General features: G+C 69.3%; 55 protein-coding genes and 3 tRNA genes (1 of these 58 only partly in view). 22 read left to right on the top strand and 36 right to left on the bottom strand.

The window, feature by feature from the left end; genetic code table 11:
• The 4 genes in view from ODE13_RS02925 to ODE13_RS02910 are tightly spaced (at most 58 nt apart) and all read right to left on the bottom strand, a layout consistent with a single transcriptional unit that may run on beyond the window.
• Positions 1-459, bottom strand: partial view of a folate-binding protein gene (locus ODE13_RS02925; protein ID WP_322478347.1) — the start only. It extends 681 nt beyond the left edge of the window; 459 of the gene's 1,140 nt are visible here — the first part of the coding sequence; the start codon lies at positions 457-459; its stop codon lies off the left edge, out of view.
• 41 nt (positions 460-500) lie between these two features.
• The gene (locus ODE13_RS02920) at positions 501-1,115 is read right to left on the bottom strand and encodes an FABP family protein (RefSeq protein WP_179540922.1); all 615 of its coding nucleotides are present in this window, start codon (positions 1,113-1,115) and stop codon (positions 501-503) included.
• A gap of 12 nt (positions 1,116-1,127) precedes the next feature.
• Complete coding sequence (locus tag ODE13_RS02915) at positions 1,128-1,262, bottom strand: hypothetical protein (RefSeq protein ID WP_281366338.1); 135 nt, start codon at positions 1,260-1,262, stop codon at positions 1,128-1,130.
• A 58-nt stretch (positions 1,263-1,320) separates the two neighbouring features.
• Entirely contained in the window at positions 1,321-2,166 is an 846-nt protein-coding gene (locus ODE13_RS02910) for a hypothetical protein (RefSeq protein ID WP_179540923.1), read from the bottom strand.
• 149 nt (positions 2,167-2,315) lie between these two features.
• Here ODE13_RS02910 and ODE13_RS02905 point away from each other — a divergent pair, with 149 nt between their 5' ends.
• The 8 genes from ODE13_RS02905 to asd all read left to right on the top strand — a co-directional run bounded on the left by ODE13_RS02905 (position 2,316) and on the right by asd (position 8,731).
• Positions 2,316-3,017 carry a response regulator transcription factor gene (locus ODE13_RS02905; protein ID WP_179540924.1) on the top strand — a complete coding sequence of 234 codons (702 nt, stop codon included), beginning with the start codon at positions 2,316-2,318 and terminating at the stop codon, positions 3,015-3,017.
• Positions 3,018-3,097: 80 nt separating this feature from the next.
• Positions 3,098-4,114 (top strand): mycothiol synthase, encoded by a 1,017-nt coding sequence (mshD, locus tag ODE13_RS02900; protein ID WP_322477927.1) that lies wholly within the window; start codon positions 3,098-3,100, stop codon positions 4,112-4,114.
• A 39-nt stretch (positions 4,115-4,153) separates the two neighbouring features.
• The gene (locus tag ODE13_RS02895; RefSeq protein WP_322477926.1) at positions 4,154-5,230 is read left to right on the top strand and encodes an NUDIX hydrolase; all 1,077 of its coding nucleotides are present in this window, start codon (positions 4,154-4,156) and stop codon (positions 5,228-5,230) included.
• Between the two features lie 32 nt (positions 5,231-5,262).
• Positions 5,263-5,598 carry a GNAT family N-acetyltransferase gene (locus ODE13_RS02890; protein ID WP_322477925.1) on the top strand — a complete coding sequence of 112 codons (336 nt, stop codon included), beginning with the start codon at positions 5,263-5,265 and terminating at the stop codon, positions 5,596-5,598.
• A gap of 39 nt (positions 5,599-5,637) precedes the next feature.
• A complete protein-coding gene (locus ODE13_RS02885) occupies positions 5,638-6,447 on the top strand; it encodes a thymidylate synthase (RefSeq protein WP_179540928.1) in 810 nt (269 codons plus the stop codon).
• Positions 6,444-7,052, top strand: coding sequence for a dihydrofolate reductase (locus ODE13_RS02880; protein WP_322477924.1), 609 nt, complete (start codon positions 6,444-6,446; stop codon positions 7,050-7,052). Before ODE13_RS02885 ends, ODE13_RS02880 begins: the two co-directional genes overlap by 4 nt.
• A 60-nt stretch (positions 7,053-7,112) precedes the next feature.
• Positions 7,113-7,439 carry a hypothetical protein gene (locus ODE13_RS02875; RefSeq protein WP_322477923.1) on the top strand — a complete coding sequence of 109 codons (327 nt, stop codon included), beginning with the start codon at positions 7,113-7,115 and terminating at the stop codon, positions 7,437-7,439.
• Between the two features lie 86 nt (positions 7,440-7,525).
• Positions 7,526-8,731 (top strand): aspartate-semialdehyde dehydrogenase, encoded by a 1,206-nt coding sequence (gene asd, locus ODE13_RS02870; protein WP_322477922.1) that lies wholly within the window; start codon positions 7,526-7,528, stop codon positions 8,729-8,731.
• A 34-nt stretch (positions 8,732-8,765) separates the two neighbouring features.
• Here the strand turns inward: asd and ODE13_RS02865 are convergent, their stop codons facing one another.
• The 19 genes from ODE13_RS02865 to ODE13_RS02775 all read right to left on the bottom strand — a co-directional run bounded on the left by ODE13_RS02865 (position 8,766) and on the right by ODE13_RS02775 (position 30,081).
• Entirely contained in the window at positions 8,766-9,881 is a 1,116-nt protein-coding gene (locus tag ODE13_RS02865) for a UDP-N-acetylmuramate dehydrogenase (RefSeq protein WP_322477921.1), read from the bottom strand.
• Positions 9,881-10,681 (bottom strand): amino acid ABC transporter ATP-binding protein, encoded by an 801-nt coding sequence (locus tag ODE13_RS02860; protein WP_322477920.1) that lies wholly within the window; start codon positions 10,679-10,681, stop codon positions 9,881-9,883. Before ODE13_RS02860 ends, ODE13_RS02865 begins: the two co-directional genes overlap by 1 nt.
• Before the next feature lie 15 nt (positions 10,682-10,696).
• A complete protein-coding gene (locus ODE13_RS02855; RefSeq protein ID WP_179540934.1) occupies positions 10,697-11,485 on the bottom strand; it encodes an amino acid ABC transporter permease in 789 nt (262 codons plus the stop codon).
• 5 nt (positions 11,486-11,490) lie between these two features.
• Positions 11,491-12,456 carry an ABC transporter substrate-binding protein gene (locus ODE13_RS02850; protein WP_322477919.1) on the bottom strand — a complete coding sequence of 322 codons (966 nt, stop codon included), beginning with the start codon at positions 12,454-12,456 and terminating at the stop codon, positions 11,491-11,493.
• Positions 12,457-12,580: 124 nt separating this feature from the next.
• A complete protein-coding gene (locus ODE13_RS02845; protein ID WP_322477918.1) occupies positions 12,581-13,027 on the bottom strand; it encodes a MaoC family dehydratase in 447 nt (148 codons plus the stop codon).
• Complete coding sequence (locus tag ODE13_RS02840; RefSeq protein ID WP_322477917.1) at positions 13,024-13,485, bottom strand: FAS1-like dehydratase domain-containing protein; 462 nt, start codon at positions 13,483-13,485, stop codon at positions 13,024-13,026. The genes ODE13_RS02845 and ODE13_RS02840 overlap by 4 nt, the downstream gene beginning before the upstream one ends.
• Positions 13,486-13,487: 2 nt before the next feature.
• Positions 13,488-13,763 carry a hypothetical protein gene (locus ODE13_RS02835; RefSeq protein WP_322477916.1) on the bottom strand — a complete coding sequence of 92 codons (276 nt, stop codon included), beginning with the start codon at positions 13,761-13,763 and terminating at the stop codon, positions 13,488-13,490.
• Positions 13,764-13,773: 10 nt separating this feature from the next.
• The gene (locus ODE13_RS02830) at positions 13,774-14,535 is read right to left on the bottom strand and encodes a sirohydrochlorin chelatase (protein WP_322477915.1); all 762 of its coding nucleotides are present in this window, start codon (positions 14,533-14,535) and stop codon (positions 13,774-13,776) included.
• Positions 14,536-14,620: 85 nt separating this feature from the next.
• Positions 14,621-16,684: a glycogen debranching protein GlgX gene (gene glgX, locus ODE13_RS02825; RefSeq protein WP_322477914.1), complete on the bottom strand. Its 2,064-nt coding sequence runs from the start codon at positions 16,682-16,684 to the stop codon at positions 14,621-14,623.
• Complete coding sequence (glgA, locus tag ODE13_RS02820; protein ID WP_322477913.1) at positions 16,681-18,129, bottom strand: glycogen synthase GlgA; 1,449 nt, start codon at positions 18,127-18,129, stop codon at positions 16,681-16,683. Before glgA ends, glgX begins: the two co-directional genes overlap by 4 nt.
• Before the next feature lie 30 nt (positions 18,130-18,159).
• Positions 18,160-19,443: a glucose-1-phosphate adenylyltransferase gene (glgC, locus tag ODE13_RS02815; protein WP_322477912.1), complete on the bottom strand. Its 1,284-nt coding sequence runs from the start codon at positions 19,441-19,443 to the stop codon at positions 18,160-18,162.
• On the bottom strand, positions 19,440-21,362 hold the full coding sequence (gene glgB, locus ODE13_RS02810) for a 1,4-alpha-glucan branching protein GlgB (RefSeq protein WP_322477911.1): 1,923 nt from the start codon (positions 21,360-21,362) through the stop codon (positions 19,440-19,442). Before glgB ends, glgC begins: the two co-directional genes overlap by 4 nt.
• A 30-nt stretch (positions 21,363-21,392) precedes the next feature.
• Complete coding sequence (locus ODE13_RS02805; RefSeq protein WP_322477910.1) at positions 21,393-23,777, bottom strand: glycogen/starch/alpha-glucan phosphorylase; 2,385 nt, start codon at positions 23,775-23,777, stop codon at positions 21,393-21,395.
• 145 nt (positions 23,778-23,922) lie between these two features.
• Positions 23,923-23,996: transfer RNA gene (locus tag ODE13_RS02800), tRNA-Met, on the bottom strand.
• 55 nt (positions 23,997-24,051) lie between these two features.
• Positions 24,052-24,123: transfer RNA gene (locus ODE13_RS02795), tRNA-Thr, on the bottom strand.
• Between the two features lie 82 nt (positions 24,124-24,205).
• Positions 24,206-26,173 carry a DEAD/DEAH box helicase gene (locus tag ODE13_RS02790; RefSeq protein ID WP_322477909.1) on the bottom strand — a complete coding sequence of 656 codons (1,968 nt, stop codon included), beginning with the start codon at positions 26,171-26,173 and terminating at the stop codon, positions 24,206-24,208.
• 489 nt (positions 26,174-26,662) lie between these two features.
• A complete protein-coding gene (locus ODE13_RS02785; RefSeq protein ID WP_322477908.1) occupies positions 26,663-27,313 on the bottom strand; it encodes an MOSC domain-containing protein in 651 nt (216 codons plus the stop codon).
• A gap of 51 nt (positions 27,314-27,364) precedes the next feature.
• Positions 27,365-28,558 carry a cystathionine gamma-synthase gene (locus ODE13_RS02780; RefSeq protein ID WP_322477907.1) on the bottom strand — a complete coding sequence of 398 codons (1,194 nt, stop codon included), beginning with the start codon at positions 28,556-28,558 and terminating at the stop codon, positions 27,365-27,367.
• Positions 28,558-30,081 (bottom strand): pyridoxal-phosphate dependent enzyme, encoded by a 1,524-nt coding sequence (locus tag ODE13_RS02775; protein ID WP_322477906.1) that lies wholly within the window; start codon positions 30,079-30,081, stop codon positions 28,558-28,560. Before ODE13_RS02775 ends, ODE13_RS02780 begins: the two co-directional genes overlap by 1 nt.
• Between ODE13_RS02775 and ODE13_RS02770 the strand changes: the two genes are divergently transcribed.
• Entirely contained in the window at positions 30,080-31,231 is a 1,152-nt protein-coding gene (locus tag ODE13_RS02770; RefSeq protein ID WP_322477905.1) for a 3-methyladenine DNA glycosylase, read from the top strand. The genes ODE13_RS02775 and ODE13_RS02770 overlap by 2 nt on opposite strands.
• Positions 31,232-31,256: 25 nt before the next feature.
• On the opposite strand, the gene ODE13_RS02765 is transcribed toward ODE13_RS02770, so the two are convergent.
• The 4 genes from ODE13_RS02765 to ODE13_RS02750 form a co-directional block, all read right to left on the bottom strand.
• Positions 31,257-31,946: a class F sortase gene (locus tag ODE13_RS02765; protein ID WP_322477904.1), complete on the bottom strand. Its 690-nt coding sequence runs from the start codon at positions 31,944-31,946 to the stop codon at positions 31,257-31,259.
• 24 nt (positions 31,947-31,970) lie between these two features.
• A complete protein-coding gene (locus ODE13_RS02760; protein ID WP_322477903.1) occupies positions 31,971-32,753 on the bottom strand; it encodes a hypothetical protein in 783 nt (260 codons plus the stop codon).
• A gap of 204 nt (positions 32,754-32,957) precedes the next feature.
• Complete coding sequence (gene trxA, locus ODE13_RS02755) at positions 32,958-33,425, bottom strand: thioredoxin (protein ID WP_416210568.1); 468 nt, start codon at positions 33,423-33,425, stop codon at positions 32,958-32,960.
• A 71-nt stretch (positions 33,426-33,496) separates the two neighbouring features.
• A tRNA-Tyr gene (locus ODE13_RS02750) sits at positions 33,497-33,578 on the bottom strand.
• 157 nt (positions 33,579-33,735) lie between these two features.
• Here ODE13_RS02750 and ODE13_RS02745 point away from each other — a divergent pair.
• On the top strand, positions 33,736-35,085 hold the full coding sequence (locus ODE13_RS02745; protein WP_322477902.1) for a PLP-dependent aminotransferase family protein: 1,350 nt from the start codon (positions 33,736-33,738) through the stop codon (positions 35,083-35,085).
• A 64-nt stretch (positions 35,086-35,149) separates the two neighbouring features.
• Positions 35,150-35,638 (top strand): YajQ family cyclic di-GMP-binding protein, encoded by a 489-nt coding sequence (locus tag ODE13_RS02740; RefSeq protein ID WP_179540949.1) that lies wholly within the window; start codon positions 35,150-35,152, stop codon positions 35,636-35,638.
• 12 nt (positions 35,639-35,650) lie between these two features.
• Here the strand turns inward: ODE13_RS02740 and ODE13_RS02735 are convergent, their stop codons facing one another.
• Positions 35,651-36,340, bottom strand: coding sequence for a metalloregulator ArsR/SmtB family transcription factor (locus ODE13_RS02735; protein WP_322477901.1), 690 nt, complete (start codon positions 36,338-36,340; stop codon positions 35,651-35,653).
• A 109-nt stretch (positions 36,341-36,449) separates the two neighbouring features.
• On the opposite strand from ODE13_RS02735, the gene ODE13_RS02730 reads away from it, so the two are divergent.
• The gene (locus ODE13_RS02730; protein WP_322477900.1) at positions 36,450-36,929 is read left to right on the top strand and encodes an OsmC family protein; all 480 of its coding nucleotides are present in this window, start codon (positions 36,450-36,452) and stop codon (positions 36,927-36,929) included.
• Positions 36,930-36,935: 6 nt separating this feature from the next.
• Here the strand turns inward: ODE13_RS02730 and ODE13_RS02725 are convergent, their stop codons facing one another.
• Entirely contained in the window at positions 36,936-37,253 is a 318-nt protein-coding gene (locus ODE13_RS02725) for a hypothetical protein (RefSeq protein ID WP_322477899.1), read from the bottom strand.
• A 121-nt stretch (positions 37,254-37,374) separates the two neighbouring features.
• Positions 37,375-38,607, bottom strand: coding sequence for a Na/Pi symporter (locus tag ODE13_RS02720; protein ID WP_322477898.1), 1,233 nt, complete (start codon positions 38,605-38,607; stop codon positions 37,375-37,377).
• A 209-nt stretch (positions 38,608-38,816) separates the two neighbouring features.
• Here ODE13_RS02720 and ODE13_RS02715 point away from each other — a divergent pair, with 209 nt between their 5' ends.
• On the top strand, positions 38,817-39,716 hold the full coding sequence (locus ODE13_RS02715) for a M48 family metalloprotease (RefSeq protein WP_179540954.1): 900 nt from the start codon (positions 38,817-38,819) through the stop codon (positions 39,714-39,716).
• A 28-nt stretch (positions 39,717-39,744) separates the two neighbouring features.
• Here ODE13_RS02715 and ODE13_RS02710 read toward each other — a convergent pair whose 3' ends face one another.
• The gene (locus ODE13_RS02710) at positions 39,745-41,169 is read right to left on the bottom strand and encodes an FAD-dependent oxidoreductase (protein ID WP_322477897.1); all 1,425 of its coding nucleotides are present in this window, start codon (positions 41,167-41,169) and stop codon (positions 39,745-39,747) included.
• Between the two features lie 177 nt (positions 41,170-41,346).
• On the opposite strand from ODE13_RS02710, the gene ODE13_RS02705 reads away from it, so the two are divergent.
• From ODE13_RS02705 to ODE13_RS02685, 5 genes are read left to right on the top strand one after another with little or no spacing between them, the layout of a single operon-like run.
• A complete protein-coding gene (locus tag ODE13_RS02705; RefSeq protein WP_322478346.1) occupies positions 41,347-41,919 on the top strand; it encodes an XRE family transcriptional regulator in 573 nt (190 codons plus the stop codon).
• Complete coding sequence (locus tag ODE13_RS02700; RefSeq protein ID WP_322477896.1) at positions 41,916-42,629, top strand: B3/4 domain-containing protein; 714 nt, start codon at positions 41,916-41,918, stop codon at positions 42,627-42,629. Before ODE13_RS02705 ends, ODE13_RS02700 begins: the two co-directional genes overlap by 4 nt.
• Positions 42,630-42,632: 3 nt before the next feature.
• On the top strand, positions 42,633-43,529 hold the full coding sequence (locus ODE13_RS02695) for a dihydrodipicolinate synthase family protein (protein WP_322477895.1): 897 nt from the start codon (positions 42,633-42,635) through the stop codon (positions 43,527-43,529).
• A gap of 10 nt (positions 43,530-43,539) precedes the next feature.
• Complete coding sequence (locus tag ODE13_RS02690; RefSeq protein ID WP_179540959.1) at positions 43,540-43,968, top strand: hypothetical protein; 429 nt, start codon at positions 43,540-43,542, stop codon at positions 43,966-43,968.
• Positions 43,968-44,462, top strand: a complete 495-nt coding sequence (locus tag ODE13_RS02685; RefSeq protein WP_322477894.1) for an HIT family protein — start codon at positions 43,968-43,970, stop codon at positions 44,460-44,462. Before ODE13_RS02690 ends, ODE13_RS02685 begins: the two co-directional genes overlap by 1 nt.
• Here ODE13_RS02685 and ODE13_RS02680 read toward each other — a convergent pair whose 3' ends face one another.
• Positions 44,463-45,500, bottom strand: coding sequence for a polyprenyl synthetase family protein (locus ODE13_RS02680; RefSeq protein WP_322477893.1), 1,038 nt, complete (start codon positions 45,498-45,500; stop codon positions 44,463-44,465).
• Entirely contained in the window at positions 45,493-46,161 is a 669-nt protein-coding gene (locus ODE13_RS02675; RefSeq protein WP_322478345.1) for a demethylmenaquinone methyltransferase, read from the bottom strand. The genes ODE13_RS02680 and ODE13_RS02675 overlap by 8 nt, the downstream gene beginning before the upstream one ends.
• A 146-nt stretch (positions 46,162-46,307) precedes the next feature.
• Here ODE13_RS02675 and ODE13_RS02670 point away from each other — a divergent pair, with 146 nt between their 5' ends.
• Entirely contained in the window at positions 46,308-47,678 is a 1,371-nt protein-coding gene (locus tag ODE13_RS02670; protein WP_322477892.1) for an isochorismate synthase, read from the top strand.
• Here the strand turns inward: ODE13_RS02670 and ODE13_RS02665 are convergent.
• Both ODE13_RS02665 and ODE13_RS02660 read right to left on the bottom strand, forming a co-directional pair.
• A complete protein-coding gene (locus tag ODE13_RS02665) occupies positions 47,663-48,916 on the bottom strand; it encodes an MFS transporter (RefSeq protein ID WP_322477891.1) in 1,254 nt (417 codons plus the stop codon). The genes ODE13_RS02670 and ODE13_RS02665 overlap by 16 nt on opposite strands.
• The gene (locus ODE13_RS02660; protein WP_179540963.1) at positions 48,913-50,511 is read right to left on the bottom strand and encodes a peptide chain release factor 3; all 1,599 of its coding nucleotides are present in this window, start codon (positions 50,509-50,511) and stop codon (positions 48,913-48,915) included. The genes ODE13_RS02665 and ODE13_RS02660 overlap by 4 nt, the downstream gene beginning before the upstream one ends.
• Before the next feature lie 171 nt (positions 50,512-50,682).
• On the opposite strand from ODE13_RS02660, the gene ODE13_RS02655 reads away from it, so the two are divergent.
• The gene (locus tag ODE13_RS02655) at positions 50,683-51,057 is read left to right on the top strand and encodes a MerR family transcriptional regulator (protein WP_322477890.1); all 375 of its coding nucleotides are present in this window, start codon (positions 50,683-50,685) and stop codon (positions 51,055-51,057) included.
• 196 nt (positions 51,058-51,253) lie between these two features.
• On the top strand, positions 51,254-52,792 hold the full coding sequence (locus tag ODE13_RS02650; RefSeq protein ID WP_179540964.1) for a SulP family inorganic anion transporter: 1,539 nt from the start codon (positions 51,254-51,256) through the stop codon (positions 52,790-52,792).
• Positions 52,793-52,814: 22 nt separating this feature from the next.
• Here ODE13_RS02650 and ODE13_RS02645 read toward each other — a convergent pair whose 3' ends face one another.
• Positions 52,815-54,821 carry an aconitate hydratase gene (locus tag ODE13_RS02645; protein ID WP_322477889.1) on the bottom strand — a complete coding sequence of 669 codons (2,007 nt, stop codon included), beginning with the start codon at positions 54,819-54,821 and terminating at the stop codon, positions 52,815-52,817.
• 237 nt (positions 54,822-55,058) lie between these two features.
• Here ODE13_RS02645 and ODE13_RS02640 point away from each other — a divergent pair.
• Positions 55,059-55,503, top strand: a 445-nt coding sequence (locus ODE13_RS02640; RefSeq protein WP_322477888.1) for a hypothetical protein, incomplete at its 3' end; no start/stop codon positions are given.

Here is a 55,503-nt window from a genome sequence, read left to right as displayed (position 1 = left end):
GCGCACCGGCAGCACGCCGGCAGGCTCGGCTTCCTGCGGGAGCGCCGTGGTGGAGCCCAGGACGGCGACCTCTGCGGTGCGTTCGACGATCTCCACCTGCAGCATGAACTTCATCGAGTCCAGCCAGCCCGCCAGCCGCGGGCCATGCGCAGCCTCGGTGATCAGCCAGGCGGTCTCGCCGTCGTCGACGATCGCGGCGTCATGCTCGATGCGGCCGGAGATGTCCAGCAGCAGCAGCTCGCTCGACTCGCCGGGCTTCAGGGCGGCGGTCTGCTGCGAGGAGAGGGTGCTCAGCCAGGAGAGCCGGTCCGGCCCCGAGACGGTGACCACCGCCAGATGGGAGAGGTCGACGACGGCACGTCCCCCCTCCAGGGCGCGCTGCTCCCCGGTGGGGTCTCCGTAGTGGGCCGCGACGCCGGAGTCCTCCCGGCCGGCGGCCACTGCACCCTGGCGCTGCATCAACGGACTCGTGCTCACGGGCGCTCCTTCGAGGTCGGTGCTCAGCGTCCCGGGTCAGCAGCTGACGCTCGGCGATCCAGGATCGCGGAGGCGTGCGGCTCCATATCCCCGTCGGCGCCGCGGATGTCCCAGCGCCAGAAGAGCTGACTGTTCACCAGGCCGAACATGCGGGTGGCCCCGTTGTATTCCGCGGCGTGCTCGCCACGCATCACCGCATCTGTGGCGATCTGCAGCTGCGGCCCCTTGATCTGGCCGAAGTACAGCTCCGTGAGGCTCCCGGGATGAGAGATCGTCGCCGTGATCGGGTAGGAACCGTCCGCGTTGACGAGCTGCTCCACCTCGGAGGCGGTCTTATAGGCGGGCACGACGTCGGCAGGATGCAGCCCGGGGCCGACGTCGGCGTCGGCGCGCGGTCGGTCCAGCGCCCAGAATCCGGACTCCACGCTCAGCGGGCGCAGCCGGGAACCAGACTCGTCGGTGAGCCAGGACTCGGCGCGGTACTCGACGAACTCCAGGCCGGAGTCGCGGAATGTGACACGCTGGGTGAAGGTGGGGTCCGACTCTTCGCCGGAGCCCAGGCGGCCCTCGCCCTCCCAGCTGCCGAGCAGCCAGTACAGCGGAGCCAGCTCAGGCGTGAGATCTGTGGGCAGCTCCATAGGTGCCAAGGCTCAGCGCTGCCCCTTGTACAGGCGGGAGACGACGGTCCAGGAGATGCCGGCGATGACCAGCGTCGCCAGGATCAGCAGCCCGATGAAGAAGATCTCCAGGGCGAGCAGCGAGACGTTCTGCAGTGCGAATTCCATGCCGGAGAGTCTACCCCCGGCATCGGCCCGATGTGGCGTCACCGACACCAGATGACCTTCAGACGAAGAGCAGCCGTTCGGCGAAGTAGACCAGCGCCCCCATGCCCGCGATCGGCGCCGCCCCGACGGCCATCGCGGAGAGCCGACCCTCCGGGGCGCCCTGGACGATGAGGAACCGGCGCATCGCAGCGATCAGCGCGCCGGCGCCCAGCCCCAGCAGCCCGGAGAAGAGCAGCGTCAGCTCCCCCCACAGCAGCGCCGTGCCCAGCGCTCCGGCGAAGCCGCCGAGCACCACCAGCGGCAGCACGAGCGCATCGCGCAGCGGCAGGCAGGCCAACAGCACCGAGACTCCGAGACCGATGGCGGCCAGACCGACCACCGAGAGCTCACCCCCGGTGCCGGTGACGTCGAGCAGGGCCCAGTCCTCGAAGAGCGTCAGCCCCGGCACGGCCAGGACCCCGAGGGCGTCGTCACTGTCACCGATGCCGACCAGCTCCGCGGGATAGCGCAGCCCGGCGACCCAGCCGGCCGCCGTCGTGGAGATGACGACCCCGGCGCTGGCACCCAGCGTGGACTCCAGCCGATGCGGACGGCCGGTGCCGCGCAGCACCTGGATGACGAAGACCGACATCACACCGAAGGCCAGCGCCACCGAAGACCAGAAGAACAGCGACTCCACCTCACGGACGACGGCGGCACCGAGCGCGGCCACCACGCCGGCCAGCAGGATCACCGTGGACAGCGAGCGGCGCGCCGTCACTCCCATCAGCTGCGGCCAGCCCAGGGAGAGCACGAGGCAGATCACGCACACCACCGCGGTCAGGGCGGAGGTGCCCGCCCAGGAGCCCGCGACCAGGGCGATCGTCGAGAGCAGGGCCGAGGCGGCCACCGGGAAGTACTTCACACCAGGACATCTTGCCAGAGGCCCGCATGAGAGCTGCTGTGACGTGGCCCGCGCCCGGCTGACCGGCCAGGCAGATATACTCGACGTCGTGCGATCCCGCGCACTGCTGGCGCTCACGGTGATGATGACACGCTCGAGAAGGGACCCGGATGGCTCAGGTGCTGCTGCTCTCTGACGCCCCCGACGACGCCCTGCCATCCCTCGAGCTCCTCACCCACCGGGTGCGTGTCTTTCCGGCCGAGGCCGCCTCAATCGTGCGGGCCCCCAACGCCGACCTCACCCTGGTGGACGCCCGCCGGAACCTCGCCCACGTCCGTTCCCTGTGCCAGCTGGTGAAGTCCTCCATGCTCACCCCGATCGTGGTGATCGTGGCCGAGGCGGGGCTGCCCACTCTCAACGAGTCCTGGCAGGTCGACGACTTCGTGCTCTCCGACGCCAGCCCTGGCGAGGTCGACGCCCGCATCCGGCTGGCCGCCGTCGAGGTGGAGGAGGAGAACCCCACAGGGGAGATCCGGGCCGGCGGCATCACCATCGACGAGACCACCTACATGGCGACCATCGACGGCCGGCTGCTGAACCTGACGTACAAGGAGTTCGAGCTGCTCAAGCACCTCACCCTCCACCCCGGTCAGGTCTTCACCCGCGACCGCCTGCTCCATGACGTGTGGGGCTACGACTATTTCGGCGGCACCCGCACCGTGGACGTCCACATTCGCCGCCTCCGCGCCAAGCTCGGCCCGGACCACGAGTCGCTGATCGGCACGGTGCGCAACGTGGGATACCGCCTGGTCGTCGACGACGCCGGGCGTGCGGGCCGCGCGGCGCGCACCGGAGACGGCGACGGCGACTGAACCTCCCCCGTACCATCGCAGGAGCCGGGCCGGCGCTGGACCCGAGCCGCGAGGGTTCCCGCCTCCGTTAGAGTGGAGACATGAGCTCCGAGGAGACCCAGATCGCCCCCGAGACGACCATCGAGCTGAGCGGCGGTGCTCCCACCCCGGATCAGGTGGACGCCCTCGTCGAGCTGGCGCACGCCGCCGAAGAGGCCGACGCCAATCCCCCGTTCTCCGAGCAGACCCTGGTGGAGCTCCACAAGGCCGCCGACTCCGGCGCCATGGACGCACCGCTGCGTGTGGCCTATGCCTGGGCGGCACCCGACGAGGGCAGCACCGACCACCAGTACCTGCTGGCCGGGGCCGGCGTCGTCGTCCTGGGTGGTGAGGGCTCCCCGGACGTCCTGGAGCTGGTGGTCCGTCCCAACTGCCGCCAGCACGGGATCGGTGGCCAGCTGGCCACCACGCTCGCCGACGACGTCCTCGCCCCCCAGCCCGGACGCATCCAGCGGGCCTGGGCCCATGGCGAGCACGACGCCGCCGCGCTGCTGGCCGTCCGTCACGGGTGGGCCCCGGTGCGCGAGCTCTGGCGCATGCGGCTCACCTCCCTGGACGAGATCCCCTCCCCGCGGCTCCCGGAGACCGTGACCATCCGCCCCTTCGAGCCCGGCCGTGACGAGCAGGCCTGGCTGCGGGCCAATGCCGCGGCCTTCGCCGACCACCCCGAGCAGGGCCGGCTCACCCGTGAGGACCTCGATGCTCGGATGGCCGAGGACTGGTTCGACCCGGCTGGCTTCCTCCTCGCCGAGGAGGGCGGCCAGCTGCTGGGCTTCCACTGGACCAAGGTCCACCCCGGAGAGGACGGCGGCTCCGAACCGCTGGGCGAGGTCTACGTGGTCGGCGTCGTGCCCGATGCCCAGGGCCGCGGCCTCGGGTACTCTCTGACGCTGGCCGGCATCGAGCACCTGCGCTCGGAGGGGCTGGGAGCGATCATGCTCTACGTCGACTCAGACAACACCGCCGCCGTGGAGCTCTACCGCAGGCTCGGGTTCACCCGCTGGGACGTGGACACCATGTACGCGCCGGTGACCGAGCCCGGGGCGGAGCCCGCCTGACCCTGACCGTGACTGCGTGAGACAGCGAGCACCGATCCGATGAACCCCCGGCCGAGCGCCCCCGCCGAGAGCACCGGCACCAGCAGTGACAGCATCCCCGACTCCGCCGTGCCCCCCGCAGGGGACCCCCTGCGCCGAGTCCCCCGCCGCCGCACCGACGTCTGCGCCGACGACGGCACCGACGCCCAGATCATCGCCGCCGGCGCGCTGTGCTGGCGGCTGCACCGCGGGGAACTGGAGGTGCTGCTCATCCACCGGCCGCGCTATGACGACTGGTCCTTCCCGAAGGGCAAGCTCGACCCCGGCGAGACCATCCCCGAGTGCGCGGTGCGGGAGGTCTCCGAGGAGATCGGCCTGCAGGTGCGGCTGGGCGTCCCCCTGCCGATCACCCGCTACGACGTGCGGAAGAACGGCCGACCCAAGGCCAAGGAGGTCTGGTACTGGGCGGCCCGCATCATCAAAGGCACTCCGACGCCGGACGGCCAGGAGACGGACGAGGTCCGCTGGGTGCCGGTCGCCGTCGCCCACGAGATGCTGACCAACGAGACGGACCGCGAGCCCCTCGAGGAGCTGGAGCGTCTCCACTCGCACATGCGGCTGCACACCAGCCCCTTCGTGGTGCTGCGCCACGCGAAGGCCAAGCCGCGCGCCAGCTGGTCCCGCGCCGAGGGAGAGCGCCCGCTGGCCGCCACCGGCAAGCGGCAGGCCCGGGCCGTGGAACGGCTGCTCACCGCCTGGCGGCCCCGGCTCATCGAGACCAGCCCGTGGAGACGCTGCGTGGAGACCGTGGCGCCCTATGTCCGGCGGCACCGGCACAAGCTCAAGCACCGCAAGTCCCTCACCGAGAAGCGCGCCCAGGAGGACCCCCGCAAGCCGGCGCACCGCACCCGCAAATGCCTGGAGGTCCTGCAGCCCACGGTGCTCTGCACCCACCGTCCGGTGCTGCCGCTGGTGCTCGACGAGCTCCGCGACTGGATTCACGATCCGGCCCTCCTGCAGGCGATGCCCGATGCCGACCCCTACCTGAGCCCCGGGGCGGTGCTGGTCGCCCAGCAGGCGGTGGACCGCAGTGGCGAGATCGTCTCGGTGGAGATCTACGAACCCTTCGAGGACTGACAGCCCTCCGTCAATGACGGTAGTCTCACCTCATGAGCGTCCAGAAGAACGTCCACCCCGCAGCGGTGCTGCGCCGCGATGAAGACCGTGGCCGGGCCGAGCTCTGGGACACGATCGACGGTGCCGAGACCTTCATCGGGTTCGTCGGCTACACGGAGGAGAACATCGCAGGCCAGCAGGTCAAGCGACTGCAGCACACGATCATCAGCCCGCAGCACGGCCGGCGCGGCTATGCCCGCTGCCTGGTCACCCTGCTGCTGGACGAGCTCATCGACGAGGGCTGGTCGTTCATCTCCGAATGCTCCTACATCGACCAGTACCTGCACCGCTACCCGGAGTATCGGAAGCACCAGGCACCGGTCAGCTGAACGCCCCAGGCCCTTGCCTCCGGCCGCTATGCTGGGGGCGTGAGCGATGCGATCCCCACCCCCTACGAGGACCTGCTGGCCGACGTGCTGGAGCACGGCACGCCCAAGTCCGACCGCACCGGCACCGGCACGCGCAGCGTCTTCGGCCGGCAGATCCGCTTCGACCTGCGGGACTCCTTCCCGCTGATCACCACCAAGCGGGTCCACTTCAAGTCCGTGGCTCTGGAGCTGCTCTGGTTCCTGCGCGGGGACTCCAACGTGCACTGGCTGCAGGAGCGGGGTGTGCGGATCTGGAACGAGTGGGCCGACGAGGACGGTGAGCTGGGCCCGGTCTACGGCGTCCAGTGGCGCAGCTGGCCCACCCCCGACGGCGGCTCGATCGACCAGATCGCCCAGCTGGTGGAGTCCTTGCGCAGCGACCCCGACTCGCGGCGTCATCTGGTCACCGCGTGGAACCCGGCCGAGGTGGACCGCATGGCGCTGCCGCCCTGCCACGTGATGTTCCAGTTTCATGTGGCCGAGGGGCGGCTCTCCTGCCAGCTCTACCAGCGCAGTGCGGACATGTTCCTCGGTGTGCCGTTCAACATCGCCTCCTACTCGCTGCTGACGCTGATGCTCGCCCAGCAGGCCGGCCTAGAGCCCGGCGAGTTCATCTGGACCGGCGGTGACTGTCACATCTATGACAACCACCTCGACCAGGTCACCGAACAGCTCTCCCGGCAGCCCCATCCGTCCCCGCGACTGCGCATCACCCGGAAGCCGGAGACGATCTTCGACTACGAGTACGCGGACTTCGAGGTGCTCGACTACCAGCACCACCCCGCCATCAAGGCCCCGGTGGCGGTATGAAAGCACCGCACGAAGCGCTGGGCGGGCAGGAGCGCACCGGCCCTTGGGTGGGGATGATCTGGGCGCAGACCCGCGACGGCGTCATCGGCCGCGACGGCGAGATGCCATGGCATCTGCCTGAGGACTTCGCCCACTTTCGTGCCCAGACCCGTGGCCGCCCGGTGGTCATGGGGCGTCGCACGTGGGAGTCCCTGCCGGAGAAGGCCCGCCCGCTGCCCGGCCGACGCAACATCGTCATCACCGGGGATTCCGCCCGCGCCGCCGAGATCGCCGCGGCAGGGGCGGAGACCACGACGTCGCTGGATGAGGCGCTGGCTCTGGCCGCCGGTCCCGACGCCGAGGGCCGGGTCCCAGAGAAGGTGTGGGTGCTCGGCGGCGGCCGCATCTACACGGAGACCGTGGACCGGGAACTGGCCGACACGGCGGTGATCACCGTGATCGACCTGGACGCCGACGGCGACACCTGGGCACCGCAGCTGCCGCCGTCGCGCTGGGAGCTCTGCGCCGCAGACCCGGCCGAGGGCTGGCACACCGCCGCCAACGGGCTGCGCTACCGTTTCGAGACCCTGTGCCGACGCGACGGCGACATCCCCGCCGAGGACTGAGCCCCGACGCTGCGGGCGGGGGATCGTGACACCGGCCGTGCTGAGCCTTAACGTCGTGTCATGAGCACGATGCACGGCATCGGCGGGGCGGACGACTGGAGCGCCGACCCCCGCAAGATCCGCGCCGAGGCCAGCCGAGCCGAGGAGACAGGCGCTCCCCACCGCAAGGGGTGGAAGCTGGCCCTGGGCGCGCTCCTGCTGCTGGTCGCCCTGGGGTCGCTGGCGGGCGCCGTGGCGCAGTACATCGGGGAGTCCTCCTCCGGATTCGCCGCCGGGGAGTCGCTGGGCATCTACCTGATCGGCATGCTGCTGGGGGGATTCCTGTTCGTGGTGGTGCCTGCCGTCGTCGCCGCCTGGCTCCTCTGGAGCTGGCGTCGCGGGATCTGACCTCGGAGCCTCCTGCGGCACCCCTGACGCGCTCTGGTGACCCGGCCCATACCCCTGCGATGCGCAGGTTCGCTACCCTGGTAGGCATGGCTTCTACGACATCCCCTGCTGTCTCTGCCCTCTCCGCCCTCACCGGCGACACCCCGTCCGTCGGGATCGTCGGCTGGCGAGGCATGGTCGGCTCCGTGCTGATCCAGCGCATGCTCGACGAAGGGGACTTCCAGCACATCGCCCCGGTCTTCTTCTCGACCTCGAACGCCGGCGGGCCCGCCCCGGACCTCGACGGCGCCCAGCCTGGCGAGGACACTCTGCAGGACGCCTATGACATCGACACGCTGGCCAAGCTGCCGATCATCGTCACCGCCCAGGGCGGGGACTACACCCAGGCCGTCCACCCGAAGCTGCGCGCGGCCGGCTGGGACGGCATCTGGATCGACGCCGCCTCCACCCTGCGGATGGCGGAGGACTCCATCATCACTCTGGACCCGATCAACCGGGACGTCATCGACGCCGGTCTGGCCGCCGGCGTCAAGGAGTTCGTCGGCGGCAACTGCACGGTCTCCTGCATGCTGATGGGCCTGGGCGGGCTGTTCACCGCAGGCCTGGTCGAATGGGGCACCGCGATGACCTACCAGGCGGCCTCCGGCGGCGGTGCCAAGCACATGCGTGAGCTGCTGCACCAGTTCGGCGACCTTCACAGCGCCGTCGGCGACGAGCTCGCCGACCCGGCCTCCGCGATCCTGGAGATCGACCGCAAGGTGCTCGAGGCTCAGCGCAGCGGCCTGGACGCCTCGCAGTTCGGAGTGCCGCTGGCCGGCTCCCTCATCCCCTGGATCGACGCGGACCTCGGCGACGGTGTGGCCAAGGAGGAGTGGAAGGCCGGAGTGGAGACCAACAAGATCCTCGGCCGCGGCGACTCGCTGGCCCCCGGCGTGGAGCGCCGCGGGGAGAAGATCCCCTTCGACTCGCTGTGTGTGCGTGTGGGCGCCCTGCGCTCCCACTCCCAGGCGCTCACGCTGAAGCTGAGCGAAGACATCCCGGTCTCCGAGATCGAGTCGATCATCGCGAAGGGCTCGAGCTGGGCGAAGGTGGTCCCCAACGAGAAGGAGGCCACCATGGAGCAGCTGACCCCGGTGGCCGCCACTGGCGAACTGACCATCCCGGTGGGCCGCATCCGCAAGCTCGAGATGGGCCCCGAGTACATCTCGGCCTTCACGGTGGGCGACCAGCTCCTCTGGGGGGCGGCCGAGCCGCTGCGCCGCATGCTGCTGATCGCCATCGGCAAGCTGTGAGCTGTCCAGCCGGGCAGGTCGTTGAACGAGAGGCTCAGAGCTCGCAGCCGATGAGCACCGGCTCCGGGTGCAGCTCGATGCCGAAGCGCTCGACCACACGGTCACGCACCGCGGCCGCCACGGTCAGCAGGTCACCCGCTGAGGCTTTTCCCCGGTTGGTGACCGCCAGCGTGTGCTTCGTGGAGAGCGAGGCGCGCCCGCCCACCAGCTCCGCACCGAAGCCCTTCCCACAGCCGGCGCGATCGATCAGCCAGGCCGCGGAGAGCTTCACCCGGGGCGTGCCGTCGACGTCGGGCAGTGCCGGGAATCGCGGGGCTCCCTCAGGCAGGGTGGAGACCACGTCCTCGCCGACGATCGGGTTGGTGAAGAAGGACCCGGTGGACCAGGTGTCGTGGTCCTCTGCCTCGAGCACCATGCCCTTGCCGGCACGCAGTGCCAGCACCTTGGCGCGCACGTCAGTCAGCGGGGCCCGGCGCTGGTCCTCGGCGGCGTTCACCTCGAGCCCCAGGGAGCGTGCCAGCTCCGCGTAGCGGACCGGCGAAGACGGCGTGTCCTCGCCCCGATGCTCCAGCCGGAACCGCACGGAGAGCACCACATACCGCGGGGAGCCGTGCAGCGTGGTGCGCTTGAGCACCGAATCCCGGTACCCGAAGCCCAGCTCCTCGTTGCTCAGGGTGATCACCTCACCGTGGAGTCGATCCCAGGCGCGCACGTCCACCAGCGTCTGGGACACCTCTGCGCCGTAGGCACCCACGTTCTGGACCGGGGTCGCCCCGGCGGCTCCGGGGATCCCCGAGAGCGCCTCCAGCCCTGCATAGCGGCGCTGCACGGTCCAGGCGACGACGTCGTCCCACTCATGTCCGGCTGCCACGGTGACGACCACATCGCCGCCGTGAGTCTCGCCCGGTTCGGCGCTGATCCCATCGAACGCCAGCTGCAGCACGGCGCCGGGGAAGCCCGCGTCGGCCACCAGCAGGTTCGAGCCGCCCCCCAGCACCAGGAGAGTGTCTTTGCCAGCCAGACGATCTTCCTCCGAGGGCAGCGGATGGCGGGACAACGTCTGCAGCGCCTCGAACTCGGTGTGGGCGACGATCCATTCGCCGGCGGTGCCGCCCACCCGGGCAGTGGTGTGCTCGCTGAACCGCCGCATCAGGCCTCGAGGTCCACGCCGGTGGGGTTGAGCACGCGGCGCAGGAAGTCCTGGGTGCGCGGCTGCTGCGGGTTGCCGATGACGTCGACGGCCGGACCCTCCTCGACCACGCGGCCCTTGTCCATGAAGACCACCCGGTCAGCGACCTCTCGGGCGAAGCCCATCTCGTGGGTCACCACGAGCATCGTCATGCCGGCTTCAGCCAGCTGCCGCATGATCGCCAGCACATCTCCGACGGTCTCGGGGTCCAGCGCGGAGGTCGGCTCGTCGAAGAGCATCAGCTGGGGCCGCATGGTCAGGGCGCGGGCGATCGCCACGCGCTGCTGCTGACCGCCGGAGAGCTGGTCCGGACGCCGCTGGGCGAAGTCCTCGAGCCCGACCCGGCGGAGCTGGACCATCGCCTCGGCCTCGGCCTCGGACGTGGACTGCTTGAGCACCCGACGTGGGGTGATGGTGCAGTTCTCCAGCACGCTGAGGTGCGGGAACAGGTTGAACTGCTGGAAGACCATGCCGATGTGCCGGCGCATGGCGTCGAGGTCGACGTCGGGGTGGGTGGTCTCGAAGGAGCCCACTGTGATGGTCCCGGCGTTGGGGTCCTCCAGACGGTTCACGCAGCGCAGCAGCGTGGACTTCCCCGATCCGGAGGCGCCGATCAGGCAGACGACCTCCCCGGGGCGGACCGTCATGGAGATGCCCTTGAGCACCTCGTTGTCCCCGTAGGACTTGTGGAGCCCCGTGATGGACACTCCTGCGGATGCGCCGTCGGCAGCTGCCGTCGCGGCCGGTTCAGGCTCGGTCATGAGGATCGGGCCTCCCTACTTCTTCTTGGGCGACCGCTGCTCCATGCGGCGAGCCAGGATGGACAGCGGCACGGTGATCAGCAGATAGCAGACGCCGGCGGCCACCAGGGGGGTCAGACCCGCCTGGTAGATGTTGATGCCGTCGCGGCCGAACTTCGTCAGCTCAGCCGCACCAGCGGTCAGTCCCACCACGAAGATCAGCGAGGAGTCCTTGGTCAGCAGGATGGCCTCGTTGGTCAGCGGGGGCAGCACGATGCGGAACGCCTGCGGGATCTGGATGGAGACCATCGCCCGCCACGCCGGCATCCCCAGCGCCCGCGCGGCCTCGACCTGGCCCTTCGGCACGGCCTGCAGGCCGGCGCGCAGAGTCTCGGCGATGTATGCACTGGCCACCAGCCCCAACGCCGAACCGGCGATCTGCAGGGAGTTCAGGTTCCATCCGAAGGCGATCGAGACGCCGAACCCCAGGGCGAGGAACACCAGGATGGCTGGAATGCCACGGAAGAACTCGATGTAGGCCGTCGCCAGCCAGCGGTAGACCGGGAAGCTGGAGAGCTTCATCAGCGCCAGCAGGGTTCCACCGAGCAGGCCGAGCACGAAGCCGACCGCGGTGTACTGCAGGGTGTTGATCAGCCCGACGGTGATGATCTCGGGGAACATCGGGCGGACGCGCTCGATGTCGAAGAAGCTCCGATGGATCGCCGTCCAGTCGATGATGATGATCAGCACGATCACCAGGGCGATGAACAGCCCGGCCTGGATCCCCAGGCTCAGCCGCGCTCGTTGACGGGTCGTCAGTGCCATGAGGGTCAGTCGTCGTCCTCGTCGGCGTCCGCGTCGTCCTCGTCGCTGTCGCCCTCGTCGCTGTCGCCCTCGTCTGGGGTCTCGCCGCCGCCGAACCAGAGGTCCTCGATCTCGGCCATGTAGCCGCCGGACTCCATCTCGGCCAGGATCTCGTCGACCACGTCGATCAGCTCCTGGTTCTCCAGCTGCGCGGCGATGCCGAGCTGCTCTCCGGTGTCGATCTCCTCGACGAACTCGGAGCTGTCATCCTCGCCGGCCTGGTAGCCGAGGATGGAGATGTTACCGATCGCGGCCTCGACCTGCCCGGACTCGAGGCCCTGGATGAGCAGCCCGGAGTCCGGGTAGGAACGGATCTGGTAGCCCTGCTCCTCGGCATAGTCCTCACCGGTGGTGTCAGCCTGGACTCCCACGTTGATCGAGTCGTCGATGTCCTCCAGCGAGCCGATGCCGGCGTCACCGGCGGCGAGCAGGCCGAGGTTGTCATCCAGGTAGGGATCGGAGAAGAGCATGTTCCCGGCGCGTTCCTCGGTGATGGTCATCCCGGAGATCGCCAGGTCGCAGGTCTCGGCGTTGAGCGCCACGCCGGACTGGATGCCCTCGAAGCTGGTCTGCACCACCTCGAGCTCGACATCGAGCACACTGGCGAGGCCCTCAGCGATGTCGATGTCGAAGCCGACGACGGTGCCTTCCTCGTCGTAGTACTCGAAGGGCGGGTACGGCACGTCCGAGCAGACGGTGAGGGTCCCCTCGTTGATGAGCTCGACGTCGTCGACCTCGAGGTCCAGCTCAGCGTCGACCTGGGACTCGGCCTCGACCTCGTCGTCCTCACCGTCGCCGCCGCAGGCGGTCAGAGCCAGGGCGGCGATGGCGGTCACGCCCAGGCTCTTGGCGATCGGGGTGCGGCGTGAGCCGACGGGCTGGGCGAGCGCGACGCTGCGCTCGTCGAACTCGGTCTCAGTGGTGCTGGGCATGAGGTGTCCCCTGTTCGGTGGTGCACGTGGGCCGCTGGGATGCGGTCGCGGCGAATCTGTGTGGCGATTATACGGTGCTGATCGGCTCGCGGGGTCGAACCTGGCGGCTGATCCGGCAGAAGCCTCAGAGCGTGACGCTGACCTGGGACTTCACGAGGACCTTGGTGCCGTCCAGGCTCACGGTGAGGTCGATCCGTGCCGTCGAGGCCTCGACGTCGACCACTCCGACCTTGCCGCTGACGTGCAGCGTGGCCGTCGGGGCGTCCGGAGCACCGGTGTCGGCGTCGGGCACCGGGACCGGCTTGGTGAACCGCGCCTGGTAGTCGCTCACGCGTCCGGGATCGCCCACCCACTCGGTGACCAGGTCCACGGCCAGGCCCATGGTGAGCATGCCGTGGGCGATGACGCCGTCAAGCCCGACTTCGCGGGCGAAGCGCTCGTTCCAGTGGATGGGGTTGTGGTCGCCGGAGGCGGCGGCGTAGCGGATCAGGTCCGCCCGCGAGAGCTGGATCTCGCGGCTGCCGATCTCCTGACCCTTCTCCAGGGTGCTGATCCGGGGTGCGGGGCTCATGCGCTCTCCTCCTCGTCCTCGGCACGCACCAGCAGCGAGGAGGTCACGGTGCTGCGCGCCTCGCCCTCGGCGGTGGTGATCTCGACCCTGGTGGTGACCATGGCACCGGCTCCCATGAGGCGGATGCGGTCCAGGGTGACCTGGGCGTTCAGCGTGTCTCCGGCAAGGATCGGGGCATGGTGGGTGAACCGTTCATCGGCGTGGACCACGCGCGAGAAGTCGATGCCGACCTCGCTGTCGGCGACGACGGCCGCTTCGGCCCGCTGGGCGACCACGACGGCGAAGGTCGGCGGGGCGACCAGGTCACGGTGTCCCAGAGCGGTGGCGGCCTCGACGTCGTGGTGGGCCGGGTGCTCGGACTTGACCGCACCAGCGAACTCACGGATCGCCTCCCGGCTGACCTGGTACGGCGCGGCGGACGGGTAGACCCGTCCCTCCGCCTCGGTGTTGATGCTCACGCTCAGCGGCCTCTCTTCCTCGACGTGCCCGCACGGGCCTGGATGATCTGCTTGGCCTGCCGCTTGCGGAGCAGGATGGAGATCAGGTGGCTGATGATGCCCAGCCCGATCAGCGCCAGCCCGACCCCGCGCAGCGTCGGTTCAAGGTCCGGTCCGACGGCGACGGCCGCCAGCACCACGAGCACCACGCCGAGGAAGGTGGAGAAGATCCCCAGCAGCAGGGTTCGCCGGTAGGCGGGGGTCCCGTTGCTCCACGGGTCCAGGGTCGGTGCGCTCATCGGCCCTATCCTACCGGCCGCGGTACCGGTCCAGGATGATGTCCACCAGCTCCGAGGGGGAGGCCGGCGGATGCTCGATGTCCTCAGGGGCCGGGAGCAGCGGGGCGGTGGTGAGGTCCGCCTGGGCCTTCTCCAGCAGATCCTGGAAGTAACCCGGCGCCAGCAGATAGCTGGCGACGACCACCCGCCCCTCCCCCGCCCTGTCGGTGTGCTGCCTCGCCTCCGCGACGGCCTCGGCCACCGTGGGATTCGCCGCGGCGAGGAAGGCGACCTCCACCTCGGCGTCCAGCCGGGCGGCGAGACGCCGGCCCATCTCGTGGCAGTCCTCCACGGCGGCGGCGTCGGAGGAGCCGGCGACGCCGAGGATGATCGTGTCTCGCCCCGGATCGGCCCCGGCCTCCTCCAGGCGCCGGACGAGCAGCTCCACGAGCCGGTCATCGGGGCCCAGGGCGCCGGCGATGATGACCTCGCGGCCGACGTCGGCGGTCTCCTTCTTCAGGTCCACGTTGACGTGGTACCCGGCGGAGAGCAGCACCGGCACGACGACGGCCGGCAGCTGCGCGGGCAGGTCCGCGAGGGTGGCCGGCACATCGGGATCCTGGACGTCCACATGCCCCAGTCTGACCTCGGCGCCCAGCCGCTGGTCGCGGGCCGCCGTGGCGACGTCGTCGACCAGTCTGCGCACCACGGCCTGCCCCGACGGGTTGGAGGTGCCGTGGGAGATGGCGGCCAGCGCGGGGGCGAGCTCCGTGCTCAGGGAGGGGTCACTCATGGCGGGTCCTTCCGGAAGGTTCCTGCTGCTGACCCCAGCGTAGGACGGATGTGTGACACAGCCGTGAACGCGACGTCTCGCGGCGTCACGGCCCCGGTGAGGAGAACACGACCACCGATTGGGCCCCGATCCTCTGGCCACCGGACCTGCCGGGCTCGGCCTCGCCACCGGAGTCGATCTCGAGGCGCCACTGCAGATCCTCGGGGAGGCTCACCTCCACCGCGTCGCCGAGGTTGAGCACGACCGCGACGGCACCGGGCAGAGCCTCGCCGGTCGGGTCTCCGGCGGCCCCGCGCAGCACCGCGATGATCGTGCGGAGCTCAGGATCCTCCCAATGCTCCTCGGTGGCCGGCTCGCCGTCCGCACTCAGCCAGAGGACGTCCGGGTCTCCCCCGGCGCGGGCGCCCCCGTGCAGGAAGGTCCGCTGGCGCAGAATCGGCAGCCGCCGCCGGACCTCGATCAGGCCGGCGACGACGTCGAGCAGCTTCCGATCCGGTGAGGACCAGTCGATCCAGCCGATCTCGTTGTCCTGCGCGTAGGCGTTGTTGTTGCCGCCCTGGGTGTTGCCGATCTCGTCCCCGGCCAGCAGCATGGGCACACCCTGCGAGACGAGAAGGGTCGCGAGCATCGCCCGCACCCGCCGCGACCGGGCCGCGAGCACGCCGGGATCATCGGTCGGGCCCTCCACGCCGAGATTGTCGGAGTGGTTCTCGCTGTGCCCGTCGCGACCGTCCTCGAGATTCGCCTCGTTGTGCCGCGCGGTGTAGGAGACGACGTCGGCGAGGGTGAACCCGTCGTGGGCCGTGATGAAGTTGACTGACGCCGTGGGGGCACGTCCCGAGTGGTCGAAGGCCGCGGCTGAGCCGAGCAGCCGTTCACCGAGGGCTCTCACCGCGTCCTGATCGCCGCGCCATGCCCGGCGCACGTCGTCGCGGAAGCCGTCATTCCATTCCGACCACGGATGCGGGTATCCCCCGAGCTGATAGCCGTCGGGCCCGAGGTCCCACGGCTCGGCGATGAGCTTGACGTCGGCGAGCACCGGATCCTGCCCGGCCGCCTGGAAGAAGGCCACCCTCGGGTCGAATCCGTCGGGGCCGCGCCCCACGGCGGTGGCCAGGTCGAAGCGGAACCCGTCGATCCCGTAGCGCGTCGCCCAGTGGCGCAGGCTGTCCAGCACGAGGCGCAGCACCGTGGGTCGTTCAGTCGCCACGGTGTTCCCGGTGCCGGTGTCGTCGATGTGCGTGCCATCGTGCAGCCGGTAGTAGCCGGAGGCGTCGAGCCCGCGCAGACTGAGCGTCGGTCCGCCGTCCCCACCCTCTCCGGTGTGGTTGCAGACGACGTCGATGAACACCTCGATGCCCGCCTCGTGCAATGTGTGCACCAGGCCGCGCATCTCGGCGTCGGCGTCGCGGATCGCGTAGCGCGGCTCCGGCGCGTGCCAGGCGATCGGCTGGTACCCCCAGTAGTTGCTCAGGCCCCGCTCGACGATGTGCTCATCGTCGAGGAACGCCTGCACCGGCAGCAGCTCGACGGCGGTGACGCCGAGCGAGGTCAGGTGGTCGATGATCGCGGGGTGAGCGATCCCGGAGTAGGTGCCGCGCAGCTCCTCCGGGACCTCGGGGTGCGTCGCGGTGAGCCCTTTGGCGTGCGCTTCGTAGATGACGAGATCGGCAACGTCATGGCGTGGCCGGTTCGCGGCAGGGTCGGGCCCGGCGGGCTCTCCGAGGACGATCCCCTTCGGCACGGCGGGAGCACTGTCGGGCCTGTCGCGGGCGAGCGTGACTGAGCCGTCGTCGGGTTCCTGCACCCTGGAGTCCGACATGAGCCGGTCCCACCGCGCCGGCGCGTCGAGGGCGCGTGCATAGGGGTCGATCAGCAGCTTCTGCTCATCGAAGCAGAGACCTTGCTCGGGCGCGAAGGGACCGTCGGCGCGGAGGCCGTAGCGTGCGCCCGCCTCGATGCCCCGGACGTGGGCGTGCCAGACGCCGCCGGCGTGGTGGGGCAGCGGGATCCGCTCTTCCTGCTCACCTTCGAAGAGGCAGAGCCAGACGCGTTCGGCATCGGGGGCCCAGACGGCGACGTTCGCGCCCTCTTCGGACAGGGTGATGCCCAGCGGCCAGGGGCGGCCGCGCGAGACACGGTCCTTCACCGCACCAGCTCCTGGAACAGCTGGGCATAGTGCGCACCCGAGGCGGCCCAGTCCACCGGCGTGGTCATCGCGCGGTCGCGCACCTCTCGCCACGCCTCCTGGTCCTGGTAGAGGCTCGCGGCGCGGTCGAGCGCATCCCTGAGCCCTGTGGTGCTGATGTCGGTGAACGTGAAGCCTGTGGCCGTGCCGGACGCGCGGTGCTCGTCCGTGGCGTCCACGACCGTGTCGCGCAGCCCACCTGTGGACGCGACGAGCGGCAGCGCGCCGTACCGCAGGCCGTAGAGCTGCGTCAGGCCGCACGGCTCGAACCGTGACGGCACGAGCACGAGGTCACCACCGGCGAACATCCGGTGGCTGAGCGGCTCGTCATAGCCAATGCGCACCCCGACGGCGTCGGGACGGTGCGCGGCGACCTCGCGGAGGCTCTGCTCATGGCCGGGGTCTCCGGAACCGAGCACGACGACCGCCCCGCCTCCCTCCACGAAGGCGGGCAGTGCCTCGAGCAGCATGTCGACGCCCTTCTGATGGGTCAGGCGTGTGACGACGACGGCGAGCGGTCCGGACGGCTCCGCGAGCCCGAACTCCTTCAGCAGCGAGGCGCGGTTCTCAGCCTTAGGGCCGGGCGACGCGGCCGAGAACGGCGTCGTGTGCGGATCCCGCGCGGGGTCCCATACAGTGGCGTCGATGCCGTTGACGATTCCGTGCATCTCCCCACGATCCCGACGCTCCGCGACGACGCCCTCGAGGCCGAAGCCGAACTGGGGCGTCGTGAGCTCCTCCGCATAGGTGCGGCTGACCGTGGTGAGCCGCGAGGCATGCACCATCCCGGCCTTCAGTGCGCTGACGGCGCCGTGGTATTCGATCCCCCCAGGATGGAAGTCACCTGTCGGCAGGTTCAGACGGTCCAGCTGGTCAGCGTCGAAGACGCCCTGGAACGCGATGTTGTGGATCGTCATCACACTCGGAACAGCGGATCCGGCGTACCTGAGGTACGCCGGCACGAGCCCGGCCTGCCAGTCGTGGGCGTGCACGATGTCGGGGCGCCATCGGTCGCTCGTGCCCTCGATCGCGATCTGCGCGGCGGCCCAGCTCAGCGCCGCGAATCGCAGGTGGTTATCCGGATGGTCGTGATGATCGACGGAGTAGGGACCACCGGGCCGGTCGAACAGGTGGGGCGCGTCCAACAGCAGCACCTCGAATCCGTCGACCGTGCACGCGCGCACACATGCTGGCCCACCGAACAGGTCGTCGCTGCGCCAGATGCGGCGGGATCGGACGACCCTCTCGAGCACGGTGGGGTAGGCCGGCATCAGCACACGCGAGCGCCAGCCGTGAGATTCCAGTGCCCCGGGAAGGGCGCCCACCACGTCGGCCAGGCCCCCGGTCTTCATCAGGGGCGCACACTCCGACGCGACGGAGAGCACTCGACCACGCAGGCGGGGCATAGGGGGTCCTTTCAGGGGCACCAGGACAGACTAGTCGAGCGCGGCGGCGCGGCGGTCGAGCATGTCCTGCGTGATGAGTGTCACCCCTTTCGCGGTGCGCCGGAACCACTTCGCGTCTTCTTCCGGATCCTGACCGATCACCAGGTGGTCGGGGATCCGCACACGGCTGTCGATGACGCAGCGACTCAGCTGCGCATGCCGGCCCACTTCGGCGTACGGCAGCGCGACGACGTGATCAAGGGTCGAATAGGAGTGCACCCGGTTCCCCGTGAAGAGCAGAGAATTGTGCACGTCGGAGCCGCTGATGATGGTGTCCCCTGAGATCAGCGACTGGATCGCCTGCCCCCGACGGTCCTCCTCGTCATGGATGAACTTCGCCGGCGGCGTGTGCTCGGCGTAGGTCCAGATCGGCCACTTCTGGTCATACAGGTCCAGGGGCGGCACGAACTCCGTAAGGTCGATGTTGGCCTGCCAGAACGAGTCGATCGTCCCGACGTCACGCCAATAGGGGCTGGTCTCGAGACCGCTCATGACGCATGACTCGCTGAACCGGTGTGCGTATGCGGCGCCGCGACTGACCAGCAGCGGAATGAGGTCATGGCCGAAGTCATGGCTCGACTCCGCGTCGTTCATGTCGTCCAGGAGCAGCCCGCGCAGGAAGTCCCAGTCGAAGACGTAGATGCCCATCGAGGCCAGCGCGACATCCGGATCGCTGGGAGTCCCGGGCGGGTCGGCCGGCTTCTCGAGGAAGTCGACGATGCGGTCGCGCTCGTCGATGTGCATGACGCCGAAGGCTGTCGCCTCGTGGCGTGGCACGGTCAGACAGCCCACGGTGACGTCGGCGCCCGTCTCGACGTGCTGGCGGAGCATCACCTCGTAGTCCATCTTGTACACGTGGTCGCCCGCGAGCACGATCACGTACTCGACTCCGTAGTCGTCGACGATGTCGATGTTCTGGGTCACCGCGTCCGCGGTGCCGAGGTACCACTTGCCCTCTTCGACGCGCTGGCTGGCGGGAAGGATGTCCAGGTATTCGTTGCGTTCGGCGCGGAAGAAGCCCCAGCCGCGCTGCATATGCCGGATCAGCGAATGTGCCTTGTACTGGGTGGCGATCGCCATCTTGCGGATGCCCGAGTTGAGCGCGTTTGAGAGGGGGAAGTCGATGATCCGCGATTTTCCGCCGAAGTGCACGGCGGGCTTCGCGCGTCTGTCGGTGAGCTCCTCGAGGCGGCTGCCGCGCCCGCCTGCGAGCACGAAGGCCATGGCCTGACTGGTCAGCCGAGTGGGTGCGCCGGGCTCGATCGAGGTGTTCATGAGTATTCCTCCACGAAATAGATGGCCGAGAGAGGGGGAAGAGTGAGCAGGGCGGACTGCGCCTCCTGCACGGTGGGCACGGGCTCAGTCTCCACCGCACCGCCGTGACCCCGATCGCCGCCGCCGTAGGCGGAAGAGTCGGTGTTCAGCGCCTCCCGCCAGCGGCCCGCGACGGGGAACCCGATGCGATAGCCGGTGCGTTCGACAGGCGCGAGGTTGAGCACGACCACCACGTGTGGATCACCGGCGTCGCCCCGCCGGGTCCAGGCGAGGACCTGGTCCTCGGCCGCGTCGACGAGCAGCCAGGAGAACCCGTGACCGTCTGCGTCGTGACGGTGCAGGGCGGGCTGTTCGCGGTAGAGCCGGTTGAGATCCCGGACGACGGCCTGCACGCCGGCGTGACCGGGGTCGTAGAGGGACCCCCAGTCGAGCTCTCCCGAGTGGTTCCATTCGGCGGTCTGGCCGAACTCCTGGCCCATGAACAGCAGCTTCTTGCCCGGGTGTCCCCACATGTAGCCGTAGAACGCCTTGAGGCCGCCGAGCTTGTCGGCATGCGAGCCCGGCATGCGCCCGTACAGGGATCCCTTGCCGTGGACGACCTCGTCATGGCTGATCGGCAGCACGAAGTTCTCGCTGAACGCGTAGGAGAGGCCGAAGGTGAGGTCGTCGTGGTGGTACCGCCGGTGGACCGGGTCCCTGCTGAAGTACGTCAGCGAGTCGTTCATCCAGCCGAGGTTCCACTTGTAGCCGAACCCCAGTCCGTCGGCGTCGACGCGGCGGGTGACCCCGGGGAACGAGGTGGACTCCTCAGCGGTCATCGCGACGCCGTCATGCGCCCCGTAGACCGCGACGTTGGTCGCGCGCAGGAAGTCGATGGCCTCATAGTTCTCCCGGCCTCCGTCGCGATTCGGGATCCACTCCCCCTCCTCGCGCGAGTAGTCGCGGTAGAGCATCGAGGCGACCGCATCGACGCGCAGACCGTCGAGGTGGTACTGGTCGATCCAGTACAGGGCGTTCGCGACGAGGTATCCACGCACCTCGGGTCGCCCGTAGTTGTAGATGAGGGTCTTCCAGTCGGGATGGAAGCCCTGGCGCGGATCGAGGTGCTCGTAGAGCGCCGTGCCGTCGAATCGGGCGAGACCGTGCGCGTCAGTGGGGAAATGGCCCGGCACCCAGTCGGCGATGACGCCGATCCCTCTCGCGTGTGCAGCATCTACGAAGGCGGCGAACTCGCGCGGGGTGCCATGACGGATCGTCGGTGCGTACATTCCCACGGGTTGGTAGCCCCAGGACCCGTCGAACGGATGCTCGCTGACGGGCATCACCTCGATATGGGTGAATCCGAGGTCCACGACGTAGTCGACCAGCTCCGTCGCAAGTTCCAGATAGGACAGCGGGCGGCCCCCTTCGGCCCGCCGCCAGGACCCGAGGTGCACCTCATAGACGCTGATCGGGCTGTCGACCGCGTTGGCCTCGGCTCGTCGGTCGAGCCATTCCTGGTCCTGCCAGTCGTGGGCGTCGAGGCGACGCACCACGGACCCCGTCGCGGGCGGATGCTCACTGCCGAAGCCGACCGGGTCCGCCTTCTGCGGCAGGTGGCCGCCCTCGCGGTCGTGCAGGTCGTACTTGTAGATCGCACCCTCGGCGACGCCGGGCACGAACGTCTCCCACACCCCTGTGGATCCGACCGTCCGCAGCGGATGCGCCTCGGCGTTCCAGTGGTTGAAGTCCCCGACGACGGCGACACGGGAGGCGTTCGGGGCCCACACCGCGAAGTGCACACCGTCCACGCCCTCATGGGTCATGAGATGTGCCCCGAGCGCGTCCCAGAGGCGATGATGCGTTCCCTCCGAGATGAGGTGCTCGTCGAGCGCGCCGAGCACAGGACCGTGGCGGTGTGGATCCGTCTGATGAGCCATCGCCGGGACCTTTCGTCGAGGAGAAGACGGTCACTGCGCCGGAGGGATGTCCCAGATCTCCTTCATGTATTGGCCTATGGCGCGGTCGGAACTGAAGCAGCCGACCCGAGCCATGTTCAGCACCGCCATGCGTTGCCACCGCTGCGGATCGCGGTACGTCCTGTCTACCAGCTCCTGGGAGGAATTGTAAGCGTCGAAATCAGCGGCGACGAGGAACCAGTCGCTGGTCCACAGGTGGTCGAGGAGACTGCCGTAGCGGCCCGGTTCGTCAGGGCTGAACGTGCCCTCTGCGACAGCCTGCAGCACATCCTGCAGCGCCTGGCTCTGCTCGATCGCCGTCCGTGCGTGGTCCGGCTGCTCGCGGCGCGCCGTGACCTCCTCGCCCGTGAGTCCGAAGAGGAAGAAGTTCTCGGCGCCGACCTGTTCGCGGATCTCGACGTTCGCCCCGTCGAGGGTGCCGATCGTGAGCGCTCCGTTGAGCGCGAACTTCATATTGCCGGTGCCGGAGGCCTCCATGCCCGCCGTCGAGATCTGCTCGGACAGGTCTGCCGCAGGAATGAGCTTCTCGGCCATCGTGACGTTGTAGTTCGGCGGGTAGACGACGCGCAGTCTGTCGCGCGTCTCGGGGTCGTCGTTGATGACTCGCCCGACGTCGTTGATCAGCCGGATGATGTCTTTGGCGGCCGCGTAGCTCGGTGCGGCCTTGCCGCCGAAGATCTTGACCCGAGGCACCCAGTCGGCCTCCGGATCCGCCTTGATCCTCTGCCAGCGCGAGACGGTCCACAGGATGTTCAGCAGCTGTCGCTTGTATTCGTGCAGACGCTTGGCCTGCACGTCGATGAGCGAGCCCAGCGGAAGCTCGATCGCGTGCTCATCGGCGAGCCACGACGCCAGGCGCCGCTTCGCCTGGTGCTTGGCGCTCCCGAAGGCCTCCAGGAAGCCGGCATCCTCCGCGTGGTGCTCGAGGTCGCGCAGCCGCTCGAGGTCGGACTCCCAGCCCGGGCCGATCCTCTCGGTGACGAGGTCCGCGAGCGCAGGATTGGCGAGCTTGAGCCAGCGGCGCGGTGTGATCCCGTTGGTGACGTTGATGAGGCGACCCGGCGTGAGCGCCTCGAGGTGAGGGAAGAGGTTCCGGCTCACCAGGTCGGTGTGCAGCGCTGAGACGCCGTTGACCCGGTGGCTGGTCGCGAACGCGAGGTCACCCATCCTGACGTGACCGTGCTCGATGAGATGCACCTCGTCCGCCGCGTGACCGTGGACCTCATGGATCCTCCGGTCCAGCCGTTCGATGATCTGCAGGTGGCGGGGAAGCAGATGGCGCATCAGGTCGACGGGCCACATCTCGAGAGCCTCGGGCAGCAGCGTGTGGTTCGTGTAGCTCAGCACCTGCGTGGCCAGGTCGACGGCGCCGTCGAAGGCGAATCCGTGGTCGTCGACGAGCAGGCGGATCAGCTCGGGACCGGCGATTGCGGGATGTGTGTCGTTCATCTGGATGGCCGCCTGCTCCGGCAGGCGACGCAGGTCGTCCTGCGTGGCGAGGGACCGCCGCAGCACGTCCTGCACCGAGGCGGACGTGAGGAAGTACTCCTGGGAGAGACGCAGCTCCCTGCCCAGATCCGTGGTGTCCGTCGGGTAGAGCACCCGGTTCAGCGTGCGGGCCCAGGTCTCGAGGTCGGCCGCCCCCATGAAGTCGCCGGCATTGAACCGGTCGAGATCGAGCAGGTCGCCGCCCGGGAGCGCTGACCACAGACGCAACGTGTTGACCCACCCGCCCCCGTAGCCGACGACCGGTGTGTCGTGCGCGGCCGCGATGATCCGGGTCGCCGGGCGCCACACCTCGCGCCCGTCGACTTCGTCGAGCTCGCCGCCGAACCGCACCTCGTAGGCCGTCTCGGGTCGCGTGAAGCTGAAGGGATCACCGTGGGAGAGCCACTCGTCCGGGCGCTCGATCTGTCGCCCGTCCTCGAAGTGCTGCCGGAAGAGTCCGCGCTCATAGCGCAGGCCGTAGCCATAGGCCGGACATCCCAGAGTGGACATCGACTCGAGGTAGCAGGCGGCCAGACGTCCCAGCCCCCCGTTGCCGAGCGCCGGATCCGGTTCGTCGTCGACGACGTCGGCGACGTTCACGCCCAGGTCGTCGAACGCGGCGACCACGGCATCACGCAGCTGCAGATTGATGGCGGCATCCTCAAGGAGCCGGCCCGGGAGGAACTCCATGGAGAGGTAGTTGACGCTCTTGAGTCCTTCATCCCGGGTGCGCCGTGCGGCCTCGAGCCACGGGGCCGTCGCCCTGTCGCGCAGCACGTGCGAGAGCGCCACACGCCAGTCGAGCACGCTCGCACGGTCCGGTTCGACGCCGACGGAATACCTGAGATGGTGCAGCAGGGCGGAGCGCAGCTCCGGTAATGTCGGCATGCTCCACAGCTTAGCGCCGGGCTGACCGCGGGCCGTGCTGGATCCCGCGCGGCCCAGGCCTTGAGGCGGGCCTCTGCTGCCGCACAGAGATGACGCGACCCCCGGACCGTGGTGGTCCGGGGGCCGCGTCATCGTCAGGCATCGGTAGCGGTGGCGGGGCTCGATCCCGCGACCTCACGATTATGAGTCGTGCGCTCTAACCAGCTGAGCTACACCGCCACAGAATGAGAAATGCCCGCGCCGCGCGAGATGCGCTGCGCGGGCTCTCATCCAGAGCCCCAACCGGGAATCGATCCCGGGACCTCAGTCTTACCAAGACTGCGCTCTACCACTGAGCTATTGGGGCAACGGCATGAAACTCTACCACCAGCCCTGCCAGCGGCAAAAACCGGGATAGAGAGACGTCCGTCACTGGATCATGCGGGGATTCAGCGCCAACGCGGCTTGCGCTGACGCTCTGCCTTGTCGCCGCCGAAACCGCCCTTGCGGTGCCCGCTGCGCGCACCACGGTCGCCACCACGGTCACCACCACGGCTTCCGGCGCCGGAGTCCTTCTCCAGACGGATCAGCTCGCCGCCGATCCGCGTCTTGGCCAGCGCCTCCCACTGGTCACTGGAGAGGTGCTCAGGCAGCTCCACCAGCGAGTGGGTGTTGCGGATGTCGATCCCGCCGATCTTCTTCGCCGGCAGGCCCGCCTCGTTCGCGATGGCACCGACGATGTGACCGGGTGCCACGCCGTCGCGACGCCCCAGGGCGATCTTGTACATGGAGTTGCCCGGCCCAGCCTCGCGAGGAGCACGCGGGCCCCGGTCGCCCCTGTCGGAGCGCGGACCGCGCTCAGCACGGTCGTCATCGCGCTCCCGGCCGGCACGCTCGGCCTCGCGGACCAGCTCGTCGGAGCCCTTCTCGTCGAGCAGCAGCGGACGCCCGTCGTGGACCATCGCCACCAGGGCGGCGGCCACATCCTCGGCCGGGGTGTTCTGCTCGGACACGTAGGAGCTCACCAGCCCGCGGTACTCCTCCAGGTCCTCGGAGGAGAGCGTCTGAGTGATCCGCTCGGAGAACCGCTGCAGACGCGAGGCGTTCACATCGGCCACCGTCGGCATGGACATCGGCTCCACCTTCTGACGGGTGGCCTTCTCGATGGCCCGCAGCAGGCGCCGCTCCCGCGGAGTCACGAACAGCACGGCCTGGCCGGAGCGTCCGGCGCGGCCGGTGCGCCCGATGCGGTGCACATAGGACTCGGTGTCGAGCGGGATGTCGTAGTTGAACACGTGACTGATCCGCTCGACGTCGAGCCCGCGGGCGGCGACGTCGGTGGCGACAAGCACGTCCACCCGACCGTTGCGCAGGTTGTCCACGGTGGCCTCGCGCAGCTTCTGCGGGATGTCGCCGTTGATGGCCGTGGCACGGAAGCCGCGGGCACTCAGCCGGTTGGCGACCTCTTCGGTGGCCGAGCGGGTGCGCACGAAGACGATGGCGGCGTCGTGCGCCTCGGTCTCCATGATGCGGGTCAGCGCCTCCAGCTTGGAGGAGTGACGGACCTGCACGTAACGCTGGTTGATGGTCGACGAGGTCGACGTGGTCGACTTGACCGAGACCTCCACCGGGTCATTGAGGTAGTTGGCAGAGATCCGGCGGATGGCCCGCGGCATCGTCGCCGAGAACAGCGCAGTCTGCTTGTCAGCAGGAGTCTGCTCCAGGATCTGGTCGACCTCCTCGGCGAAGCCCATGCGCAGCATCTCGTCGGCCTCGTCGAGCACCAGGTGCTGGATCTCGGAGAGGTCCAGCGACCCGCGGGAGAGGTGGTCGATCACACGGCCGGGAGTGCCCACCACGACGTTGGCACCACGGCGCAGGCCGGACAGCTGCGGGCCGTAGGGCGCACCGCCGTAGATGGGCAGCACGGTGAGGCCGTCGATGTCGGCGGCGTAGGTGGAGAACGCCTCCGCCACCTGCAGGGCCAGCTCACGGGTGGGGGCGAGGACCAGCGTCTGCGGGGCGGTGCCCACCTCGCCGGCGTCGGCGGCACGAGCCATGTGGGTCAGGGCCGGCAGTGCGAACGCTGCGGTCTTGCCGGTGCCGGTCTGGGCCAGGCCGACGACGTCACGGCCCTGGTTCAGCAGCGGGATGGTCTGCGCCTGGATCGGCGAGGGGGTCTCGTAGCCGAGCCGCTCGGTGACGGCCAGGACACGAGGGTCCAGGCCCAGGTCCACGAAACGGGGGCCCTCCTGCTTCGGAGCCTCCTGCTCGGGCTCGGCCGGCTTCTCGGCCTGCTCGGGCTGCGACTGGTCCTGCTGCTCGACCTGCTGCGGGGCGTTCTCCGGAGTCTCGGTCTGCTCTGGGCTCTCGACGGAATCGGGGGTGTCCGGCGTCTCAACGGTGGGTGTGCTCATGGGTGAGGCTCCTTCGTCATGATGGGCGGCCTCGAGTCCCCGCGCTCGCCCTCTGCACACGGGCGTCGACCGCCTCTGCTCGACTTCGCGTCAAGGGCAGGGCAGGGTGCACGTGCTCTGGTGGGGCGTGATGGGACGGGGACTCTGCGGCCACTGGTGGGCTCCGGAGTCGACCCGTGAAAACACACACGAACCTCGACAGCTTCCTCAGGCGCCGAACGGATCGGCGCGCACCGATCATCGGTGCAGAGAAGCTGGAGTAGCAAGAGAAGACGGGATCTTCCGGAGAATGCTCTTCAAGTGTAGGGCACGCAGAGGAGATCCCCCGCATCCCGAGACGAACATCACGTCTGCGGGCGCCCCCTCCCCCGGAGTTGAGATGGTGAGTTTCCGCCGGAATAACATCGATTCGGCACCCATTCGGGCGGAAACTCACCATCTCAACGCAGGGTGGGAGGACTGCCCGTATGGGGCTGCCCGACACGCCCGTCAGTCGTTCGGGCGGGCCGCCGTCGGGCTCTTGGCCAAGGCGAGCTCGCGGATCGTCATCTCCGGCGCCTCGGCCACGGAGATGATCTCCACCTGGTCACCGGCACGGACCTCTCCGGGCGTGACGACCCGGAAGTACGTACCAGGCCGCCCAGCCTGCAGGAACCGCTTCACCCAGCCGGGCTGCTCCATCCGCCGACCGAACGTCGCACACGGGATCCGCGGGCGGGTGACCTCCAGGATCAGCCGCTCCCCCACACGCCAGCGCTCGCCCGGGTGGGCGCCGTCGACGTCGAAGCCCTCACCATCGGCGCCGGAGATCCGCAGATTCTCGCCGAAGGTGCCAGGCGGGATCTCCTGGCCCAGCTGCTCTGCCCACCAGGCGGCGTCGGCGGCCGCGTAGGCGTACACGGCCTTCTCCTCGCCCCCGTGATGCTTCCGGTCGGCCTGGACGTCGCCGTGCAGGCCGAGGGTGCGCACCCTGACTGCACCCTCGACGGGGCGCTTGTCGATGCCGGTGATCCCGACAGGGCCGGCGTCGTCGCGGACCAACTGGTCCACCACGCAGACGGCGTCCACGGTGCCGGTCATGCCCAGCCGCTGCGCGGCGGCGGCCAGACAGGCCGGAGAGGAGACAGGGTCGAGACTCATGGACGACAGTGTAGGGACCCGAACCGCAGAGGCATCACGGAGCGTGTCGGCTCAGAGCCCGGCGAGCGCCTTGTCCAGGTCATCGATGAGGTCGGTGACGTCCTCGATGCCCACGGAGAGCCGCAGCAGGTTCTCCGGCACCGCCAGCTCGGTGCCGCGCACCGAGGCGTGAGTCATCTCATGCGGGTAGTTCATGAGCGACTCGATGCCGCCCAGCGACTCGGCGAGCACGAACAGGCGCGTGGCCTCGGCGACCTTCCGCGCGGCGGGCTCCCCGCCGACCAGCTGGAGCGAGACCATACCGCCGAAGCCGCTCATCTGGGTCTTCGCCAGCTCGTGACCGGGGTGGTCCGGCAGCCCCGGGTAGAGCACCCGCTCGACGCCGGGGTGGTCCACCAGGTGCTCGGCGATCGTCTGGGCGTTGCTGCAGTGCCGGTCCATACGCACCCCGAGGGTCTTCAGCCCGCGTGTGGTCAGGTAAGCGTCCAGCGGCCCGGAGACCGCGCCGACCGCGAACTGCTGGAAGGCGACCTTCTCGGCCAGTTCCGCCGCCGCATCGTCGGAGCCCAGCACCACCGCACCGCCGACGACGTCGGAGTGGCCGCCGATGTACTTGGTGGTGGAGTGCACCACGATGTCCGCGCCGAGGGTGAGCGGCTTCTGCAGATACGGGGTGGCGAAGGTGTTGTCCACGACCAGCAACGCGCCGCGGGCGTGGGCGATCTCGGCCAGCTTCGGGACGTCCACCACGGTCATCAGCGGGTTGGACGGGGTCTCCACCCACAGGAGGGTGGCGTCGTCACCGTCGAGCTCGGCGGCGACCCGCTCGTGGTCGGAGAGGTCCAGCGGAGTGTTCGCGATGCCCCAGTCGCCATGGATCCGGCTGATCAGGCGGTAGCTGCCGCCGTAGGCGTCGTTGCCCATCACGATCCGCTGCCCCGGGCGCATCACGGCCCGGATGAGCGCGTCCTCGGCGGCCAGCCCGGAGCCGAAGCTGAAGGCGTGCCCGCCGCCCTCGACGGCGGCCAGCTGGGTCTGCAGCGCGGTGCGAGTCGGGTTGCCCGCTCGGCCGTAGTCGTAGCCGTTGCGCAGATTGCCGATGCCGTCGGGGGCGAAGGTGGTGGAGAAGTGCAGGGGCGGCACCACGGCGCCGAAAACCTCGTCGAGGTCCTGGCCGGCGTGGATCGCATCAGTGGAGAAGCCGCGGGCGCGCTGGGCGCCTGCGTCGTCATGGTGATGGGTCATCAGTCCTCCTCTGCACCGCTGAGGTGCGCCAACAGATCATTGCGGGTGAGCACTCCGACGATGTCGCCGTCCTCAGCCACCAGCAGGGTCGGGTCCCGGCGCAGCTTCGCCAGGACCTGGTCCACGGTCTCGGTGATGCCGACCAGCGGCAGGTTCTCACGCAGGTGGTTGGCCACCTCGTCGCGCGGATCGGCGTGCCCGACGATGAGGTCCTCGGAGAGCCGTTCCACATCGACGATGCCGTACACCTCGCCGATGCGCGCCACGCGTCCGGGCTGGTCGATCACCGGGACGATGTCGATGCCGTAGCGGTTCATCACCGACACCGCATCGCGCAGGGTGGTGGTGCGCGGGATGGAGATCACTTCCGGCAGCGCCTCCCCGACGGTGTCGCGCTTGGCAGCGAGCACGTCGGCGGCGGTCGTCGAGGACGGGTCCTTGGCCCCGGTGCCGGGAGCGGGCGAGGCATCGGTCCCGATGACGCCGTCGCGCACGGCCGCGCTGATCTCCTCCTGGCTGGCCACGCTGATCTCGGTGCCGGTGGAGGTGGACACCACGGCGCCGAAGCCGTGGTCGATCATCCACTGGTCGTTGAAGATCTTGCCGAGATAGCCGCGGCCGGAGTCCGGCAGCACCGCGACGACGACATCGTCGGGTCCCAGCTCAGCGGCCAGCTTCAACGCCGCGGCCACCGCGGTGCCGGAGGAGCCGCCGACCAGCAGCCCCTCCTCGGTGGCGAGCCGCCGCGCCATTGCGAAGGACTCGGCGTCGGTGATGGCATGCTTCTCATCCGGCACGGAAGCGTCGTAGTTCGCCACCCAGACGTCCTCGCCCACGCCCTCGACGAAGTAGGGACGTCCCTCTCCTCCGGAGTAGATGGAGCCGTCGGGGTCCGCGACGACGACTCTCACCGGGCCGGTCTCGCGGTCGGCGGAGACCTCCTTGAGATAGCGTCCGGTGCCGGTGACGGTGCCGCCGGTGCCCGCGCCGACCACCAGATGGGTGATGCGGCCTTCGGTGTCCTCCCAGATCTCCGGACCGGTGGTCTCATAGTGCGAGGCCGGTGCGGCGGGGTTGGAGAACTGGTCCGGCTTGTAGCCCCCTTCGATCTCGGCGGCGATCTGATCGGAGACCCCGTAGTAGGACAGCGGTGACTCCGCGGAGACGCCGCTGGGCCCGACGACGACGTCGGCGCCGTAGGCGCGCAGCACGTCACGCTTCTCCTGGGCGACCTTCGGCACGGTGATGAAGACGCTGCGGTAACCCTTCTGCTGGGCCACCAGAGCCAGTCCCACACCGGTGTTGCCGGAGGTCGGCTCGACGACGACGCCGCCGGGGCGCAGCCGACCGTCGTCCTCGGCCTCCTCGATCATCTTCAGCGCGATGCGGTCCTTGATGGACCCGCCGGGGTTGAGGTACTCCAGCTTCACCAGGACGGTGGCGGAGATTCCTTCTGTGACGCGGTTGAGCTTCACCAACGGCGTGCCGCCGATGAGGTCGACGACGGACTGGGCATATCTCATGCTCTCAGCCTACCGGCGCGGGCGGACATGGCTCCGGGCCGCCGCCCGCGCCGGACTCACGGCGCAACATGTCATGGTGCTGTGCTTCCATGGACGGGTGATCCACCAGCCGAGCGCAGGGAGTCCGGACGGCGAGCTCATCGTCGACCTCGGGACCCCCTACGACCTGCCGCGCAGCCTGGAGATCATTCAGCGCGGGGCCGGCGACCCGGCGTTCCGGGTGGATCCCGTCGCCCACCGAGGCGGCTCTGGAGGCACACCGGGTGCGGGCGCGTGGGCCTGCTTCCGCCTCTGGTCCCCTGCGTCCGCCCTGGAGCAGGGGCAGGCGCTGCTGCGCCTGGACCAGGTCGACGCCACGCGAGTCCGCGCCCGGGCCTGGTGCGCCGGGGCGGAGGCCTCTCCGACGGAGCTCGCCCGGACGGCGCTGGCACGTGTGCCCGCGCTGCTGGGCGCTGAGGACGACTGGGCGGGGTTCGAGCTTCTGCTCGAGGCCTCCGATGACGAGCAGTCAGCCGGGCTGGAAAGGATCCGCCGTCGTCACCCGGGAGTGCGTCTGCCCTCCAGCGGACAGCTGCTGGATCAGCTGGTGACCGTGGTCCTGGAGCAGAAGGTCACCCATGATCAGGCCCGCCACGGGTGGCGACAGCTGCTGCGCCGGCACGGAGAGCGCCCGCCCGGACCGGCTCCGGCATGGATGCGGCTGCCCCTCACGGCCAGGCAGCTGCACGCGGTGCCGTCCTGGGAATGGCATCAGATGTGGGTCCAGCCGCCGATGGCGGCCACCATCCGGCGGGTGGCCGAGCGCGCCTCCGCGCTGCACCGGCTGGCGGGAAGCCCGGCCGGCGTGAGATCCGTGGAAGAGCTGGCCGGGAGACTGACCGCGATCGACGGGGTCGGGCCCTGGACGGCCGCAGAGGCCCTGCAGCGCACACACGGCGCCGCCGACCTGCTGGCCGTGGGTGACTATCACCTGCCCGCCCTGGTGGGCGAGGCGCTGACCGGGAGCAGGACCGACGACGCCGGCATGCTGCGGATCCTGCGCCCCTGGCGGGGGCACCGCCAGAGGGTGGTGCGGCTGATCCGGGTGAGCGGATACCGGCACCAGAAGTTCGGCCCCCGGCTGAGCCCTGCGGACCACCGGAGCCGGTGACGCGCTGCCCGGGCCGGCCCGGCGCTCATCCCTGGAGGGACGCGTAGACGATGAAGTTGTCCTCCAGCTCTCCGGTCTCCTGATTCAGCCCGTCACAGGTGATCAGACGCAGCTCCGGTCCGGCGGTGTTCCCGTAGACGTCCAGCGTGGGGAACTCCTCCTGGACGAACCTGTCGGTCCGATAGACCGTGAACTCGGCGACGGATCCGTCTTCCCGAGGCACTTCGACGGTGTCGCCGACTGCCATGTCCGGAAGGTCGGCGAAGATCCCGGGTCCGCCCTCCCAGGCGTTGCGATGCCCGAGGATGACAGAGGGTCCCACCTCCCCCGGCGTGGGGCTGTGCCGGTACCAGCCCGCCGGCGAACCTGCACCGTACGGTGGGACCTCGATCACGCCGTCGTCCTGCAGGCCCAGCCGCATGACATCGGAGACGACCCCGATGCTCGGCAGCTCGATCGAGACCGGCACGGACGGCTCCATCGCCGGAACGTCCTCCTCCTGAGGCTCCTCCTGCTGAAGTCCGGGCTCCCGACGTTCTTGATCTGGCGTGGCCGTACCTGGAGTTGGCTCCTCATCCTGCGCGGCAGGGGTTCGTTCGGCGTTCAGGGGTTCGGCGTAGTCAGGTGCGGCGGGCGAGGTGCATCCGGCCAGGAGCAGCGCGACCCCCGCCGCACAGGTGGCCAGACCACCTGTGCGGCGGGCGGGGCGCGTCATCGGCATGTCGTCGACCGGCCCTTCTCAGGCGCGGACGGTCCGGCGCCGCACAGCCCAGGCGCCTCCGCCGAGAGCCAGCATGGCCAGCAGACCGCCCCCGAGGGCGAGGCTCGTGCCGCTTTCGGTCTGCACCGGGGCTCCGGTGTCAGCACCGCCGTCGGGCATCTCCTCCATCTGCGATGCCGTCAACGTCCCACAGGCAGCCGGCAGCGTCGCCGCCAGCGGCAGCTCCGGATCCAGGTCGCTCTGCTTCTCAGCCGCCTCCTCCGGCATCAGCTCAGGGTCCACCCCATGGACCACGATGACGGCGTCGCCGTCCTCGATGGAGGTCAGAGTAGCGTCATCGAGCTCGAACGTCCGCTCATAGGAATACTCCGCACCCCCGGGGAACCGGTCCACTGCGAGCCCGGAGTCAGGGCTGGTGTCTCCCTCCGTGGTGAGCGACGTGCCGATGTCACCGTAGAAGTGGTGGCCTTCGAGGGTGCTCACCACTCCGTCGCCGTCAGTGTCGGCCTCGGGCCCGGGACACACGCCCTGTGCCCCGATGTGGATGTGTTGGGCGTGCGGGAAGGGACCGTCCATGAACTCCTCGGCCGCACCGGTCACGTTCATCGTGACGGTGGCCTCCTGGCCGTGGATCTCGATCATGACGTCGCCAGAGGTGCCGCTGCCGTTGAGCTCCTCCAAGGACGTCTGCACGGACCAGGCGTCGTGCTCATGGCTATCCGCCATCGCCGGCGAGGCCGTCAGGGCCAGGCCTCCGAGGGCCAGTGCGGGAACAGCGAACAAGGTGGAAGTGCGCATCATCGTCTCCTCGTGGGTCGCGGGACGCTCGGCAAGCCTCGAGGCCCAGCTCATCGGGTCGGAATGGCTGCTTGCACGTGATGTTCGTCGCACGTCGCGATCCGGATTGGACGAAGTTCCAGAGAGTCGATGACGCCCACCCTCGGACAGACGAAGGGCCAGGCTCTGCGGAGCCTGGCCCTTCGTCATATGGTCTATCCGGGTGTGTCAGGCCTGCTGGCCCTCGGCCTCGTCCTCGGCGATCTGCCGGTGGATCTCCTCCATGTCGAGGCCCTTCACCGCGGTGATCACCTCGGTGAGCTGATCGGCATTGAGCGCCCCCGGCTGGGAGAACACCAGCACCTTCTCGCGGAACGCCATGAGCGTGGGGATGGAGCTGATGCTCGCCGCGGCGGCGAGCTCCTGCTCGGCCTCGGTGTCGACCTTGGCGAAGGTCACGTCCGGGTGCTCCTCGGAGACCTTCTCGTACACCGGGGCGAACTGCTTGCACGGGCCGCACCAGTCAGCCCAGAAGTCCACCAGGAGGATCTCGTTGTCCTCCAGCGTCTTCTGGAAGTCCTGTGCGGTGATGTCGGTGGTAGCCATGGCGGCCACGATACGCGACCGGCGGGCGGCTGTCCGCTCCGCCGTCGTCGTCGCAGAGGCCTTAAGCGCCCCGCGAAACGGCCTGGGCAGACCACGTGCCTGCCCCTGCCCGGACGCGAAGAGGCCCGGACCGCTACACGGTCCGGGCCTCTTCCTCTCGGTGGCAGATGAGGGATTCGAACCCCCGTAGGCAATGCCAGCTGATTTACAGTCAGCCCCCTTTGGCCGCTCGGGTAATCTGCCGTCTGGCCGTCGCCGGCCTTCCGTCGGAGCCCATGGCCCCGAGGCACCAGACAACTTTACCCAAGACCTCGGGATTTTTCGAATCCGCACGTGCAGAACTCCGCAGTAGGCTGGGGCTGCCCCGTTTTTCCGCCATGCCCAGAACCAAGGAGGCTTCGTGGCTGACATCGAAGCCGAGTCATTGGCCCGCTCTCTGACGGAGCGCAGCCCCGCCGGGATCGCCGAACAGGTCCGCGAACTCATCGCAGCAGGAGTCCTCAGCGCCGGGATGCGCCTGCCCACCGTGCGCGACGTCGCCACCGAGATCGGGGTCAGCGTGGGCACCGTGGCCCAGGCCTGGGCACTGCTGCGTGAGGGCGGCCTCGTGGAGACCCGCCGCCGCGGCGGCACCCGCATCATCGAGGGACGCGGCCCGCTGGCCGGAGAGTTCTCCGGGTGGGCCGGCGTCGACCTGCTCTACTGCAGCCCGGACCCCAGTCTGCTGCCCCCGCTGGACGAGCCCCTGAGCAAGGCGCTCAAGCAGCCCGGGATCAACGCCTGGGGCCGAGAGCACATGGTGGCCGACCTGCAGCGCGAGCTCCAGAAGCTGCTCACCGACCAGCCGCGGGAGTTCATCACCGTCAGCTCCGGCACCGAGGCGCTCTGGCTGGCCACGCGCGCCGTCGCGGCGTCCGGAGACCTCATCGCCGTGGAGGAGCCGGCCTCCCCCGGCTACCTCTCGGTGCTGCAGTCCATGGGGCTGCGCGCCGTCGGCGTCGCAGTGGACGAGCACGGGCCCCTGCCGGAGCGACTCGCCGAGGCCCTCGAGGCCGGCGCCGTCGCCTTCGTGCACTCCCCGCAGGGGGCGTTCTCCGATCGCCACGTGCTGACCCCGCAGCGGGGCCTGGCGCTGGAGGGGGCGCTGCAGGCTCATCCGCACGTGGTGATCATCGAGGATGACCCGCTGGGGCCGTTGGCTCCGCCCGAGGTACCTTCCCTTGACGCCCTGTTCCCGGAGCGGACCCTGCGGGTGCTCGGCTTCGAGCGAGCCTTCGGCATGGACCTGCGCACCTCCGCCCTGGCCGGTCCGCGGAAGCTGGTGCAGGCCTGCCTGCGGCACCGCTCCGGAGGGGTCGCGTCGAACTCCCGGCTTCTGCAGCACGCCCTGGTCGAAATGCTGCGTGATCCGGTGGTCTCCCACCGCATCACCTCCGCCCGGGGCCACTACGCGATCCGCCGTGGACTGGCGCTGGAGGCCTTCGAGGCCGCGGGACTGCACGCCCGCGCCGGTGAGCACAGCTGGGCCGTGTGGGTGGAGGTCCCCGACGAACGCTCCGCGGCTCTGGCACTGAGCGGACAGGGCGTGGTCGTCGACGTCGGCTCCGGCAGCTTCGTCACGGAGCTGCCGACGGGCCTGCTGCGCTTCTCGGCGGCACAGCTGCCAGAGGATGACGCCGTGCTGGCCGATCTCGCGCAGCTGGTCTCCCGAGCCGCCTCGGGCGCATTGGACGAGGCCACCTTCGTCTGAGGACGACGGCGGCGGACGCCGATAGACTCGTCCCAGACATCGATCCCGCAGATCAGGAGGACCCATGGCCAAGGATTCCAGCTTCGACATCGTCTCCAAGGTGGACAAGCAGGAGGTCAGCAACGCCCTGAACCAGGCGCAGAAGGAGATCGCCCAGCGGTATGACTTCCGCGGCACCGGTGCCGAGATCGACTACTCCGGGGAGAACATCCTCATCAAGGCCAACTCCGAGGAGCGGGCCAAGGCTATCCAGGACGTCTTCGGCTCCAAGCTGATCAAGCGCGGCATCTCGCTGAAGTCCTTCGACGGCGGAGAGCCGTTCGCGTCCGGCAAGGAGTACCGGATCGAGGGCGCCATCAAGGAGGGCATCGATCAGCCCACCGCGAAGAAGATCACCAAGCTCATCCGGGACGAGGGGCCGAAGTCGGTGAAGGCCACCATCCAGGGGGACGAGCTTCGCGTGACGTCGAAGTCACGGGATGACCTGCAGGAGGTCATCGCCCTGCTGAAGGACTTCGAGGACGCCGCCCTGCAGTTCATCAACATGCGCTGACCCTGCGGCAGGTCAGCCCAGCTGCAGATCCCATTCCCGCGCCAGAAGGCCGCGTCCGGAGTCGGTGAGCGTCAGACCCCGGCCGGCGCGGTGCTTCTGCACCCATCCGACCTCCAGAAACCGGGAGGCGACCGCCGCGCCGAGCGCTCCGGCCAGGTGGTGACGCCGCATGGTCCAGTCCAGACAGGCTCGTGTGGTGGTGCGCCGCAGGCTTCGCACGGCGTCAACGTCGACGCCCAGTGTGGAGATCCCGGCATGGCCGGCCTCGGTGAGCGCGAGCTGGTCACCGACCAGCCACGCACGACGCCGCCACTCCTCGGTGAGTGCGACGCCGAGCCGACCTGCCAGGTGGTCGTAGCAGAGCCGAGCCTCGGCGAGCCGCTCCGCCTGACGGCTCAGCGCATACCCCCGGATCTCCGCAGGATCGCTGATCGCGCCGAGCGCCTCCAGGGCCTCGGCGACCTCCGGACCCGCCAGGGCGTACCAACGGCGCCGGCCTCGCGCCGTGCAGGTGATCATCCCCGCCTCCACCAGGACGGCCAGGTGCTCCGAGGCGGTGGACGGACTCACCTTCGCCGCGCGCGCCAGGTCTCCGGCCGGACGCAGGCTGCCGTCCATGAGCAGGTTGAGCATCGTCGATCGGGCCGGCGCCGCCAGTGCGGCCCCGATCCTCGCGAAGTCTCGGTCTCTCGCCTCAGCCATCTGCCCGTCCTGATCACGTGTGCCGCGCCGATCATGCCCGATGCTGCTGCCATGATGCCAGGCCGTCGTTTCGGTGAGAGCCGAAACGAAGCCGGCCTACGGTGGGGGCATGACCACCACACAGCATGAGTATGAGACCAGACTGTCCTGGCCGGTGTCATCGGACGCCGGCTCCACCGGCGGCGGAGTGCGTGGCTACTCCCGAGACCATGAGGTCACGGTCCCCGGAGTGGAGGGGAGCCTCGCGATGACCGCGGACCCGGCCTTCCGGGGCGACGCCTCCCGCCTCAATCCGGAGCAGATGCTGGTGGCGGCGGCGTCGTCCTGCCAGATGCTCAGCTTCCTGGGCGCGGCCGCACGCGCCGGGGTGGACGTCGTGGGCTATGCGGACACCGCCGCCAGTCGGCTGCTCCTGCAGGAGGCACCTGCGCGTCTGGACACGCTCCGCCTGGACATCACGGTCCAGGTGGCGGCCGGGACGGAGGAGGGTGTCGTCCAAGATCTCGCCCGGCAGGCCCATGAGCAGTGCTTCATCGCGAACAGTCTGGCGATCCCGGTCGAGCTGACGGTCACTGTGGACCCTGTCTGAGCACCCTCACCGACGTTCGTCGTCATCCTCCGACTCTTCTTCGGCACCTCCGGTCCGTTCGGGACCTTCCTGGCCGCGGATCTCGTGGAGGACCTCCTGGAAGAAGTCCCTGACCTCCTCCCAGCGGACGCGGGAGTTGGCGAGGTGCTCTTCGAACCGCTCGATCTCCTCGTGCTGGAGTCGGCGCTGCCGCTGCTCGGCGAGCTCCCTGCGGAGCTCCACCACCGTGGACTCGGCCTCACGGAGGATCTTCTCAAGCTCAGCCTCGAGCTCCCTGACGTGCTCACCATCCTCCGGATGATGTTCGTGGTGTTCAGCGCTCACGCCTCGCCCCTTCGATGTCCGGGGCGCCAGCCGCCCATGGTCCCTGCCACCACTGTGGCGCAGAGTAGACCTCCAGCACAACGGATCCCCGGTGTCGGATCGGAGACCCGCCGCGGGATGCTCAGAAGATGACGGTGGCGAAGATCAGCACCAGCGGCAGCACCACGAAGATGCCCAGCACCCAGACGGCGGCGTAGATCTTCTTCTCCACGGCGAGGTTCGCCAGCCAGGTGGCTCCGCGCGGCGGCAGGTCCCGCAGGAACGGCAGGCCGAAGATCACCAGGGTGGCGAGCACGTTGAAGGCCAGGTGGACCAGCGCGGCGATGAGCGCGTAGTGGGCCTCGATACCGGTGAAGGCGAAGGCGGAGATCAGCGCGGTGACGGTGGTGCCGATGTTCGCGCCGACGGTGAAGGGATACACCTGGCGCAGAGTGAAGGCGCCCGAGCCGGCGAGCGGGACCATCAACGCCGTGGAGGTGGAGGAGGACTGCACCATCACGGTCATCAGCGCGCCGGAGCCGATGCCGCTGAGTGGGCCGCGGCCGATGGCCGCGTTGAAGACCTGCTTGGCGCGGCCGACCATGAGCACCTTCAGCATCCGGCCGATGAAGTTGATGACCAGCAGGATCAGCGCCACGGCCACGATGATCATCACGATGCCGCGCACCGGGTCGGGGATCCAGCTCAGGGAGTACTGGATGCCTTCGGAGAGCGGAGTGGTGGCGGCCTTGACGAGATCGCCGATGCCGCCGAAGAGCGCTGCCACCAGGCCGCCGTCGGTGCCGGAGACGCGATCGGCGAAGAAGGTGGCGATGCGCTCGAGGATGCCGAAGGCCATCTCCAGCGGCAGGAAGATCGCCACGGCCATGAGGTTGAAGAAGTCGTGGACGGTGGCGGCGGCGAATCCGCGCCGGAACTGCTCCCTGTCCCTGATCATGCCGAGGCTGACCAGAGTGTTCGTCAGCGTGGTGCCGATGTTGGCGCCCAGGATGATGGGGATCGCCACAGCCAGCGGGAGCCCGCCGGCGACGAGGCCGACGGTCACCGAAGTGGTGGTGGAGGAGGACTGGGTCAGCGCCGTGGCGGCCACACCGATCATCAGGCCGATGAGCGGATTGGTGGCGAAGGCGAAGAGCGTCTCCGCCTGGTCCCCGGTGGCGGCCTTGAAGCCGGAGCCGATCACGTTGACCGCGGTGATCAGCACATAGACGGCCGCGACCACGGCCAGCCAGTTGATGACGTCGAGAGCACGCCCGGTGACACCGAGACGCTCGAACGGGCTGATGAGACGAGGTGTCTCCTCAGCGGCCTGCGCTGTCGGGCGGCGGGCCTCGACAGACGGCATTGCGGTCATCCAGTCTCCTCCAGCTGAGGGCTGTGGCAGCCCTGACTCACTGTCCTCATCCAGGGTGGGGCCTCTCGACGACCAGAACCACACGTGAAGGTGAACGGAAGGTGAACACTGCCTCTCAGACCCTGTGAACCGCCGCACACCGGCGGTCCGGGAGTGCTCCAGCGACGTCTCGCGACCTGTCCGTCACCGGTTCTCAGTAGGATGGGGGCATGCATCATCACCACGGACGGCTCCGCACGGCGGGCCTGCTGGCCTTCCTCTTCGCCCTGCTGCTCTTCGTCGGCGCGATCGTCACCTACTTCACGAACAGCCCGATCTTCCTGTTCATCTTCGCCGGGATCGGGCTGGTCTCCGTGGGGATCAGCTATTGGAACTCGGACAAGATCGCCCTGCGTGCCATGAAGGCCTACCCGGTCAGCCGGGAGCAGGCCCCGCAGCTGCACCAGATGGTCGAGGAGCTGGCCCAGCGGGCCCAGCAGCCGGTGCCGCGGATCTTCATCGCCCCCAGCCCGACCCCGAACGCCTTCGCCACCGGGCGCAACCCGGAGAACGGCGTGGTCTGCTTCACCGAGGGGATCCTGAACCTGCTCACGCCCCGTGAGCTCCGCGGAGTGACCGGCCACGAGCTGATGCACGTCTACAACCGGGACATCCTCGTCTCCTCGGTGGCGGCCGCCGTGGCCGGCTTCCTGACCACCATCAGCCAGTACTTCATGTTCTTCGGGATGATGGGCGGCGGCCGAAGCAGCAACCAGGGCGGCGGCAACCCGCTGATGCTGGTGGGCGGCCTGCTCGCTATGATCCTGATGCCCATGGCCGCGAGCCTGATCCAGATGGCGATCAGCCGCACCCGCGAGTACGACGCCGATGCCGACGGAGCCGAGCTCAGTGGGGACCCGCTGGCACTGGCCTCGGCGCTGCGCAAGCTCGACGGCGGCATCGCCCGTCAGCCGCTGCGCGAGGAGCCCAAGCATGACGCGCACGCCCACATGATGATCGCCAACCCCTTCGGGCCGCGGTCCAAGCGGATGTTCAGCACCCACCCGCCGATGGAGGAGCGGATCGCCCGACTGGAGCAGCTCGCCGGAGGGCAGCTGCCCCAGGGCTGATGAGCGCCTCCTGATCAGATCGTCCTGATCAGACCCTCGCCTGCACGGCACGGGAGATGCGGACCATCTCGTCACGCGGGACCACCTTGACGCGTTCACGCTCCACCGGTCCGGTGGCGGTGGCCTCCTGGCCCAGGCGGAGCTCGTGCTCGTCCAGCTGCATCCAACCCTCCCAGGTCGTGTAGTGCACGCCACGGGACTCCAGCAGCTCGACGACGGCGTCCTCGCGCGGGTCCTCAGCGGCCGGCAGATGGTGGACGTCCTCCAGCAGGCAGCCGACGGTCTCCAGGGCGTCGCCCTTGGTGTGACCGATCAGCCCCACAGGGCCGCGCTTGATCCAGCCGGTGGCGTAGGTGCCGGGGATGTGCTGCCCGGCCTCCATGACACGGCCGGCCTCATTGACGATGACGCCGCGGCGCTCGTCGAAGGGCACACCGTCCACCGGGGAGCCGAAGTAGCCGATGGCACGGTAGACGGCCTGGCACTCGTAGTCGAGCAGCTCGCCGGTGCCGCGGACGTTGCCGGTGCCGTCGAGCTCCATGCGTTCGAAGCGCACGCCGACGACCTTCCCGGCCTGTTCCCCGGTCCCTTCGAGGATCTCGACCGGCTGGTGCAGGAAGTGCATGTGCATCCGGCGGGTGGCCTGCTCGGTGCGCTCTTCCTGCTCGACGAGCCAGTTCGCCAGGGTGTTGACCATCGTCTTGACCTGGTTGTTCGACTTGATGGCGTCGTCGGACGCGGCGTCGAACTCGAAATCCTGCTCATCGAGGACGATGTCCACGTCCCGGCAGTGCGAGAGCTCCCTCAGTTCCAGCGGGGTGAACTTCACCTGTGCCGGGCCGCGACGCCCGAAGATGTGGACGTCCGATGCCGGGGAGGACCGCAGGCCCTGGTACACGTTCTCCGGAATCTCGGTGGCCAGCATGTCCTCGGGGTGCTTGGCGAGCACGCGGGCGACGTCCAGGGCGACGTTCCCGTTGCCGATCACGGCGACCGCCTCGGCCTCCAGCGGCCACTCACGGGGGTGGTCCGGGTGGCCGTCGTACCAGGACACGAAGTCCGCGGCGCCGAAGGAGCCCTCAAGTTCGATGCCGGGGATGTCCAGGTCGGCGTCTCTGATCGCGCCGGTGGCGAAGATGACGGCGTCGTAGTGTCGGCGCAGATCTTCCAGAGTGATGTCGGTGCCGACGTCGACATTGCCCAGCAGGCGGATGTCGCCGCGGTCCATCACCTTGTGCAGGGCCTTGATGATGCCCTTGATGCGTGGGTGGTCCGGGGCCACACCGTAGCGGATGAGCCCGAAGGGGGCGGGATACCGGTCGAAGAGGTCGATGCTGAACTCGATGTCGCTCTTCTTCTGCGACTTCGACAGGATGTCCGCCGCGTACACCCCGGCGGGACCGGAGCCGATGATGGCCACACGGAGGGGCCGCTGGCGGGGGTTCTCAGTCACGGACGACTTCCTTTCGGCGCGAATACCACAGAACAGTATGCCGTATTGGTCAACGCCGACTCACCCCAGGCTGTTCCCGACGGGGCCGGATGCGGCCGAACATGAGAGAACTCACATCCTCCCTGAGGTCCGCCTACCAGGATGCACTGACAGTGCAGTAAAGTGCACCTCGTGGACATGAACCAGACTCTGGGCCGACGGATCCGGACGGCACGCCGGCACCGCGGCTGGACTTTGGACCAGCTGGCCGAGGCGGCTGCTGTCAGCCGCCGGATGGTGGTCAACATCGAGCAGGGCTCGACGAACCCCACCCTGGGCACTCTGCTGAAGCTCAGCGAGGCACTGGGCACCGGACTTCCTGCCCTGGTGGAGCCGCCTCGGCGGCCGGTGCAGCTCACCCGTGCTGGCGAAGGTGCGACCCTCTGGCAGGGCGAGCACGGAGGCCGCGGAGTGCTGGTGGCCTCCGGTGACCGGCCCGACGTCGTCGAGCTGTGGGACTGGACGCTGCGTCCTGGCGAGGTGCACCGCAGCGAACCCCATCTGCGCGGCACCCGGGAGCTGCTGCACCTCCTGGAGGGAGAGATGGTGCTCGAGGTCGACGGCGAGCCCCACCACCTCGGTCCCGGTGACGCCCTGGCCTTCCCCGGCGATGCGCCCCATTCCTATGCCTGCACCGGTGAGGCGCCGGCGCACTTCTCGCTCACCGTCCACGAACCCGTCCACGATCCCCGCTCGGAAGGAACCCCATGACGGATCACCCCCACACCGCACTGGACCCGTTGACCGGCGCGGCCGTCTCCGAAGACGTCTTCACCCTGCGCCCCGACTACCGGGCACTGCTGCTCACCGTCGACGACGTGGACGCCGGTCCTGGCGACGAGGCCAGCGAGGCGCTGCTGCGCCGGGCAGAGTCCTCCGCCCGCGAGGAGCTCGCCTCCCGATCCGCCTCGCAGGTGCCGCACGTGGCGGCCTGGCGAGAGACCTACCGCGCCTTCGGCGCGAAACCCAAGAAGACGGCCAGCAGCCTCGAGGCGCTGCTTCGTCGGGCCGCCGGCGACGGGCTCCCCCGGATCAACCGACTCACCGATGTCTACAACGCCGTCTCCGTGCTGCACCGCGTACCGCTCGGCGGAGAGGACCTGCACCGCTACCAGGGCCCGCCCATGCTGGTGCGCGCCACCGGCGAAGAGTCCTTCGAGACCGCTTCCGCCGGGGAACCGGTGATCGACCACCCGGCACCGGGAGAAGTGGTGTGGCGCGACGACGTCGGAGTCACGTGCCGCCGATGGAACTGGAGGCAGTGTCGGCGAACCGCGCTGACGACGTCGACCTCGGCCGCCCTGTTCATCCTGGACGCCCTCGAGCCGCTGGACGATGACGCCTTACACGCTGCCGCGGACGCACTGTGTCAGCACCTGGGCGCCGACTCCTCGGCCCGCCGACTGCTCCCGGGAGGCTGAGCCATGCCGTCCCACCCGCTGACCGGCCTCTCCGCCTTCCCGCTGACCCCGATGCGTCGCTCCGGCACCCACCCAAGTGCCGCCGAGCACCTCGACGAGGAGGCCGTGGCGCACCTGGTCGCCCGCGCCGCCGAGGCCGGGGCGGACTCCGTGACCATGCTGGGCTCCACCGGGTCCTATGCCTACCTGGATCGGGCAGAACGGCGCCGGGTGGTGGAGCTCGCCGTCGCCCACGCTGCGGGCACCCCCGTGCTGGCCGGGGTGGGCGCGCTGCGCACCTCCGCGGTGCTGGACCACGTCCGTGACGCCGAGGAGGCCGGGGCGGCCGGGGTGCTGCTGGCTCCGATCACCTATCAGCCGCTCTCCGCCGACGAGGTGTTCGAGCTCTTCCGCACCGTCTGTGCGCACACAGAGCTGCCGGTGGTGCTCTACGACAACCCCACGACCACAGGCTTCCGGTTCACGCCGGCGCTCTACGGCCGGATCGCCGCGCTGGACGGCATTGCCTCGGTCAAGATTCCGCCGCTCCCCGCTGATCCCGTCGAGGCTCAGGACGTCGTCGACGCCGTGCGCGCGGCCGTTCCGCAGCACGTCACCGTCGGCATCTCCGGGGACCCCTCGGCCGCGCGCGGCCTGCGTGCCGGCTGCCAGGCCTGGTTCTCAGTGATCGGCGGGGTGCTGCCCGAGGCGGCGGCCCGCCTGGTGCGCACCGGCGATGATGCGCACCTGGCACCGCTGTGGCCGCTGTTCGCCGAGCATGGCAGCCTGCGGGTCGCCGCGGCGGCGGCCGAGCATCTCGGGCTCGCCCCAGCGGACTGTCTGCCCCGTCCCGTGCAGGGCCTGGACCCGAACGCCCGGCACCGGGTGGCCGAGGCTCTGGAGGCGCTGACCTCCCAGTAGACTGGCGCCCATGGCGGAGATGCTGGTGGAGAAGTTCAAGGACCTGGTCCCGAAGTACCTGGATGAGAAGTGGACCCCGGAGGAGGGCTACTCCGCCGCGGATCTCGCGGCGGCACTGCGCGAGGCGGAGCTCCCTGAGGGAGTCGAGCTGCCTCTGGTGCTCGAGGAGTTCTACCGTGCCCTGGGCCGCTGCGAGGAGCTCATGGAGGCCTACCACTTCTTCTTCGACCCTGACGAGCTGGAAGTCGAGGACGGGCACCTGCTGTTCCTGGAGGACGAGGACGAGCGCTGGGTATGGGGCATCCCCCTGGACATCCTGGACGTCCCGGATCCGCTGATCCGCCGTCGCAGCAACGCCCAGCACCACTGGAACGACGAGGACGCCACCGTCAGCGAATTCATCCTCGACCTGCTCGAGTTCTCCTTCGAGGAGGACTGATGCCGCTGTGGACCTCCCACGCCCCGGAAGGCTATCCCTGTCCATTCTGCGACCTGGCCCACGGTGACGTCAGCGACCCCTATAACCGGTGTGAGCTCACCGACCTGGTCTTCCAGGACGAGGAGCTCATGGTGTTCATGGCCTGCGACGGCTTCGGCCCCCATGAGGGGCACGCGATGATCAGCCCGATCGCCCATCGGGAGGCGCTCTATGACCTCGACGACCACCTGCTGGCCCGCATCGGGGTCATGTCCCGGGACGTGGCGCTGGCGATGAAGCTGGCCTGGAAGCCCGAGGGCACCTCAGTGCGCCAGCACAACGAACCTGCCGGCAACCAACACGTCTGGCACTATCACCTGCACGTGTTTCCCCGCTACAGCGATGACATGCTCTACCGGCAGGTGCGCCATCCCGTGGCGGTCCAGACCCGCGCCACGAAGGCGCGGCAGCTCGCCGCAGCGCTGTCCGAGGTCCTGGCCGCGAAGCGCAGCTGATCAGCTCTCGCGGTCGACGACGGCGTCGGCGAAGGAGAGCAGCGCCGTCTTCACCGTGGAGTCCGGAAGCCCGGCCAGGGACTCCTTGGCCTGCGCGGACCAGGCATGAGCGACATCCCAGGCTTCCTGGGTCACCGGATGAGCGACGACGGCGGCCACGGCCTCAGCAAGGGCCTCGTCCTCGCCGAGGTCCCCGTCGACCAGGCGCAGCGTCTCGGATGCCTCCTGCTCACCGGCCGCGGCCCGCTCGCGGAGCAGCAGCACCGGTAGGGTGGGGATCCCCTCCCGGAGGTCCGTGCCCGGCGTCTTGCCGGAGGTCTCGCCGTCGGAGGTGAGATCGATGACGTCGTCGGCCAGCTGGAAGGCCACTCCCACGGCCTCCCCGTAGGAGCTGAGCATGTCCGCGACCTCGGGCGCACAACCTCCGAAGGTGGCGCCGAGCCGGGACGCCGCGGCCACCAGGGAGCCGGTCTTGTCGGCGACGACCGAGAGGTAGTGCTTCTGGGGGTCATCGCCTTCGCGCGGACCGACCGTCTCGTGCAGCTGCCCCATGACGAGGCGCTCGAAGGTCCTGGCCTGCACCCGGGTTCCCTCGTCGCCCATCGCGGTCATCAGCTGGGAGGCGCGGGCCAGGATGAGGTCTCCGGTGAGGATGGCCACCGAGTTGCCCCACACCTCGTGGGCGGCCGGGGCACCACGACGCACCGGGGCGGAGTCCATCACGTCGTCGTGGTAGAGCGTGGCCAGATGCGTCATCTCCATGACGACCGCGGCCTCGCGGACGCGCACGTCCGGGCCGTCGCCCAGCAGCGAGGTGAGGATGGTCAGCAGGGGACGGATGCGCTTGCCACCGGCCTCGGCCAGGTAGCGGGCGGAGGTGTTGGCCAGTCCGTCTGAGCTGGACAATGCCTGCAGCAGGCGCTCCTCCACCTCTCCGAGGGCACGGAAGACCTCGGCGGCGAGGGGCTCGTCGTCGGCGAGGGCATCAAACCCTGCCGGCAGTCTCAACGGCAGGGGCTCGGCTGCTGATTCAGTCATCGGAGTCCAGCCTACCGAGCTTGCGGGCGTGGTGGATCGCCACGATGCCGCCGGAGAGGTTGCGGTACTTCACATCCGAGTATCCGACCCCGGTGATCTGCGCAGCCAGCTCTTCCTGATCCGGCCAGGCACGGATGGACTCGGCCAGGTACACATAGGCCTCCGGGTTGGAGGACACCGCGCGGGCCACCGACGGCAGGGCGCGCATCAGGTACTCGTTGTAGACCCGGTTGAACGGGCGGAACGTCGGATCGGAGAACTCCATGACGGCCAGTCGGCCGCCGGTGCGGGTCACCCGCAGCATCTCGGCCAGCCCGGCGAGCGGCTCGGCGACGTTGCGCAGCCCGAAGGAAATGGTGACGGCGTCGAAGGTGTCGTCCGCGAACGGCAGGTCCATGGCGTCGCCTGCGACGAACGTCATGTCCGGGCGGCGACGTTTGCCCACTTGGAGCATTCCGAGGGAGAAGTCGCAGGCGATCGCCTCGGCGCCGGCGGCGACGAACGGCTCGGTGGAGGTGCCCGTCCCAGCAGCCAGGTCTAGGACCCGCTCCCCCGGTCTCACGTCCAGCGCCTCGACCAGCCGACGGCGCCACAGCCGCGTCTGCCCGAAGGACAGGACATCGTTGGTGAGGTCATAGCGGGCTGCGACCTCGTCGAACATCGAGGCGACGTCGGCCGGTTTCTTGTCCAGATCAGCCCGGTTGCCCTGGGCGTGCTGCTCCTGAGTCACCCCAGCATTGTCCCAGATCGCGAGCGGAGGTGCGCACGGCGGGCAGCGACAGGTTCGGCGATAGACTGGCCAGCGCCATGCATGCCCAGTTTCTGCGCGCCGTCTCGGTGACGGTCGCCCTCCCCGATGACGTCGCCCTGACCGACCTGTTGCCCCGGCTCCAGCCCAGCGGCACGTGGGTCCGCCATGGCGAAGGGATCATCGGTCTGGGCGTGGCGGACCGCGCTGCCGCCCACGGCTCCGAGCGCTTCGCCGAGCTCGCCCACTGGTGGGAACGGCGACTCGAGAGCATCACCGAGGATCCGCGTCCGGAGCAGCTGCGCGATGTGCCCGGCTGCGGCCCCACCGCGTTCACCTCGGTCACCTACTCCTCCGACTCTGCCGCAGACTCGGTGCTGGTCCTCCCGGAACTGGTACTCGGCTCAGTGGCCGGCCGGACCTGGGTGACCGTCATCGGCGAACAGTCCGAGGGCGATCTCACCGTCGAGACCGTGCTGGACCGCCATGGGCTCGGCATCGAGGACGGCGTCCTCGCTCCGGCCAAGGATGCCGCCGACACCGCCCCCGAGACTGCCCCCGAGACCGCCCTGCAGAAGGGCACACACCCGGTCTCGCACTATCTGCAGGCGGTGGAGGCCGGAGTGCAGGCCATCGCGGAGCGCCGGCTGGAGAAGCTCGTGCTGGGCCGCGACGTCGTCGTCACCGCCGACACACCGTTCTCCGCGGGCTCGGTGCTGGCCGCGCTGACCCGTGAGTACTCCGACTGCTGGATCTACCGGGCGGGCGAGGTGCTGGGCGCCACCCCTGAGATGCTGGTCACAGTGCGTGGCGAGCGGATGGCCGCCCGCGTGCTCGCGGGCACCGTGGACGGCTCCCTGCCGAATGATGAGGCCGGCGTCCTGCTGATGGAGGACCCGAAGCAACGCACGGAGCATGAGATCGCGGTGCAGTCCCTGCTGACGCAGCTGGCGCCCGTGGTGGAGGTCATCAGCGCGCAGAACCCGCCGACCGTGCTGAGGCTGCCCAATGTGTACCACCTCTCCACCGATGTCACCGGCAGGCTGGTGAAGGACTGCACCGACAGCGGCCGGGTCGGGGCAGAGCCGGTGGCGCCACGGGTCCCACCTGCACTGCTGGTGGCCGAGCGGGCCCATCCGACGGCCGCGATCTGCGGAACACCGACGGCGACGGCGGCCGAGTTCATCGCTCGCCTGGAAGACCTGGACCGCGGACCCTTCACCGGGCCGGTGGGCTGGGTGGACGGCCAGGGCAACGCAGACTTCGGCGTCGCGCTGCGCGGCGGCATCCTCTCCGCGGACCGACGCCACATGCGGCTCTATGCCGGCTGCGGAATCGTGGCCGGCTCCGAGCCGGAGTCGGAGCTCGCCGAGACCTGGGCCAAGCTGCGCCCCATGCTCGGGGCGCTGAGGGCTCAGCCGGTGGGCTGACCCTGTCGATCCGGCTCCGGAGCGAACAGCGCCGCCACGCCCACCACCACCGGAATGGCCGCGAGGATCGCCGCCGTGAGCGCATAGGAGCCGACCAGGTCCAGCCCCAGCGACAGCATCACCGGGCCGAAAGCCGTGGATCCCACCGCCACAGTGGTCACGATCCCGCGGATCGCTCCCAGATGGAGCGTGCCGAAGTACTTGGCGAAGGAGGCAGCCTCCACTGTGCGTACGGCTCCGCCGGAAGCCCCGAGGAGAGCCCCGTAGATGACCCCGGTCCAGGGGTCCGTCACCAGCGTCAGAAAGGCCATCGAGCCCGCGAGCAGCAGCATGGAGGCGGCGACGGCGACCTTCGGCGCCAGCCGATCGGCCAGACCTCCGACACCGATGGTGACCACCAGCATCGCGACCGCCTGCGGCACGAAGTTCGCGGCGGCCTCGGTGGGGCTGAGCCCGCGCTCACCGAGGGCCGCGATCTGATGGAACTGCAAGCCGGTTCCCAGCATCCCGGAGGCTGCGACCCCCGCCGTGATGATCCAGAACATCGGAGCGCGGACGGCCTGGGACGCCGTCCAGTGCAGCTGCGGCGCCGCGGCGGAGATCGATCCGGAGCTCGGGCTGCGCTCCGGCTCGGCCAGCGGGCGCGGCAGCCGCCGGAAGTACAACGCCACAGGGATCACCACGGCCCAGACCAGCAGGCCCTCGATCAGCCAGACGGTGGACATGCCCAGGTGGCGGATCATCCACTCCAGCAGCACCGGGGCCATGGCGATCCCGGCCGACCCCACCGCCGTCTTGATGCCGATCGCCAGGCCGCGGCGCCGCGTGATGTGCACCGCGACCGCGGTGGAGGCCGCCAGTCCGAGAGCCCCCTGCCCGACCATCCGGACACCGATGAAGCCCAGTGTGAGCCCGATGATCTCGGTGACCAGGCTCAGCGCCACCAGCACCGCCCCGAACACCAGCCCGATCGCGACCATCACCCGTCCGATGCCGTACCGGTCCAGGGCGCGGCCGATGAACGGCAGGGCGCACGCTCCCAGCAACGTGGCCACCATATAGCTGGTGGAGAGTGCGTTGCGGGTGATGTCCAGCTCGTCGATGAGCGGGTCGGTGAAGACCGCGATGGCCGCAGTCTGACCGGGGGCGCTCATCACGGTGGCCACTGAGCCGGCGGTGACGATCGCCCAGGGGCGCCCGGGCGACCTGCGGACGGCCGGATCGTGCTCGTGAGTCACGCCGCCACCAGGGCTTCGAGGGTGAGATGCTTCCGGGTGCGCTCGATGCCGAGCAGGTGCCAGCGGTCGCGGAACAGCGCCAGCAGCTGACCGTCGCTGCGCTCCAGCACCTCGACCCCGGCCATCGCCGCCAGCTCCTCGGCCGAGTCGGTGTCGGTGGCGCGGGCCAGCGAGTGCCCGAGAGGCTCGAGCTTCGACGGTGAGCGGAACTCCTCACGCAGCCGGTGCTCGACGACCTCGAACTGCATGGGGCCCACCGCGGCCAGGACGGGCACATGGGTGCCGCGTCGCTCGGAACGCAGCACCTGGATCACGCCCTCGGCCTCCAGCTGGTCGACGCCGCGCCGAAACTGCTTCATCCTTCCCATGTCGGCCGGCCGTGCCACGGCGAAGTGCTCAGGTGCGAAGCGCGGCAACGGGGGGTACACCACGGGTTCGGCCTCGAAGAGCGTGTCCCCGATCCGCAGGGCCGAGGCGTTGACGATGCCGACCACGTCACCCGGGTAGGCGACGTCGACGACATCTCGGGTGCGCCCGAAGGCCAGGTGGGCGTACTTCATGGAGAAGGGCCGTCCGGTGCGCGCCGAGGTCACCGTCATCCCCCGGTGGAAGACCCCGGAGCAGACTCGCACGAAGGCCAGCCGGTCGCGGTGGGCCGCGTCCATTCCGGACTGGATCTTGAAGGTGAAGGCGCTGAAGGGCGCGTCCAGCTGCCGCGGGGCGCCGTCGACGTCGGGGCGTGGCTCCGGCGGCGGGGCGAGCTCGGTCAGGGCGTCCAGCAGACGGGGCACTCCCAGATGGCGGACCGCCGCGGCGAAGAACACCGGTGTGGAGATCCCGGCCAGGAACGTGTCCTGGTCATGGTCTGCCCCCGAGGCCTCGAGCAGCTCGGACTCCTCAAGTGCCTCGGCGAGCTCGGGGAGCTCCTGCGCCACCCGATCGACCTGGTCGGCGTCCAGGTGCTCCTCCTCCGCGGCCTGACGGCCGCCCGGCGTCGCGCGGATCAGCGTGAGATCTCCGGTGCCGCGTTCCACGTAGCCGCGGAAGTCCCCGGCGATGCCTACCGGCCAGGTGACCGGAGTGGGTGTCAGTCCTGTCTCCTCACGGATCTCGTCGATCAGCTCGAGCGCCTCTTTGCCGGGGCGGTCCCATTTGTTGATGACCGTGATGATCGGGATGTTCCGGTGCCGGCAGACCCTGAACAGCTTCATGGTCTGCGGCTCCAGCCCTTTGGCCGCGTCGATGAGCATGACGGCGGCGTCGACGGCCGCCAACACACGGTAGGTGTCCTCCGAGAAGTCCGCGTGGCCGGGGGTGTCGAGGAGGTTCAGCACGACGTCACGGTGCTGGAGCTGCATGGAGGCCGAGGAGATGGAGATTCCACGCTCCTTCTCCATGCCCATCCAGTCCGAGACCGTGGCGGACCGTCCCGCCTTGCCGTGGATGTGCCCGGCCTCGTCGATCGCCTGGGCGTTCAGGGCCAGAGACTCGGTGAGCGTGGACTTTCCGGCGTCCGGGTGACTGATGATGGCGAAGGTCCGACGCCGTGCGGCCTGTCCGCCTGGTGAATCGTCCGGGCGATCGGTCACCGACATGTCCCGCTCCTTCCTGAGAGGTCTGTGAGGCGCTGCCTGCTGCTGCCATCCTCCCAGGTCCGCGCGGCGCTGGACGCCCGGGGAGGTAGGATCTATCGTGAGAACCTACCGCAACGTGAGAGTTCACCCCGACATGCCGGACGCGCCCGGCATCACGTCAGGAGGCCGACGGTGGACCAGCAGGGCGACAGAACCATGCACATCGGCGAACTTGCCGAGCGGACGGGGCTGTCACTGCGCTCCATACGCCACTATGGCGACATCGGGCTGCTGCCGGCCAGCGGCCGCACCGAGGCGGGGTACCGCCTCTTCTCCGAACAGGACCTGCAGCGGCTGCTGCGCATCCGGAGGCTCAAACCCCTGGGATTCAGCCTGGACGAGATCGGCGAGGTGCTCTCCCTCTGGGAGCGGGGCATGGACGCGGGCCGACGCCAGGAGGCCGCGGAGACCCTGGAGCGCCTGCGGACTGAACGTGCCCGCCTGGCGCGCAGCCTGGCAGAAGCTGACGCGATGCTCGCAGACCTGGAGTCCCATCTCAGCACCTGAGACTCTTCTCACATCATTCTGACTCTTCCCTTACGTAAGGGTAGTGTTGTCTCGCGTGAGCCGGGTGTGCCCCGCCCGCCGCTCCTCGCCCATCACACCTGGCGCAGTGTCGCGCCCCGCCGTCCCTTGAAGAGCCGGACACATCTGTGCCCTGCACGTGGCACACACCGGTGTCCCGACCCCAGAACGGAGCCCCATGGCCCCCGCACCCTCACCCGCCGTCGCGCATCCGGAGGAGTCCATCGCCCATCCGGAGGACCGACAGTCAGTCCTGCGGACCCTGAAGTCTCCCCGACTGCTGAAGGTCGAGCTCCTCGCAGGCCTCGTCGTGGCACTGGCCCTGATCCCAGAAGCCATCGCCTTCTCCCTCATCGCCGGAGTGGACCCGCGATACGGGCTGTTCGCCTCCTTCACCATGGCCGTCGCCATCGCCTTCCTCGGCGGACGGCCGGCCATGATCTCTGCCGCGACAGCCGCCACCGCACTGGTCATCGCACCCCTGGTCGAGAGCCATGGGATCGACTACTTCATCGCCGCCGTGATCCTGGCCGGGATCTTCCAGGTCCTGCTGGGCGTCCTCGGCGTCGCCAAGGTCATGCGGTTCATCCCGCGCTCCGTCATGGTCGGCTTCGTCAATGCGCTGGCCATCCTGATCTTCACCTCCCAGCTCCCCGAGCTCATCGGAGTCCCCTGGCTGGTCTACCCGATGGTGGCCGTCGGGCTCATCGTGATCTACCTGCTGCCGCGGATCACCACGATCGTGCCCGCTCCGCTGGTCTCCATCATTCTGCTGACCGTCATCTCGGTGGCTTTCGCCTTCAACGTGCCGACCGTGGGGGACAAGGGCGACCTCCCGGACTCCCTGCCTTCGCTGTTCATCCCTGACGTCCCGCTGACCCTCGAGACGTTCCAGATCATCGCTCCGTTCTCCCTCGGCATGGCCGTGGTGGGACTGCTCGAATCCCTGATGACAGCCAAGCTGGTCGATGACGTCACCGACACCCGCTCGGAGAAGGTCCGCGAGTCCTGGGGGCAGGGCGCGGCGAACATCATCACCGGCTTCTTCGGCGGCATGGGCGGCTGCGCGATGGTGGGCCAGACCATGATCAATGTGAAGGCCTCCGGAGCCCGGACCCGCATCTCCACCTTCTGCGCCGGTGTGTTCGTCCTGATCCTCGCTGTCGCCCTGGGCGACATCGTCGCGCTGATCCCGATGGGTGCCCTCGTGGCGGTGATGATCTTCGTCTCGGTCGCGACCTTCGACTGGCACAGCGTCCGGCTCTCCACCCTGCGCATGATGCCCAAGAGCGAGACCGCGGTCATGCTGGTGACCGTGATCGCCACCGTGTGGACGCACAACCTGGCCATCGGCGTCATCCTGGGCGTGGTGACCGCGATGATCCTCTTCGCACGCCGGGTGGCCCACCTGGCCACGGTGACCCGTCACGTGGACGAGCACTTCGGCGAGGAGGTCGCCAAGTATCAGGTCAAGGGCCAGCTGTTCTTCGCCTCGTCCAACGACCTGTACACCCAGTTCCACTACCGGGACGACCCGGACCATGTGGTCATCGACCTCTTCAGCTCAGAGGTCTGGGACGCCTCCACGGTGGCGGCGCTCGACGCGATCTGCGAGAAGTATGCCAAGTACGGCAAGCACGTGGAGATCGCCGGGCTCGACGGCGCCAGCGCAGCCATGCATCAGCGCATGGCAGGAAAGCTCGGCGCCGGGCACTGAGCCCCAGCGGCTGAGCCGGCGCTCAGGCCTCAGCGGCCGCACGCTGGGCGATCCGGCCGCCGACCAGGACCATCTCCACCTGCCGGGGCGAGAGCCGGTGACGCAACGTGATCTGCCGCTCGCCCTCACTGTCCCCGTCGCCGCCGACGATGGCGGCCGGCACCTCGGATCCGGCCCGCAGCGCCTCGTGCAGTCCCCGCAGCCGCAGCCTGTCACCCTGGGCCATGGTGGCGTAGACGTCCTCGTCGCACTCCAGCGCCAGCACCCCGAAGTTGGCCAGGTTCTGCCAGTGGATGCGCGCGAAGGACCGGGCCATCACCACGCGCAGACCCAGGTGACGCGGGGCGATCACTGCATGCTCGCGGGAGGAGCCCTGCCCGTAGTTCACTCCGCCGAGGATCGCGTGGCCGCCGTCGGCCGCCACTGCCCGATCCGGGTAGGTGGGGTCGACCTGGATGTAGACGAACTCGCTGATCTTGGGGATGTTGCTGCGGTACGGCAGCACGCGGGATCCGGCGGGCATGATCTCGTCCGTGGAGACGTCGTCGCCGACCTTCAGCAGCACCGGCACGTCCAGATCTTCGGGCAGCGGGTCGAACTCGGGCAGCGCGCTGATGTTGCTGCCCTTGACCAGCTCGACGTCGCGAGCCTCCTCCGCGGGCAGGGGCGCCACCAGCATCTGCCGGTCGACGGTGGGAGCCTCCGGCATCCGGGGCACCGGGCAGCTCAGGCCCGGTTCGTCCTCCAAAGTCCGAGGGTCGGTGATGCGCCCGGTCAGCGCCGAGGCCGCCGCGGTCTCCGGCGAGCACAGCCACACGGAGTCCTCATCCGTGCCGGAGCGCCCGGGGAAGTTCCGGGGCATGGTGCGCAGGCTGTTGCGACCCACTGCCGGCGCCTGCCCCATGCCGATGCAGCCCATGCAGCCGGACTGGTGGATGCGACCGCCTGCGGAGATGAGGTCCAACAGCCAGCCGCCACGGGCCATGTCGGCATAGATCTCCCGGGATGAGGGATTGATGTCCAGCGAGACCCGCGGGTCGATCTGCCGGCCGCGCAGGATCTCAGCGACCACGGCGAAGTCACGGAGCCCGGGGTTCGCCGAGGAGCCCGCGACGACCTGGTCGACCTCCTCACCGGCGACCTCATGCACCGGAGTCACATTCCCCGGCGAGGACGGCGCGGCGATCAGCGGCTCCAGGGCGGAGAGGTCGATGTGCTCGGTGACGTCGTAGTCCGCCTGCTCGTCCGCCTCCCACTGGACGAACTGGTCCTCGCGGCCGCGTTCTGCCAGGAAACGGCGCACCTCGTCGTCAGCGGGGAAGACGCTGGTGGTCGCGCCCAGCTCGGCACCCATATTGGCGATCACGTGACGGTCCATCGCGCTGAGCGTCCGGACGCCGTCGCCGTGATACTCGATGACACGGCGGGACCCGCCGGTGACACCGTGGTGCCGGAGCATCTCCAGGACGACGTCCTTGGCCGAGGTCCAAGGCGGCAGGTCGCCCGTGAGCTCCACGCCCCAGACCTCGGGCATGGTCACGTACAGCGGCTCGCCCGCCATCGCCATGGCCACCTCGAGTCCACCGACGCCGACGGCGAGCATCCCCAACGCCCCAGCCGCGCAGGTGTGGGAGTCGGATCCGACCATGGTTGCGCCGGGCCGACCGAAGTGCGCCTGGTGGACCGGGTGGGAGACCCCGTTGCCTGCGCGGGAGAACCACAGGCCGAAGCGACGGGCCCCGGACTGCAGGAACAGATGGTCCTCCGGGTTCTTCTCATCGGTCTGAAGCAGGTTGTGGTCCACATATTGGGCAGAGAGCTCGGTGCGTACTCGATCCAGACCCATCGCCTCCAGCTCCAGCATCACCATCGTTCCGGTGGCGTCCTGAGTCAGGGTCTGGTCGATGGCCAGGGCGATCTCCTCCCCCGGCCGCGGCTCACCCTCGAGCAGATGCGATCGGATCAGCTTCTGCGTGAGGTTCTGAGGCTCGCCCGAGGCGGTGTCCGTGACTGCTGCGGTGGATGACATGTCGGCCCTCCTGCCGTGGATGATGATCCCCGTCAGCACGACCATCTCGCTCGGGCGCGACGTGACACAAGGTCTGCCGACGGCGAGGCGGCGCCTCGGCGGCACAGGGGCCGGCTGCGCGGTGTCACCGCGCGTGGGCAGAAAGGTACGCGTCAGAGGTGCCGCATAGCGTGAGAATCACGGAAGACGACGGCCCGCTTCCGAGGCGTGTCATAGGGGGTGGATAGCGTGGAGGACATGGAGCACCAGCACCGGAACAGCAGAGGAAAAAGAGCCGGCGACGACGACGTCGCTGGCGGCTTGCCTGCACGGATCGCGCACCTGGACGCCGAACCCGAACTCACCACCGGATTCGACCTGCTGCTCGCCTCCCGGAGAGCCGAAGCAAAACTAGTCACCACACTGCTGACCTATCAGGACCGGCGCGAGCGTGAAGCCCTAGCCACCGGACTGGCCTTTCATGAACGCCGCGCCGCCCGCGATGCCGCCCTGCGCGATGCCGCCCTGATCCTGGGCGCCACCGAAGCGGTGACCTCTGGGATCCTCACCGCTGCCCGCACCACCCTGACCAGCCTGCCCACCACCTGGACCGCCTACACCACCGGGGAGATCGACACCCCCAGGATGCGCACCATCGCCCGAGCCGCGATGACCCTGATCCGTCCCACACACCTGCACCACC

The organism is Nesterenkonia sp. HG001 (assembly GCF_034438835.1).
GTDB classification, from domain to species: Bacteria; Actinomycetota; Actinomycetes; order Actinomycetales; family Micrococcaceae; genus Nesterenkonia; species Nesterenkonia xinjiangensis.
Note: the sequence above shows the minus strand (reverse complement) of the source record. Positions and strands in the feature narration are given on the sequence as shown.

Bases quoted from the DNA above. Each gene is read 5' to 3' on its own strand.
- ODE13_RS02920 (WP_179540922.1), bottom strand. From the start codon at position 1,115: ATGGAGCTGCCCACAGATCTCACGCCTGAGCTGGCTCCGCTGTACTGG.
- ODE13_RS02915 (WP_281366338.1), bottom strand. From the start codon at position 1,262: ATGGAATTCGCACTGCAGAACGTCTCGCTGCTCGCCCTGGAGATCTTC.
- ODE13_RS02905 (WP_179540924.1), top strand. From the start codon at position 2,316: ATGGCTCAGGTGCTGCTGCTCTCTGACGCCCCCGACGACGCCCTGCCA.
- mshD (WP_322477927.1), top strand. From the start codon at position 3,098: ATGAGCTCCGAGGAGACCCAGATCGCCCCCGAGACGACCATCGAGCTG.
- ODE13_RS02895 (WP_322477926.1), top strand. From the start codon at position 4,154: ATGAACCCCCGGCCGAGCGCCCCCGCCGAGAGCACCGGCACCAGCAGT.
- ODE13_RS02890 (WP_322477925.1), top strand. From the start codon at position 5,263: ATGAGCGTCCAGAAGAACGTCCACCCCGCAGCGGTGCTGCGCCGCGAT.
- ODE13_RS02880 (WP_322477924.1), top strand. From the start codon at position 6,444: ATGAAAGCACCGCACGAAGCGCTGGGCGGGCAGGAGCGCACCGGCCCT.
- ODE13_RS02875 (WP_322477923.1), top strand. From the start codon at position 7,113: ATGAGCACGATGCACGGCATCGGCGGGGCGGACGACTGGAGCGCCGAC.
- asd (WP_322477922.1), top strand. From the start codon at position 7,526: ATGGCTTCTACGACATCCCCTGCTGTCTCTGCCCTCTCCGCCCTCACC.
- ODE13_RS02865 (WP_322477921.1), bottom strand. From the start codon at position 9,881: ATGCGGCGGTTCAGCGAGCACACCACTGCCCGGGTGGGCGGCACCGCC.
- ODE13_RS02860 (WP_322477920.1), bottom strand. From the start codon at position 10,681: ATGACCGAGCCTGAACCGGCCGCGACGGCAGCTGCCGACGGCGCATCC.
- ODE13_RS02855 (WP_179540934.1), bottom strand. From the start codon at position 11,485: ATGGCACTGACGACCCGTCAACGAGCGCGGCTGAGCCTGGGGATCCAG.
- ODE13_RS02850 (WP_322477919.1), bottom strand. From the start codon at position 12,456: ATGCCCAGCACCACTGAGACCGAGTTCGACGAGCGCAGCGTCGCGCTC.
- ODE13_RS02845 (WP_322477918.1), bottom strand. From the start codon at position 13,027: ATGAGCCCCGCACCCCGGATCAGCACCCTGGAGAAGGGTCAGGAGATC.
- ODE13_RS02835 (WP_322477916.1), bottom strand. From the start codon at position 13,763: ATGAGCGCACCGACCCTGGACCCGTGGAGCAACGGGACCCCCGCCTAC.
- ODE13_RS02830 (WP_322477915.1), bottom strand. From the start codon at position 14,535: ATGAGTGACCCCTCCCTGAGCACGGAGCTCGCCCCCGCGCTGGCCGCC.
- glgA (WP_322477913.1), bottom strand. From the start codon at position 18,129: ATGCCCCGCCTGCGTGGTCGAGTGCTCTCCGTCGCGTCGGAGTGTGCG.
- glgC (WP_322477912.1), bottom strand. From the start codon at position 19,443: ATGAACACCTCGATCGAGCCCGGCGCACCCACTCGGCTGACCAGTCAG.
- glgB (WP_322477911.1), bottom strand. From the start codon at position 21,362: ATGGCTCATCAGACGGATCCACACCGCCACGGTCCTGTGCTCGGCGCG.
- ODE13_RS02805 (WP_322477910.1), bottom strand. From the start codon at position 23,777: ATGCCGACATTACCGGAGCTGCGCTCCGCCCTGCTGCACCATCTCAGG.
- ODE13_RS02790 (WP_322477909.1), bottom strand. From the start codon at position 26,173: ATGAGCACACCCACCGTTGAGACGCCGGACACCCCCGATTCCGTCGAG.
- ODE13_RS02785 (WP_322477908.1), bottom strand. From the start codon at position 27,313: ATGAGTCTCGACCCTGTCTCCTCTCCGGCCTGTCTGGCCGCCGCCGCG.
- ODE13_RS02780 (WP_322477907.1), bottom strand. From the start codon at position 28,558: ATGACCCATCACCATGACGACGCAGGCGCCCAGCGCGCCCGCGGCTTC.
- ODE13_RS02770 (WP_322477905.1), top strand. From the start codon at position 30,080: ATGCTCTCAGCCTACCGGCGCGGGCGGACATGGCTCCGGGCCGCCGCC.
- ODE13_RS02775 (WP_322477906.1), bottom strand. From the start codon at position 30,081: ATGAGATATGCCCAGTCCGTCGTCGACCTCATCGGCGGCACGCCGTTG.
- ODE13_RS02765 (WP_322477904.1), bottom strand. From the start codon at position 31,946: ATGACGCGCCCCGCCCGCCGCACAGGTGGTCTGGCCACCTGTGCGGCG.
- ODE13_RS02760 (WP_322477903.1), bottom strand. From the start codon at position 32,753: ATGATGCGCACTTCCACCTTGTTCGCTGTTCCCGCACTGGCCCTCGGA.
- ODE13_RS02740 (WP_179540949.1), top strand. From the start codon at position 35,150: ATGGCCAAGGATTCCAGCTTCGACATCGTCTCCAAGGTGGACAAGCAG.
- ODE13_RS02735 (WP_322477901.1), bottom strand. From the start codon at position 36,340: ATGGCTGAGGCGAGAGACCGAGACTTCGCGAGGATCGGGGCCGCACTG.
- ODE13_RS02730 (WP_322477900.1), top strand. From the start codon at position 36,450: ATGACCACCACACAGCATGAGTATGAGACCAGACTGTCCTGGCCGGTG.
- ODE13_RS02720 (WP_322477898.1), bottom strand. From the start codon at position 38,607: ATGACCGCAATGCCGTCTGTCGAGGCCCGCCGCCCGACAGCGCAGGCC.
- ODE13_RS02715 (WP_179540954.1), top strand. From the start codon at position 38,817: ATGCATCATCACCACGGACGGCTCCGCACGGCGGGCCTGCTGGCCTTC.
- ODE13_RS02705 (WP_322478346.1), top strand. From the start codon at position 41,347: ATGAACCAGACTCTGGGCCGACGGATCCGGACGGCACGCCGGCACCGC.
- ODE13_RS02700 (WP_322477896.1), top strand. From the start codon at position 41,916: ATGACGGATCACCCCCACACCGCACTGGACCCGTTGACCGGCGCGGCC.
- ODE13_RS02695 (WP_322477895.1), top strand. From the start codon at position 42,633: ATGCCGTCCCACCCGCTGACCGGCCTCTCCGCCTTCCCGCTGACCCCG.
- ODE13_RS02690 (WP_179540959.1), top strand. From the start codon at position 43,540: ATGGCGGAGATGCTGGTGGAGAAGTTCAAGGACCTGGTCCCGAAGTAC.
- ODE13_RS02685 (WP_322477894.1), top strand. From the start codon at position 43,968: ATGCCGCTGTGGACCTCCCACGCCCCGGAAGGCTATCCCTGTCCATTC.
- ODE13_RS02680 (WP_322477893.1), bottom strand. From the start codon at position 45,500: ATGACTGAATCAGCAGCCGAGCCCCTGCCGTTGAGACTGCCGGCAGGG.
- ODE13_RS02675 (WP_322478345.1), bottom strand. From the start codon at position 46,161: ATGTTCGACGAGGTCGCAGCCCGCTATGACCTCACCAACGATGTCCTG.
- ODE13_RS02670 (WP_322477892.1), top strand. From the start codon at position 46,308: ATGCATGCCCAGTTTCTGCGCGCCGTCTCGGTGACGGTCGCCCTCCCC.
- ODE13_RS02660 (WP_179540963.1), bottom strand. From the start codon at position 50,511: ATGTCGGTGACCGATCGCCCGGACGATTCACCAGGCGGACAGGCCGCA.
- ODE13_RS02650 (WP_179540964.1), top strand. From the start codon at position 51,254: ATGGCCCCCGCACCCTCACCCGCCGTCGCGCATCCGGAGGAGTCCATC.
- ODE13_RS02645 (WP_322477889.1), bottom strand. From the start codon at position 54,821: ATGTCATCCACCGCAGCAGTCACGGACACCGCCTCGGGCGAGCCTCAG.